The organism is Neisseria sp. P0014.S009, from assembly GCF_051958155.1.
Classification (GTDB): Bacteria; Pseudomonadota; Gammaproteobacteria; order Burkholderiales; family Neisseriaceae; genus Neisseria; species Neisseria flavescens_C.
Map to the genome: position 1 here is coordinate 230,687 of NZ_JBQCVS010000002.1, position 55,765 is coordinate 286,451.

General features: G+C 48.9%; 64 protein-coding genes and 1 other RNA gene (2 of these 65 cut by a window edge). 35 read left to right on the forward strand and 30 right to left on the reverse strand.

All coding sequences use genetic code 11. The features are described 5' to 3' along the window. From ACTHS4_RS02810 to ACTHS4_RS02850, 9 genes are all read right to left on the reverse strand, one after another. Positions 1–45: the 5' portion of a hypothetical protein gene (locus ACTHS4_RS02810; protein WP_440365478.1), read on the reverse strand. 165 nt of this gene lie to the left of the window's left edge; 45 of the gene's 210 nt are visible here — the first part of the coding sequence; it begins with the start codon at positions 43–45; its stop codon lies beyond the left edge, outside the window. 91 nt (positions 46–136) lie between these two features. Then, on the reverse strand, positions 137–1,372 hold the full coding sequence (locus tag ACTHS4_RS02815; protein ID WP_371508386.1) for a phage major capsid protein: 1,236 nt from the start codon (positions 1,370–1,372) through the stop codon (positions 137–139). Positions 1,373–1,374: 2 nt separating this feature from the next. After that, positions 1,375–2,220: a head maturation protease, ClpP-related gene (locus ACTHS4_RS02820; RefSeq protein WP_440365479.1), complete on the reverse strand. Its 846-nt coding sequence runs from the start codon at positions 2,218–2,220 to the stop codon at positions 1,375–1,377. After that, complete coding sequence (locus ACTHS4_RS02825) at positions 2,192–3,433, reverse strand: phage portal protein (RefSeq protein WP_371508384.1); 1,242 nt, start codon at positions 3,431–3,433, stop codon at positions 2,192–2,194. Before ACTHS4_RS02825 ends, ACTHS4_RS02820 begins: the two co-directional genes overlap by 29 nt. Before the next feature lie 8 nt (positions 3,434–3,441). Further along, the gene (locus tag ACTHS4_RS02830) at positions 3,442–5,025 is read right to left on the reverse strand and encodes a terminase large subunit (RefSeq protein WP_440365480.1); all 1,584 of its coding nucleotides are present in this window, start codon (positions 5,023–5,025) and stop codon (positions 3,442–3,444) included. Positions 5,026–5,123: 98 nt separating this feature from the next. Beyond that, a complete protein-coding gene (locus ACTHS4_RS02835) occupies positions 5,124–5,708 on the reverse strand; it encodes a terminase small subunit (protein WP_440365481.1) in 585 nt (194 codons plus the stop codon). Between the two features lie 188 nt (positions 5,709–5,896). Further along, positions 5,897–6,154 carry an HNH endonuclease gene (locus ACTHS4_RS02840; RefSeq protein WP_371508378.1) on the reverse strand — a complete coding sequence of 86 codons (258 nt, stop codon included), beginning with the start codon at positions 6,152–6,154 and terminating at the stop codon, positions 5,897–5,899. 205 nt (positions 6,155–6,359) lie between these two features. Then, the gene (locus ACTHS4_RS02845) at positions 6,360–6,740 is read right to left on the reverse strand and encodes a hypothetical protein (RefSeq protein WP_371508377.1); all 381 of its coding nucleotides are present in this window, start codon (positions 6,738–6,740) and stop codon (positions 6,360–6,362) included. Between the two features lie 114 nt (positions 6,741–6,854). After that, positions 6,855–7,001, reverse strand: coding sequence for a hypothetical protein (locus ACTHS4_RS02850; RefSeq protein ID WP_371508375.1), 147 nt, complete (start codon positions 6,999–7,001; stop codon positions 6,855–6,857). Between the two features lie 136 nt (positions 7,002–7,137). Between ACTHS4_RS02850 and ACTHS4_RS02855 the strand changes: the two genes are divergently transcribed. Further along, positions 7,138–7,284 (forward strand): hypothetical protein, encoded by a 147-nt coding sequence (locus ACTHS4_RS02855; RefSeq protein ID WP_371508373.1) that lies wholly within the window; start codon positions 7,138–7,140, stop codon positions 7,282–7,284. 29 nt (positions 7,285–7,313) lie between these two features. On the opposite strand, the gene ACTHS4_RS02860 is transcribed toward ACTHS4_RS02855, so the two are convergent. Both ACTHS4_RS02860 and ACTHS4_RS02865 read right to left on the reverse strand, forming a co-directional pair. Beyond that, the gene (locus ACTHS4_RS02860; protein ID WP_440365482.1) at positions 7,314–10,160 is read right to left on the reverse strand and encodes a DUF5906 domain-containing protein; all 2,847 of its coding nucleotides are present in this window, start codon (positions 10,158–10,160) and stop codon (positions 7,314–7,316) included. A 107-nt stretch (positions 10,161–10,267) separates the two neighbouring features. Continuing rightward, a complete protein-coding gene (locus tag ACTHS4_RS02865; RefSeq protein ID WP_371508370.1) occupies positions 10,268–10,492 on the reverse strand; it encodes a transcriptional regulator in 225 nt (74 codons plus the stop codon). 114 nt (positions 10,493–10,606) lie between these two features. Between ACTHS4_RS02865 and ACTHS4_RS02870 the strand changes: the two genes are divergently transcribed. Beyond that, complete coding sequence (locus ACTHS4_RS02870) at positions 10,607–11,308, forward strand: LexA family transcriptional regulator (protein ID WP_223168787.1); 702 nt, start codon at positions 10,607–10,609, stop codon at positions 11,306–11,308. Positions 11,309–11,500: 192 nt separating this feature from the next. Continuing rightward, positions 11,501–11,785: a hypothetical protein gene (locus ACTHS4_RS02875; protein ID WP_371508369.1), complete on the forward strand. Its 285-nt coding sequence runs from the start codon at positions 11,501–11,503 to the stop codon at positions 11,783–11,785. Between the two features lie 42 nt (positions 11,786–11,827). Here ACTHS4_RS02875 and ACTHS4_RS02880 read toward each other — a convergent pair whose 3' ends face one another. Both ACTHS4_RS02880 and ACTHS4_RS02885 read right to left on the reverse strand, forming a co-directional pair. After that, positions 11,828–12,301: a hypothetical protein gene (locus tag ACTHS4_RS02880; protein WP_049351527.1), complete on the reverse strand. Its 474-nt coding sequence runs from the start codon at positions 12,299–12,301 to the stop codon at positions 11,828–11,830. Between the two features lie 9 nt (positions 12,302–12,310). Further along, complete coding sequence (locus tag ACTHS4_RS02885) at positions 12,311–12,442, reverse strand: hypothetical protein (protein WP_273620645.1); 132 nt, start codon at positions 12,440–12,442, stop codon at positions 12,311–12,313. A 141-nt stretch (positions 12,443–12,583) separates the two neighbouring features. Between ACTHS4_RS02885 and ACTHS4_RS02890 the strand changes: the two genes are divergently transcribed. From ACTHS4_RS02890 to ACTHS4_RS02945, 12 genes are all read left to right on the forward strand, one after another. Further along, the gene (locus ACTHS4_RS02890; protein ID WP_049351526.1) at positions 12,584–12,781 is read left to right on the forward strand and encodes a hypothetical protein; all 198 of its coding nucleotides are present in this window, start codon (positions 12,584–12,586) and stop codon (positions 12,779–12,781) included. Positions 12,782–13,005: 224 nt separating this feature from the next. Continuing rightward, positions 13,006–13,365 (forward strand): hypothetical protein, encoded by a 360-nt coding sequence (locus ACTHS4_RS02895; RefSeq protein ID WP_371508366.1) that lies wholly within the window; start codon positions 13,006–13,008, stop codon positions 13,363–13,365. Positions 13,366–13,423: 58 nt separating this feature from the next. Further along, positions 13,424–14,281, forward strand: a complete 858-nt coding sequence (locus tag ACTHS4_RS02900) for a DUF2303 family protein (RefSeq protein ID WP_371508364.1) — start codon at positions 13,424–13,426, stop codon at positions 14,279–14,281. Positions 14,282–14,330: 49 nt separating this feature from the next. After that, complete coding sequence (locus tag ACTHS4_RS02905; protein WP_070649557.1) at positions 14,331–14,522, forward strand: hypothetical protein; 192 nt, start codon at positions 14,331–14,333, stop codon at positions 14,520–14,522. 111 nt (positions 14,523–14,633) lie between these two features. Then, positions 14,634–15,215 (forward strand): hypothetical protein, encoded by a 582-nt coding sequence (locus tag ACTHS4_RS02910; RefSeq protein ID WP_371508362.1) that lies wholly within the window; start codon positions 14,634–14,636, stop codon positions 15,213–15,215. 138 nt (positions 15,216–15,353) lie between these two features. Next, a complete protein-coding gene (locus ACTHS4_RS02915; protein ID WP_371508360.1) occupies positions 15,354–15,566 on the forward strand; it encodes a hypothetical protein in 213 nt (70 codons plus the stop codon). A gap of 2 nt (positions 15,567–15,568) precedes the next feature. Further along, a complete protein-coding gene (locus ACTHS4_RS02920; protein ID WP_371508358.1) occupies positions 15,569–15,742 on the forward strand; it encodes a hypothetical protein in 174 nt (57 codons plus the stop codon). Continuing rightward, complete coding sequence (locus tag ACTHS4_RS02925; RefSeq protein WP_371508356.1) at positions 15,739–16,071, forward strand: hypothetical protein; 333 nt, start codon at positions 15,739–15,741, stop codon at positions 16,069–16,071. The genes ACTHS4_RS02920 and ACTHS4_RS02925 overlap by 4 nt, the downstream gene beginning before the upstream one ends. Before the next feature lie 11 nt (positions 16,072–16,082). After that, entirely contained in the window at positions 16,083–16,787 is a 705-nt protein-coding gene (locus tag ACTHS4_RS02930; RefSeq protein ID WP_371508354.1) for a hypothetical protein, read from the forward strand. Beyond that, the gene (locus ACTHS4_RS02935) at positions 16,784–17,035 is read left to right on the forward strand and encodes a flagellar protein required for flagellar formation (RefSeq protein ID WP_371508352.1); all 252 of its coding nucleotides are present in this window, start codon (positions 16,784–16,786) and stop codon (positions 17,033–17,035) included. Before ACTHS4_RS02930 ends, ACTHS4_RS02935 begins: the two co-directional genes overlap by 4 nt. Before the next feature lie 14 nt (positions 17,036–17,049). Continuing rightward, the gene (locus ACTHS4_RS02940; protein ID WP_371508350.1) at positions 17,050–17,364 is read left to right on the forward strand and encodes a pyocin activator PrtN family protein; all 315 of its coding nucleotides are present in this window, start codon (positions 17,050–17,052) and stop codon (positions 17,362–17,364) included. A 40-nt stretch (positions 17,365–17,404) separates the two neighbouring features. Beyond that, on the forward strand, positions 17,405–17,719 hold the full coding sequence (locus ACTHS4_RS02945) for a hypothetical protein (protein ID WP_371508348.1): 315 nt from the start codon (positions 17,405–17,407) through the stop codon (positions 17,717–17,719). Positions 17,720–17,764: 45 nt separating this feature from the next. Here the strand turns inward: ACTHS4_RS02945 and ACTHS4_RS02950 are convergent, their stop codons facing one another. Continuing rightward, a complete protein-coding gene (locus tag ACTHS4_RS02950) occupies positions 17,765–18,952 on the reverse strand; it encodes a site-specific integrase (RefSeq protein ID WP_371508346.1) in 1,188 nt (395 codons plus the stop codon). Between the two features lie 135 nt (positions 18,953–19,087). Here ACTHS4_RS02950 and ACTHS4_RS02955 point away from each other — a divergent pair, with 135 nt between their 5' ends. Then, the gene (locus ACTHS4_RS02955; RefSeq protein ID WP_440365483.1) at positions 19,088–20,074 is read left to right on the forward strand and encodes a tRNA dihydrouridine synthase; all 987 of its coding nucleotides are present in this window, start codon (positions 19,088–19,090) and stop codon (positions 20,072–20,074) included. 41 nt (positions 20,075–20,115) lie between these two features. On the opposite strand, the gene ACTHS4_RS02960 is transcribed toward ACTHS4_RS02955, so the two are convergent. The 3 genes from ACTHS4_RS02960 to ACTHS4_RS02970 form a co-directional block, all read right to left on the reverse strand. Next, a complete protein-coding gene (locus ACTHS4_RS02960) occupies positions 20,116–20,841 on the reverse strand; it encodes a hypothetical protein (protein ID WP_070826159.1) in 726 nt (241 codons plus the stop codon). Between the two features lie 157 nt (positions 20,842–20,998). Further along, positions 20,999–21,472 (reverse strand): iron-sulfur cluster repair protein DnrN, encoded by a 474-nt coding sequence (gene dnrN, locus ACTHS4_RS02965; RefSeq protein ID WP_004519850.1) that lies wholly within the window; start codon positions 21,470–21,472, stop codon positions 20,999–21,001. 182 nt (positions 21,473–21,654) lie between these two features. Beyond that, positions 21,655–22,587: an AEC family transporter gene (locus tag ACTHS4_RS02970; protein WP_070826284.1), complete on the reverse strand. Its 933-nt coding sequence runs from the start codon at positions 22,585–22,587 to the stop codon at positions 21,655–21,657. Positions 22,588–22,763: 176 nt separating this feature from the next. On the opposite strand from ACTHS4_RS02970, the gene ACTHS4_RS02975 reads away from it, so the two are divergent. Together ACTHS4_RS02975 and ACTHS4_RS02980 are read left to right on the forward strand one after the other, a co-directional pair. Then, on the forward strand, positions 22,764–23,519 hold the full coding sequence (locus tag ACTHS4_RS02975; RefSeq protein WP_371460140.1) for a GNAT family N-acetyltransferase: 756 nt from the start codon (positions 22,764–22,766) through the stop codon (positions 23,517–23,519). A gap of 59 nt (positions 23,520–23,578) precedes the next feature. Beyond that, entirely contained in the window at positions 23,579–24,328 is a 750-nt protein-coding gene (locus ACTHS4_RS02980) for a lysophospholipid acyltransferase family protein (RefSeq protein WP_107857156.1), read from the forward strand. 53 nt (positions 24,329–24,381) lie between these two features. Here ACTHS4_RS02980 and gloA read toward each other — a convergent pair whose 3' ends face one another. Further along, positions 24,382–24,795 (reverse strand): lactoylglutathione lyase, encoded by a 414-nt coding sequence (gene gloA / locus ACTHS4_RS02985; protein ID WP_295848185.1) that lies wholly within the window; start codon positions 24,793–24,795, stop codon positions 24,382–24,384. Between the two features lie 204 nt (positions 24,796–24,999). Here gloA and ACTHS4_RS02990 point away from each other — a divergent pair, with 204 nt between their 5' ends. Both ACTHS4_RS02990 and ACTHS4_RS02995 read left to right on the forward strand, forming a co-directional pair. Further along, on the forward strand, positions 25,000–26,100 hold the full coding sequence (locus ACTHS4_RS02990; protein ID WP_003685151.1) for a hypothetical protein: 1,101 nt from the start codon (positions 25,000–25,002) through the stop codon (positions 26,098–26,100). Between the two features lie 86 nt (positions 26,101–26,186). Further along, on the forward strand, positions 26,187–26,651 hold the full coding sequence (locus tag ACTHS4_RS02995; protein ID WP_371460141.1) for a low molecular weight protein-tyrosine-phosphatase: 465 nt from the start codon (positions 26,187–26,189) through the stop codon (positions 26,649–26,651). Positions 26,652–26,746: 95 nt separating this feature from the next. Here the strand turns inward: ACTHS4_RS02995 and metW are convergent, their stop codons facing one another. Beyond that, positions 26,747–27,328: a methionine biosynthesis protein MetW gene (gene metW / locus ACTHS4_RS03000; protein WP_371460142.1), complete on the reverse strand. Its 582-nt coding sequence runs from the start codon at positions 27,326–27,328 to the stop codon at positions 26,747–26,749. Next, positions 27,325–28,464 carry a homoserine O-succinyltransferase MetX gene (metX, locus tag ACTHS4_RS03005; RefSeq protein ID WP_371460143.1) on the reverse strand — a complete coding sequence of 380 codons (1,140 nt, stop codon included), beginning with the start codon at positions 28,462–28,464 and terminating at the stop codon, positions 27,325–27,327. The genes metW and metX overlap by 4 nt, the downstream gene beginning before the upstream one ends. A 116-nt stretch (positions 28,465–28,580) precedes the next feature. Between metX and ACTHS4_RS03010 the strand changes: the two genes are divergently transcribed. Further along, entirely contained in the window at positions 28,581–28,781 is a 201-nt protein-coding gene (locus tag ACTHS4_RS03010; protein WP_003747144.1) for a protein MIGRI, read from the forward strand. Positions 28,782–28,849: 68 nt separating this feature from the next. Here the strand turns inward: ACTHS4_RS03010 and nadE are convergent, their stop codons facing one another. After that, on the reverse strand, positions 28,850–29,638 hold the full coding sequence (gene nadE / locus ACTHS4_RS03015; RefSeq protein ID WP_371460144.1) for an NAD(+) synthase: 789 nt from the start codon (positions 29,636–29,638) through the stop codon (positions 28,850–28,852). A gap of 102 nt (positions 29,639–29,740) precedes the next feature. Here nadE and ACTHS4_RS03020 point away from each other — a divergent pair, with 102 nt between their 5' ends. The 3 genes from ACTHS4_RS03020 to efp are packed head-to-tail and all read left to right on the forward strand — an operon-like array spanning position 29,741 to position 31,811. After that, entirely contained in the window at positions 29,741–30,019 is a 279-nt protein-coding gene (locus ACTHS4_RS03020) for a hypothetical protein (RefSeq protein ID WP_003682447.1), read from the forward strand. 31 nt (positions 30,020–30,050) lie between these two features. Beyond that, positions 30,051–31,208, forward strand: a complete 1,158-nt coding sequence (gene earP / locus ACTHS4_RS03025; RefSeq protein ID WP_371460145.1) for an elongation factor P maturation arginine rhamnosyltransferase EarP — start codon at positions 30,051–30,053, stop codon at positions 31,206–31,208. 42 nt (positions 31,209–31,250) lie between these two features. Continuing rightward, positions 31,251–31,811, forward strand: a complete 561-nt coding sequence (gene efp, locus ACTHS4_RS03030) for an elongation factor P (protein ID WP_070826151.1) — start codon at positions 31,251–31,253, stop codon at positions 31,809–31,811. A gap of 59 nt (positions 31,812–31,870) precedes the next feature. Here the strand turns inward: efp and ACTHS4_RS03035 are convergent, their stop codons facing one another. Next, a complete protein-coding gene (locus ACTHS4_RS03035; protein WP_070632918.1) occupies positions 31,871–32,470 on the reverse strand; it encodes an MlaC/ttg2D family ABC transporter substrate-binding protein in 600 nt (199 codons plus the stop codon). A 165-nt stretch (positions 32,471–32,635) separates the two neighbouring features. Here ACTHS4_RS03035 and ACTHS4_RS03040 point away from each other — a divergent pair, with 165 nt between their 5' ends. The 3 genes from ACTHS4_RS03040 to ssrA all read left to right on the forward strand — a co-directional run bounded on the left by ACTHS4_RS03040 (position 32,636) and on the right by ssrA (position 34,626). Further along, complete coding sequence (locus ACTHS4_RS03040; protein WP_070826150.1) at positions 32,636–32,851, forward strand: tautomerase family protein; 216 nt, start codon at positions 32,636–32,638, stop codon at positions 32,849–32,851. 84 nt (positions 32,852–32,935) lie between these two features. Further along, positions 32,936–34,150, forward strand: coding sequence for a pyridoxal phosphate-dependent aminotransferase (locus ACTHS4_RS03045; RefSeq protein WP_070826149.1), 1,215 nt, complete (start codon positions 32,936–32,938; stop codon positions 34,148–34,150). A 113-nt stretch (positions 34,151–34,263) separates the two neighbouring features. Beyond that, positions 34,264–34,626: a transfer-messenger RNA gene (ssrA, locus tag ACTHS4_RS03050) on the forward strand. A gap of 168 nt (positions 34,627–34,794) precedes the next feature. Here ssrA and ACTHS4_RS03055 read toward each other — a convergent pair. The 4 genes from ACTHS4_RS03055 to hda form a co-directional block, all read right to left on the reverse strand. Next, the gene (locus tag ACTHS4_RS03055) at positions 34,795–35,580 is read right to left on the reverse strand and encodes an endonuclease/exonuclease/phosphatase family protein (protein ID WP_070584190.1); all 786 of its coding nucleotides are present in this window, start codon (positions 35,578–35,580) and stop codon (positions 34,795–34,797) included. A gap of 157 nt (positions 35,581–35,737) precedes the next feature. Continuing rightward, positions 35,738–36,052, reverse strand: coding sequence for a TonB family protein (locus tag ACTHS4_RS03060; protein ID WP_070826139.1), 315 nt, complete (start codon positions 36,050–36,052; stop codon positions 35,738–35,740). Positions 36,053–36,111: 59 nt separating this feature from the next. Continuing rightward, complete coding sequence (locus ACTHS4_RS03065) at positions 36,112–36,780, reverse strand: HAD family hydrolase (protein WP_070826138.1); 669 nt, start codon at positions 36,778–36,780, stop codon at positions 36,112–36,114. Beyond that, positions 36,777–37,445, reverse strand: coding sequence for a DnaA regulatory inactivator Hda (gene hda / locus ACTHS4_RS03070; protein WP_070826137.1), 669 nt, complete (start codon positions 37,443–37,445; stop codon positions 36,777–36,779). The genes ACTHS4_RS03065 and hda overlap by 4 nt, the downstream gene beginning before the upstream one ends. Before the next feature lie 229 nt (positions 37,446–37,674). Between hda and ACTHS4_RS03075 the strand changes: the two genes are divergently transcribed. Genes ACTHS4_RS03075 through ACTHS4_RS03090 form a run of 4 tightly spaced genes read left to right on the forward strand, consistent with a single transcriptional unit; the run spans position 37,675 to position 41,944 of the window. Beyond that, a complete protein-coding gene (locus ACTHS4_RS03075; protein ID WP_070813899.1) occupies positions 37,675–38,313 on the forward strand; it encodes a DedA family protein in 639 nt (212 codons plus the stop codon). A 46-nt stretch (positions 38,314–38,359) separates the two neighbouring features. Further along, positions 38,360–39,796, forward strand: a complete 1,437-nt coding sequence (locus ACTHS4_RS03080; RefSeq protein ID WP_288971299.1) for an MBOAT family O-acyltransferase — start codon at positions 38,360–38,362, stop codon at positions 39,794–39,796. A gap of 10 nt (positions 39,797–39,806) precedes the next feature. Next, a complete protein-coding gene (patB, locus tag ACTHS4_RS03085; RefSeq protein ID WP_004519875.1) occupies positions 39,807–40,835 on the forward strand; it encodes a peptidoglycan O-acetyltransferase PatB in 1,029 nt (342 codons plus the stop codon). Beyond that, on the forward strand, positions 40,832–41,944 hold the full coding sequence (locus ACTHS4_RS03090; protein ID WP_004519876.1) for an SGNH/GDSL hydrolase family protein: 1,113 nt from the start codon (positions 40,832–40,834) through the stop codon (positions 41,942–41,944). The genes patB and ACTHS4_RS03090 overlap by 4 nt, the downstream gene beginning before the upstream one ends. A 108-nt stretch (positions 41,945–42,052) precedes the next feature. Here ACTHS4_RS03090 and ACTHS4_RS03095 read toward each other — a convergent pair whose 3' ends face one another. Next, positions 42,053–42,643 (reverse strand): LemA family protein, encoded by a 591-nt coding sequence (locus ACTHS4_RS03095; RefSeq protein ID WP_039862166.1) that lies wholly within the window; start codon positions 42,641–42,643, stop codon positions 42,053–42,055. Positions 42,644–42,785: 142 nt separating this feature from the next. Then, positions 42,786–43,874 carry a metallophosphoesterase gene (locus tag ACTHS4_RS03100; protein WP_070504789.1) on the reverse strand — a complete coding sequence of 363 codons (1,089 nt, stop codon included), beginning with the start codon at positions 43,872–43,874 and terminating at the stop codon, positions 42,786–42,788. A 105-nt stretch (positions 43,875–43,979) separates the two neighbouring features. Here ACTHS4_RS03100 and ACTHS4_RS03105 point away from each other — a divergent pair, with 105 nt between their 5' ends. The 4 genes from ACTHS4_RS03105 to recB all read left to right on the forward strand — a co-directional run bounded on the left by ACTHS4_RS03105 (position 43,980) and on the right by recB (position 54,581). Continuing rightward, positions 43,980–44,888 (forward strand): Dyp-type peroxidase, encoded by a 909-nt coding sequence (locus ACTHS4_RS03105; protein WP_049343964.1) that lies wholly within the window; start codon positions 43,980–43,982, stop codon positions 44,886–44,888. Positions 44,889–45,099: 211 nt separating this feature from the next. Further along, a complete protein-coding gene (locus ACTHS4_RS03110) occupies positions 45,100–46,767 on the forward strand; it encodes a ShlB/FhaC/HecB family hemolysin secretion/activation protein (RefSeq protein WP_070826130.1) in 1,668 nt (555 codons plus the stop codon). Between the two features lie 254 nt (positions 46,768–47,021). After that, positions 47,022–50,780 (forward strand): hemagglutinin repeat-containing protein, encoded by a 3,759-nt coding sequence (locus ACTHS4_RS03115; RefSeq protein WP_070826129.1) that lies wholly within the window; start codon positions 47,022–47,024, stop codon positions 50,778–50,780. Between the two features lie 144 nt (positions 50,781–50,924). Beyond that, positions 50,925–54,581, forward strand: a complete 3,657-nt coding sequence (gene recB, locus ACTHS4_RS03120) for an exodeoxyribonuclease V subunit beta (RefSeq protein WP_440365484.1) — start codon at positions 50,925–50,927, stop codon at positions 54,579–54,581. A 59-nt stretch (positions 54,582–54,640) separates the two neighbouring features. On the opposite strand, the gene ACTHS4_RS03125 is transcribed toward recB, so the two are convergent. Next, positions 54,641–55,372 (reverse strand): phosphoadenylyl-sulfate reductase, encoded by a 732-nt coding sequence (locus ACTHS4_RS03125; protein WP_070826127.1) that lies wholly within the window; start codon positions 55,370–55,372, stop codon positions 54,641–54,643. 115 nt (positions 55,373–55,487) lie between these two features. After that, positions 55,488–55,765 carry the end of a DNA polymerase IV gene (gene dinB, locus ACTHS4_RS03130; protein ID WP_070826126.1) on the reverse strand. 781 nt of this gene lie beyond the right edge of the window, so only the last 278 of its 1,059 coding nucleotides appear in the window; its start codon lies beyond the right edge, outside the window; its stop codon occupies positions 55,488–55,490.

The following is a 55,765-nucleotide window of genomic DNA, read 5'->3' on the forward strand; positions in this document are numbered from 1 at the left end:
CTCACCGTTCGGCACACCATAAAAAGATTTAATAAACTTTGCCATCACATTTCCTTTTCAAATAAAAACGCCGCCTGAAAACTAAAACGCCGCTACCCATACAGGCGGAAGCTCGCTTTCAGACGGCCTGTTCAAATTAAGCCGCTACTTTCAGCAACACGCAGGCTTCCGGATTATCTACACCGCCGCCAACGCGTTTAGTGGTATAGAACTGAACGAACGGCTTATTCGTATATGGGTCACGCAGAATGCTCACACCCTTGCGGTCAAGAATCATATACGCGCGTTTGAAATCGCCGAAAGCGATACACAGCGCATTAACGGCAACATCAGGCATATCGGCAACCTCATAAACCGGATAGCCGCACAAAGTGGACGGCTGGTCTTGCTGATAGCTAGGCTGCCAGAGGTAATTGTTCTGACCGTCTTTCAGTTTGCGGACGGCGGCAAGCGTGTTGCGGTTCATCATAAAGCCCGCGCCTTGCGAGTATTCGGCAGGCAGCGAATAAACCAAGTCAATGATGGAATCCGCAGAAAGCTCCGTCTCGAAGCCGGTCTTGACAACCTTGATCGCGCCCAATGGATGCTTGGTTGCATTGGTGCCGCCTTCGGCATAGGTCAACAAGCCGGTCGGCTTACCGTTCTGACCGTCACCGCTGATAAAGGCTTTGTTTTCGGAAACAGAAAATTCAGTTTTCACTTCGTCTGCAAGGAAGGTTTCCAAATTGATTTCGGCGTCGTCCAACATTTGCTGAGTAGCAGCCGGATTCGCATAAATCTCGCCTGTTTCAAAATCCAAAGATTTGAAAGTAGGCGTATTAGTTTTAGTGCGGGCATCTTCTTCACCCACCCAGCCACTACCAGCACCGTGCATATTGTACAGTTTGCTGAATTTCGGCTTCGATGTCGGCTGAACCTTAAACAGCTTACGCAGTGGCGATACGGCACGCAGCTTATCGGTAATGGTGCGATCCCATTCTTTCGGCACCAAATAGCCGCCGTTGGAATCATCAGATTTCTTCAAATCAGCGCGGACTTCACCGGACTTCATGAACGACACAGTCGCGTCAACCGCCGCCTGCGCTTCCTTATCCAACTTACCGGCACCGCCGTTCATTTGAGCGGCGGCCATCTGTACGGCAAGGTCGTCGATAGAAGCGCGCAAACCGGCCATCTCAGCATCGGCTTTGGCGGCGGCTGCTTTAGCTTCTTCACTGCCTTGCTGCAACGCAGCAATTTCTTTTTCTTTGCTGTCTTTAAATGCAGCAAAGGAATTGTTCAATTCTGCGAGCAACGCGCCAACATCGGGCGCAGTATTGCCGGCATCGGCAAAGGCGGCAACCAAGCCGCGGACAATCATTGATTTTTTCATACTTAACCTTTCATGGTCTGAATTAAATTTTGCAAGGCTTCCGCCGTTTTCATATCGCCGCCAGCGCACGGCTTGACAGCAGGTTCGGCAGCGCGTGGCGTGCCGTGAAATAAGTTATTGAACACATCGCGTCTTTGGGCGCGGCTATATCCCTGTTGAGCAAGGCTTGACTCAATCAAAGCCATCGCCTTCTTCTGCTCACTGTCGCCGGACTGTTCGATTTCCTTCACATCGATTTCACCGTCGGCAAAACCATCTTCAAGGGCTTTTGACTTCCCAATCCAACTTTCCCGATCCATCATGCCGACAATTTCCGCCTTCGACAGGCTCGAACGGGCGGCATACAAATCAGCCATCGCGTCATCAATCTGCGTCAGCGTGTCAATACTGCCCGCCAAATCGTGCCGGTTGCCAATCGCAAGGCTCCATGCGTTGTGTATCATCAGGAACGACCCTTCGCCCATCAGAATCTCGTCGCCCGCCATCGCAATCACGGAGGCGGCGGAAGCAGCAAGGCCGACAACCTGAACCGTTACCTTTGCCGGATGTTGCGCCAACAGGTTGTAGATGGCGATACCATCGAAGTAATCGCCACCTGGACTGTTGATATTGACGATGACCTCTTTATCGCCGATGGCGCGAAGTGCAGCAGCAACGCGCTTGGCCGTCACGCCCTCGCTCCAAAAGCTTTCGCCAATTTGGTCGTATATCGTGATGACATTGTCGGTTTCGGTTTTCGCCTTGACACCGCTGTCCCAACGGTTTGCCGCATCAGGGCGCATATCGAAAGACAGCGATTTCGGCATAGCAGATAACGCACTAATCTGCGGCAGTTTTTTCAGGCTCATAATTCTTTCCTTGTTGCGCCTGCCTCAAAGTATCGGCAGACTTATCTGTTGATTTTGGCAGGTCGGAAATTTCACGCACTTCATTTTGCGTCATCCATGCGCCGTGTCCGCCACTACCCAAAGCTTTGGCAAAAAATTCCGCCTGATTCTCCAAGCTGCCGCGCAACAGCGCACCGGCATTAAACTTGAATATCAAGCGGTCTTGCTCAGCAGGCGTAAGCAGAGATCGTGTTAATGCCTGCTCCCACATCGTGAACCAAGGCAGAAGTCCGTATTTCAGGAAAAACACCCCCAATTCACTGATACCACTACCCCACGACGTGTCATCCATCATCAGCAACGGGCGCGGAACACCAAACATCCGCGCAATTTCCTCGATTTGATGATTTCGGTTTTCAATATGCTGAGCATCAGAAGCAGTGTTTCCCCACTTCTCAGCCTTCAGTCCTTCCTCCAAAATCATAAAACGGCCGGCATTCTCCTTACCGCTATACCGATTCTGTAATGATTCCTGAAGCTGGTTGTACGCCTTATCGCTTAACGCCTTATCTGTTGCCAGATAACCGCCAGCCATTACACCTTCCGAGAAAATACGGCTTGCCGCGTCCTCAGCATCAAAAGCAATACCCAACGCCCGCTTCGCCAACTTCACACGGCTCATACCCTCCAAGCCGTCGTCGGTTAAATCTCGCAGGTGCAATATCTCTTCCGCTTCAAAATCCAGCAAACATCCGTCTTTTCGTGTAACCACATAATGCACGCTCCAATCATCACGCTGCTTCACCTGTACAGATTTCGGATGAATCGGCACAAGCTGGATGACCTGACCCCGTGAACGGATAATCAGCGCATAGGCATTGCCATATTGCAAAACATGGCTTTGCATCAAACTCTTGAACTCATAGGCCGTCTGAAACTTATTCGGCTGCCGTTTCAGCAGTTTCCAAACAGGATGCTCCGTAGCAGTCTCACGCCCGTCATCGTTATGCAGCACATTCAGCGGCAACATCCCGATACTTTGGCTGATTAACGTGACACACCGATACAGCGCGGCATTGCACAAAGCCTTTCGCCCATCAATACCCACACCGCCGCCGATTTGACCGCTACGGATAAATTCCAACAACGCAGGGTCATTCAACCCCTCAAAAACTAAGCCGCCCGAGTCAGCACGCGGGCGGCTTTTGTTTTTGGCTTTCTTTTCTTTCGCCATATCCTATCTCACAACATTCTGATTCCGCGTGTTTCATAAACCGATGCGCCTTTTGCAGTCGGATTTAGCGACAAAAGCGACACCGCATCAAACATTGCCATCAGCGGGTCGATTTTCGCCGAGCCGCTCGCCTGCTTGGTAATCAAAATACCATTGGCACGCGGCTCGACACGGGCATTCCCAACCACCCAATTCATCATCGCGCTGCCGCTATGGATAAAACAGCCCTCTGCCAGCTTGCGCTCCGCCGTCTTAATCGCTGCGCCCAGCTTCCAGCCCTGCGACACCCCGACCACAGCATCTTCCGGAACGCCATATTCCAACATCGCGTCTAAAATCGCACCGACCCCGTGCGGGTCAAGGCCGCATTTATCCAGCAAACCGCTCTGATAAACCCGAGCAACAAGCCCAGCCACCTCATCGCTGTCATCGCCGATACGGTTGACGATGGTCAAATCGCCATGCTTGACAAAATCCAACAACGCCGGCGCGATTTCCTTGCGCCGCTCCAACACCGACGGATGCGCCCAAGCATGAAACCACGCCGCCCACATCCGTGGATTGTCTTTCAGACGGCCAACGGCAGAAATACCCATTAAGTCATCCAATCCGCCGCCGTCAACGCCAATATCGATGACCTCGCAGTGTTGAAGCATCCAATCCAAGTCGATTTCGGGATTTTTCCCGCTATCCTCCCAAAACTCAGCACCGGGCCAATAATCAGCAGTTAGCGACAAGGCAATCTGCACATTCAAATGCTTTGCCATAAACCGACGAAGCGCGATTTCGCCATCTGCTTTAGCCGTTTCAAATTCACCCATAAGGTAAGCTTCTGAAACCGAAGCTCCAATATTAGGGTTCGTGACATAAAAGTTTTCAGGCAGACGGTACGTTCCGTTATCCAACATCTCCTGCGGGTACTCATACAAGACCGGCAACATACGGTTATCAACACGCTTACCGTCTCGGACTTCACGCGCTCGCTTGAGTAAGTCTGCGAATACGCCTGCCGGTGCCTCATCGGACATCGTCGAGAGGTAAATCACAAAGCCTTCCGGACGACTGGCCAAGCCACCTTTAGCCTCGGTAAACATATCAGCCGCTTTTGAGCGTTTTCCAAACAGCCAAACCTCCTCGATTAAAACGCCGGTGCCTTTGATACCGGCAACGGTATCGCTTTCAGCGGCAAGAATCTTCAGCGTTGCCCCAGTGGTTCGGTGCGTGATCGTCCGCGTATGGTCTTGCACCTGAAATAAGGCAGAAAGCTCTTCATCGGCCCGTATCATCGCTTTCGCAGGCTTAAAGCTATTGTTTGCGACCTCAACAGTAGGGGCGATAATGAAAAATTCAGCTTCACGCCGCCAATTCAGAATCAGCGCAGTCAACATTACCCCGGCCGCCAAGGTAGATTTCATGTTTTTCTTGCTAATCAACAAGAAAAACTCCTGAATCAACCGTACACCGGAATTAGGGTCGTATGCGCCAAAAATAGCCGAAACAAAGTCATATACCCATTCGCGCGTGACTTCGCCCATCATTGGCTCACCAGGCACATCCACCAAGCGCAACTGCTTGAAAATGCGCAACGCCATTTCGGCAGGCTCCTGATACAACGGAGGAAACGGAATCAGGCTTTTCCTGCCTATAATTCGTTCTTTCCAATCAGGGCAAGCGGTTGACCAAGCTTTTTTCAACATAATCTACCCTGCACCGGCTCAGGCGGCCTCATTGGGCTGAACTTACCGCCGGCAACATCATGGGCGCGTTCGCGTTCGACATCCTTTTTGCCCTGATCTGCAACCTTGCCGTGAAAATATCCCAACAACGCCTTGGCAGCATCAATCTGCTGCCGATTTAAAGAAATCACCCCCAAAGAACACAAAATCAACTGGTCCTTCGGGTCGGTTTGGTCATAGCAAACGCCATCCAATTCAATCGTAGTGCCACGAACGACAGCACGCTCACGCGCCGACAACGCAATCCTGTCCAAACTTTCCGATGCCTCCGTAGGCTTTTCCGAAACAGGCACAGCCTGAACCGGCTGCACATCCGAAACTCCCGCCGCCGGAGATGGTTCGATAACAGTAACCGGCTCAGGAGGCTGAAAGAGCTTCAGGCGTTCGATTTCCGCCAAAACATCAACATCTTTTGCCAAACGACTGCCGCTTGCGCTGGCCGTCTTTTCGCTATATCCCGCTGCAATCGCAGCCTCTCGGTTCGACAACCCTCGCAATTTCGCTTTGGCAAACAATTCCTTTTGTTCGTTCATTGCCATAGTGAAATTCCAATAAAAAAAGCCGCTTTTTAAAGGCGACTTTTGTAGCATAAAATGCTAAAAATTCAATGTTAAACAAGCTGTTAAAATGTAGCTTTAACAGTTTCACAGGGGAAAAAATTCTGCACATGGGAGGGCGGGGGGTTTCCGAGGGCAAGCCCTGTGAACTTTTGACACCCCCACCCTTATCAACCAAATCCGCGCCGACGATTTTCGCCGGCGGATTTTTCGGCATGACAGATTTTGCAAAGCGTTTGCAGATTTTCCATTTCATCTCTGCCACCATCCGCTAACGGAACGATGTGATCACACTCGGCATTCTTTGGAAGCACCACACAACCGCACTGCCTACACTGATACTGGTCACGAATCAACACAGATTCGCGCAGGCTCATCCAGCTACGACCGCGCATACGTTTTTCCGCCGTCTTTGGCGGTTGCTTCACGGCGATTCTGTTTTGCTCAACAGGTCGGAGCCGTGAAGCAACTTGTTTTAATCGACCCATAAAATTCTTTCCAAACGCAAAAGGCCGTCTGAAAAATCAGACGGCCTTGCCACGCTTTTTTTTGACTGAAAATAAAAAAGCCGCGTTTCCTGCTCACACAGTAAAACACAGCTTGACATAATTTAAACAGATTTCCCCCAAAGGGTCAATAGGCTTTTAACAACTTTTTAACAGATAAATCCGCCACCAAGTTAAGCCTAGCATTTGAAAGCCGCCGCTCATAAGCCTTTCGCGTAATTCCCAATGCCTTCGCTTTTGCTTCTTGAGTACCTATTCGCCGGTATTCAACCATAATTACTTGTCGGCGATTAGGATTAAGACGGCAGATTGCTTGGTCAACCAAACTCCCTATTCCATCTCCGTCAACGCCATAAGGCAACAATGCCCGGAAATCATCACGCGGCGGAAGCTCGCCCGACGCCATCAACCGATTGAACCGGCTACAACCGAAGCCCAAGCCGTTATCCTCTCGCTTGGCAGACCAATCAGCCCACCATTCCAACAATGTTTCAAGTTCAAATTTCATTTCCAGTCAGTCTTTGTTTCACGCTGACCATCCCTAGCCGCCGTCGGAATCCGCAGGGCTTTATTTTTGAAGGGATATTATATCAAAATTTGAATAGAAAAATTCAAAATGAAATTATTTTTTACGATGAAAACTTGCAAGCCAATAACAATATGGGCTTGTGCCATAAATTTTAAAAACCTGTGCCATTGTGCCATGCGCTGTGCCATATTTTAAATCGCTGAAAGCCTTATGGGGCATGGCTTTGTGCCATTGTTCCATAAATTTTTTATAAAATCTCGCATAAGAAAAAAAAATTATCCAGCCACAAAAAAATATGACACGGTATATATACACCGTGTCATATTTTGAAAACCTATAAATTTTTTCTCGCGTAAAGCAAAAATCGCTGAAATTTATGGAACAATGGCACAAAGCCATGCCCCATAAGGCTTTCAGCGATTTAAAATATGGCACAGCGCATGGCACAATGGCACAAATTTATGGCACAACCAAAAATCCAAACTACAAAACGCGCCCGACAACTCTGCCGCACGCGTTTTGAAAATATCATACATATGTCAGACTCAATCGTCAAACTTCTTCACCGCTGCGATACCTCCAACCAGCGCTGCGGAATCGTAAAACCTCATTGCCCAGGGCATCCATTTCCGGCAATCCGTCAGCCGCTTGCCAGCCAGCCGGCTTAAAAATCCAGTTTTGACACGATACGTCGCCATCTTTATTTTTCGTCCGCCACCAGCGCCGCGCCCGCGGCATCTTTTCAGCAATATGTTGCAGAAACTTGGTTTTGCCCATTTCTCGCTCGCCGTTTTGCCTGCACCACTCTTTGTAAACCAACCAAAGATCGTCAGTAATGCAACAACAAAATGGCAGGTCTTTGATACCACCGCCAGCCCACTCCGAATAAAACGTCTGCCAAGCATATCGGCCATAGGAAATGACGTTTTGTTTCGCCGCAGTCATCGGCGGCGGCGTGTTTGGATCGAATCTTACAGGCTCTTCCAGTTTGATTACTTTGTATCCTTTTTCGTTTTCTGCTTCCTGTTGCCCGTAAGTCAGATAAAAATTCCAACACAGCAGGAAACTGTAAAACAGGCGGACGCCATCATTTCCGATACAGTCTAAAACTTCATCGCGCAATTTTTTGTCCAACTTTTTCTCAGGCCATACAACGAAATAACGGCGGTCGTTTTCCTCAATTTTGAAAGGCTGAGATTCATTACTCAAAAACACACAATTCATATGGTTTGCTTCTTCATAGGCATCCTGAAATTTCCGCTCGACGCGCATCGTCTTGCCGGTAATCATGTGCTTTTGGCTGCCTGTTTTATTGTATTTTTGCTGATTCGTATAAACCTCTTCAAAAATACCAAACATTTTGCCTGAGCGGTTTGCCGTATAGTTACTTTCCAAGTCTTCTTGACCGTATGTTGCGCCGTATTCTCCGTACATTGGTTTGACGATTTCCTCGAAGAAAAACGATTTACCCGCGCCATGAATATGACCGTGCATGACAACAGCGGTCGTCATCTTTGCGCCCACGTTTTGCAACGGATACGCCAGCCAATTCAACAAATATTCGACCTGTTGGTAGTCTCCATTGCACAAATGGTTAATCAAATTCAGAATCGGCTTGATTTCAGGGAATAATCTATACAATTCGTAGTTTGTTTTGGGCATATCCTCTTTAGGAATCGGGAATTTCGGCTCAATCGGCATGCCTCGAAAGATATTAATATAGTCATCAGACAACACTCGACCAGGCTCAAAGACCAATCTATCAAACCGTTTTACAATGCGGCTCGGGCTGTTGACCCAAATTTTGAAACCATCAGGCGTCATCGATAGACGAGCCGCCTTTTCAGGGACAACGCGCCATAATTTGTTGTCCCAAATCGATGCCGAGCCATCAAGATAAATAAACCGCTCCATCATTCCCTGCGTATCATCATCCTTTACCGCCTGAATCAAAGCATAGTCTTTTTTCAGCCGATTAATTTCATACATGGTCAGCACCGGCGCACGACCCCACTCATACCAAGCATCGACAACATCTTTACCGAAATGAACAGTCATTGCCTTTCGGGTATATGTAACCCCTGTTTTTCTGTTCACGCCGTGGTCTTTACCTTCAACCAGCCCAAATTCTGATTTCAGTTTTTGCAATTTGGCCAAATATTCGTCATCCATATCCCCCGCACCCCCTTGATTGCCTGTTACTTCAGGAGATTCGGGCAACTGTTCGGACTCAGGCTCCGCTTCCTGAATGGGTGCGGGAAAGTTTTCAGACGGCCTTTCTGCTTCCGGCACATATTCAACCAACCAATCCGCCGCGCCCATTTTGCTCAAAACTTCGGACGGATTGACGATGCGACCGCCATCTGCAATGGCATCCGCAATATCGAAACCATGGGGCCATCTACCCGGAGCAGGAATATTGACCAGCCAAACGCGGCAATTCTGCCTTGTCAGCACCTCAGCAATACCCAACATCGCTTTCATTCCGCCTTGCTCATTGCGTGGCAGGAATGGTTTAGACTCAGGGTCAACACCTTCTTGCCGCTCTTTTTTTGTCAGCTTTTGGCGTAGCGAATCGCAATCCGGCCACAAGACGACATCACGATCAACGACCGCCGACCAATCCGACTTATCCCAATTATTACAACCGCCATGCCACGTCAGGACGGCATAGTTATAACCCTGAGCATCTGCCGCGTTTTTACATTTCTCGCCCTCAACAACCAAAACCGGTAATGATGGGTCAGCAGCCAAAGAATCAAGACCGTACAATGGGCGAGGATTATCCCAACAACGCCAACGCCACATCTTTTCGCCCGTTTTCTTATGCTCACAAAACGTATAGGGCAGATCGATTTTTCCGCCGTCTGATTTTTTAAATCGGGCAACGCCCCCCAAAACCGCGCCGGAGCTATCCCGGAAAACAGATTTAAAAATAAGGTCATCTGATTTTCTAAATCCATTTCTAAAGGTCATGGATTTCAACGCATATTCCGGCACAGGAACGATGGGCCTCCACAAATCGCGCTCTTCTTCTTTTACCGGAGCAGGAGGAGGCAACGGTTTCGGAGCCTTATCTACCAAATCCCCATGCGCCAAACCAAGCAAGGACGCAACCTTGTCCTTAGCCTCATTAAAACTGTATCCGCAAACATCCATCAGCAAATCAAACGGACTGCCGCCATCTGGCTTGCACTGGTTACAAATCCAAACACCGCTACCGCGACTTGAGCCGCTGCCATCGGTAAACCTGAATCGGTCAGTGCCGCCACATGACGGGCATGGATGATGATTTTTGTCCAAAATCTCAGAAGGAACCCCGCAAGCCTCTAAAACCTCACGCCACCGGCCATGAGCAGCGGCATTGATTTCAGCTTTTGTTGCATATTTTTTATTCATTTTCAGTCATCCTTTACGTTTTTTAGGCGTAAAAAAGGCCTGCCCCCCCCCTTGAGAGGGCAGGCTAAATTACCAATCGCGTGTTAATCGGTAACGGGAGTAACAGGTTAAACAGACAATTCAGGCCAAATCTCTTGCCAGTCATCCGGGCGGAGGTCTTTGCGGGTAACCTCTCCATCGGTGGCGGCCTCAATCGCAGCACAACGGACTGGCGGAACGGGGCGGCGGCCTGAAGCCCAACTACTCACATCTGGCGCATGAGCATCGATTTTTTCGGCCAGCGCTACCAGCGAACCACGCCCGCCGCGCTTTAGGTATTCATTTAAATTCATTTTTATCTCCAACGTTTTTTATAGTTTAGCGAAACGCTAAATAAAAAGCAAGCGTTTCGCGTATAGTATAAATTTAGCAAATTGCTAAAATACAACATCAGAAAGGGAAAATTTATGAAAACTATCGAAGAAACCTACCGCCAACGCCTGCAAATGCTAATTGACGAATACGGCGGACAAGGCAAATTGAGCGAAGCCATCAACAAATCAGCCTCTCAAATTAGCCAATGGCTGAATGCCTCCCCTGATTCTCGAACCGGCAAGCCGCGCTCGCTCAAGTCTGAAACAGCGCGCGAGATAGAAATTGCCACCGGCAAACCGCGCGCATGGTTTGATCAGCCGTTGGATAGCGTAATGATGTTAGGTGATGGCTATATTGTGCCGGAAGGATATATTAAATTCAGTGTGTTAAATGTTAAGGCCACAATGGGTGTAGGAACATTAGACGATACACCGGTTGAGATTGTCGATTTTGTGGCCGTAGCTGAATCATGGGCAAAAACACATTTTGGCGGCGCAATATCACGCATCCACATCATTACTGGCACAGGCGATTCGATGAGTGGCACAATAGAGTCCGATGAAATCCTATTTGTAGATACCGGGATTGATTATTTTGATGGAGATGGGCTTTATGTTATCCATACTCCAGCGGGCAGAAGAGCCAAACGCCTGCAAATGACCTCAACCGGGGTTTTGCTGATAATAAGCGATAACCCCAAATACCGCGATGAAGAAGTTCGCCCGGAAGATGCGGATAATATTCATATTATTGGGAAAATAAAGGGGAGCTGGGGTTTTAAACAATTTCGATAACGCCATTTCTCTCAATAAAGGCTACCTGAAATTTCAGGTAGCCTCTTTTTTATACTTTTTTTTTGCAAAACGCTAAAAAATATTATCTTGTAAATCAAAACGCTATAAAATAATACGCGTTACGCTATTGCTTATATGTTAGCGTTACGCTAATATTGATTCCATCAAAACGAAACACCAAGGAATCAAAAAATGAAAACGAAAAGCACCCTGCAAATACTGAATGCCGAATTAAACACCTGCAAAGCAAACGCCCCGCGCGAAAAAGTAATGGTGGCCGGCGGCTGGTTTATCAAAGAAACAGCCGAACAGACCAGAAAAGACCTGAAAGAGTTTAAGGCGTTTGTGAAAGAAAAATTTAGGCAGCAGGCTTCCGACTTGGTCGTCTATTTCGGCCACTCAAGACAAAAGGCAGAAGCCGCCGCATTGGAAACGGCAAGAAGCCGCATCAAATGCTGGAAAGAAGCACAGGCATAAGACACCCCGCCCCCGAAAGGGGCGGCAGCCGGAACGAAACGGCTACCCGCAAAAACAGGCGGCCAGTTTTTCGACGCGCGTCAGCTTCGGCAAATCCGCCGAATCGACATTTAGTTTGATATAGGCCGCCAGTTGTGCGGGATTGTGCAGACAGGCAGGCGGATGGGAATCGGCAGGGCTCAGGCGAGCAGCCGCCGCCTCCAGTTCCTCATCGGTCAGGGTGGAAAAATTATTCAGCAGGTTGCCGTATTCGGTCATCGAAACCTTGGCGGCGGCGGCCTTTTCGCCGGGCGTATAAACCAACTGCCAAGCCGTAAGAAACGATACCGAAAAGCCCAGCAGCAGGGGCGGAAGCAGCGAAGACACCACCGCCATTGCCGACAGCAGCAGCAGAAACGCGATCAGCTTGTCAATCCGCGAATACCAACGGTAGGCGAGGCGGTGCAAGAAAAAGGAATAAGCCACGATATCGGCCAATTCCTGCCGGCGGGTTACTACGGTATCAAATTCAGACATTGGAAATCCTTATTTTCCCTTCCCTCCGCCGGGCGGCTGAACGCTTACCGGGGTAGGCCTGGACGGCACGCTGGCACGGCTGGAATCGGCAGGCTGGTTGTGAGTAGTGCCGCTTGGCGGACGGGATGATTGGTTAGACATATTTCACCTCTTTGTGGTGGGGTTGATTGGTACTCGTATCTTACCACGACGCAAGCGTGCGTTAAACGCCAAGCCGTTGCAAGGACGGCAAAAATTTGAAACCCCTGCCATGCGGCAGGCCGACAGTAAAGGAAAACACCCATGAAAACCTACCCGGTCATGCTGCCGTGCCACGGAGGCGAAGACGTCGAAATCGCCTCCATCGCCGAAACAGAAGATGGACGGTGCACCATTCTCCGAAACCACATTCAAACCGACAACAAGGCGGACGCGCTGGAAATCATCCGCCAAAGCTGGCCGCAAGCCTATATCGGCGAATCGGTACGCGCACTCGACTAAAGGGGCGGGGAAATGGCAAAGATTTTTAACTAGCTCCTGTTTTCAACATCCCTACTCATCATTGCCGCATACGGCGGATGCGAGGCACAACCCGCGAACACCGCGCCGCAGGCATGGAATGCCGAACAAACACAACAGGAAGTGGAAGATCGCATCGCATGCCCGAAATTTTGAAACCCGCCTACTGGCGGAAATATCCCTAAGTAACCAAAAGGAAACCTGAAATGGAAACCAAAGAAAAGAAATTCGTTGCCGCATCTAAACAAATCCCAACCGTAAACGGCGGATGGTTAGACCGAGAACTCGGCGAGGCAATGTCCGAAGCCGTCCGCGCCTGCCTTGCTCACGGCAAGCAAGCCGAAGTGACGGTGAAACTGAAAATCACGCCGCAGAACATCAGCCACGGCACAGTAAAAATTGCTCACGACGTGACAACCAAACTGCCAAAAGAAAAACGCGAAGGCGGCATCGTATTCGCGACACCTGACGGCAACATTCAAGCCGACGATCCGGCGCAAGGCACCCTGAAACTGAAATCCGTCGAAGATCCAGCTTCATCGCTGAAAATGGTCAAAACCTCTTAACAATCAGCAAATCTAGAACCCGCGGAATAACCCGCATCAACATTAAAGGAATCCAAAAATGGAAACTCAAGAAAACATGATTCAAACCGCAATGAAAGCCGCTCAGAAGCCTTTTATTATCACCGCTCCAAATGGCATGCCTATCATCGCCAATCCTTGCGGTAATGATACTGATTGGGCCTATGCAAAAGACGAAACCCTGCTTGATAAGCCCTTACATAAAACAGGCAACCCAGAATTTCACGACGCAAAAAGCCTCATCAAGTTTGTCACAAAACACAAACAGGAAGGTACACAGATTTTTATCGATGCCGACTACAAAGCAGGAAAAATCAACATCATCGCAATCATTAACGGTCACACAGCTACGCAAGCAGACTGGAGCGATTTTGTTGCATTTTTCCGTCCGGTTCAGACGACATCGGCAGAAAACTGGCTCAAAAACAATGTCCATAAAATGAATCAAGCGGAATTTGCCCATTTCCTGACCAACAATGCCCGCAACATCGTTTCTAAAAATCCGGCCAAACCGGAGGCAGTGTATCCAACAGCCGCCGAAGTTTTAGATTTCGCGCTGAATCTTGAATACACCGAAACGACAACATTCAAACAAGGCTACCGCGAACAAGATGGCCGTATCAATTTTACTTTCACAAGCAAAGATGATGCTGCCACTGAGAAAAATCTCAAGATGTTCGAGCGTTTTGGCATCAGCTTCACACCATACCAAGGCGGCGAGCCATATTTTGTCGAAGCATTATTGAAATTCCGCATCGAAAAGAATACCGGCGCATTGTGTTTATGGTACGAACTGCAACAAATTGACGTAGTCATCGAACAGGCGGCAAAAGACATTGCCGAAGAAATTCAAAAATCCCTCGCCGATGTAGATATCTACTTCGGACGACCCGACTAAACAAACAAAAGGCCGTCTGAATTTCAGACGGCCACATAAAGGGTAAAAAATGAAAATCCGCTACATCTTAATTGCCATATTAATAGCAACAGCAGGCTACATGACCGGCAAAGCGACAGCCAAAGAAACAATTACCGTCAACATCGAATGCCCACAGGAAGGCTGCGGTTTTATCGATTTTGATAAGAATCCCGAACTAATCGGAGGCGGTCTCGTTCTCGAACCAACAGACCCGAAATAACCATGCCGGCAATATTAGTCTTAGTCCTAATCATCGTACAAATAGCCGTCGAACGCATCACCGGAATCCGATTCCGCAAATGGATAGACGGCACACCACGGAAATAAAACCATGGCAACCAACAAACGACCACGGAAAAAATATTGCAAAAAACGTCTGTACTTAATTGATACCGCCCGGCAATCAAGTGTAAACCCGATACAACTTGTAGCACACGCAACAAGCAACAGGCCACTATCGGAAGAAACAATCAATGCCGTATTAACCGGATACACAAATTTTCTTGATCTAGTCAAATCCGGGAAAGCAACAGGTCAAAATTTCTTCCAAATGTGCGAATGCCATTACTTGTATGTTGCCCTACTGGAAGTGATGAAACGCGCCAAAGTCAATTTCGATAATTCTGACGACCATATGCAATTTAAACTTCGCCTGTCTATCCTACTCGACATCGCGATCGACAGCACAACAGACGTTTTAGAGGGGATCGCAACGCGCGAAAAGAAAACCAACAAATTTATTTTGACTGGAGATGAGATCAAACACATTGAGCAGTCAATATCAGATTTCAAATGGCTCCTCAAAATTGCAAGCTGGCAGCATTACATTGCCGCACTGAAAGAATCAGAGCCAATTCTAAACCAAGAAGCACACCGTCAACGCAAAAGGAAAAGACTGGAGGCCACACAATGAAATATTTCGCACTTTTGTTAATTTGTTTTTCAGCAGGATTAATCGCCTGCTCAATCATCTACTACATAAAAATGCAAACAACCAAAAACAATGACGACTGGCACGGCGGACACTGGCCGCACTAACAAGGAGAAAGACATGAGCCGCCAACATCCAAATATCGCCGTAAAACGAAGCCCAAAAAACACATGGCTGGTCATCGAATACACAGGGACGTCTTATGACCATAAGCGTTGGTCAAATGGCTCACACTTTAAGCGTAAATCAAAAAAAATTGCTGAATACAAGACTTTCGAGGAAGCGGCAAATAATGCCGAATTACTAAGGACAAACAAAAACAAAGGAAATTAAAAATGGCAAATATAGACTTATCCCAATGGACTGAGAGTGTACCAGTGCAAATCGCAGTAAACCAAGAACAAGGATTCGTGGATATTATTATCGGGCAAGATGATATTTTTATGAGCATCGACCACGCTAATGATTTGTACAAAAAATTAAAAGAATACTTTGGAGAAACAAAATGATTGAAATCAGAGACAAGAACATCATTGCATACAACGCAAGCGAAAGTCTGCTGGAAAGCATAATAAAAGATGTTTCAACAGGATTAGTGATTGGGTTCTGCTTATATATTAGCCATTGGGCAGATTCGATATTTTGGACTTTTATCACTGGTTTGATTTTTTTATTTTATCTCTTGAGCAAACTCAACAGACTAATAAAAGGCCGTGTGACAAAGTTTAAAACATGGTCAGAGTTGAAAAAATGGGTAGATGAGCAGGCCGAACTTGAAACCCATTCATCCGATATGCCTAAAACGTCCGAGCCGTTGAGAGGACGGCATCAACATTAAAGGAAACCAAAATGATCAGCAACTTCGGCGCAACCGACGCGCAAGTTACAACCTTTTTGGCGGCATACGAACAAGCCAACATCCGCGCCGCCGCCCACGCCGCAGGAATAGACATTATCCAAGCGACGATGATTGCCCGGCACAGCGGCGTGTTACGCATCACGGAAGCGGCCATCGTCAACAGCAAGGCTGGGGAGACCGGCCGTGTAGGCGAAGAAATCTTCCAAGACATATTCCCCGATGCCGTCAACGCCAACCTAGCCATACGTAAAAATATGCCGCGCTACGACTTCCTGCTTAACGGCGCGAAAATCGACATCAAAACCACCGCCTTGAGCGAAAGCGGGCGCGGCCAGCAGCGGAAAATCAGGTTGCGTTGCGACAACAAATTGGAAACCGACATCTTCGTCATCTTTGCAAAAGCCGACCAAACCGCAGATATTAAAGATAAAAACGCGTACCGACATGTATTCATCATCCCCAGCCTCGCCCTCATCAACCACAGGAAGATCGAGATTTTAGAAGACGTGCTGCACGGCAGCGGCAAAGCATGGAGCGAATACCTCTACCCGATAGAAAAACTCAAAGAAAAAATCGAGATGCTGACCGCCTATCCCGAGCTTCTCTCCATACCCGACGAGCTGAAAGAAACCGTCAAAGCCAACGACAAACTCAAAAGCACCATTTGCAAAAACAGAAGCCGGAGGAACAAATGACCTGCAAAAGCGTAACCGAACAATTAAGGGAAAGCCTCTTCGACACCCTCGAAAAACTCAAAGACGGAAAAATCGACGCAAATACCGCCCAAGCCGTCAGCAAAATCAGCAGCAACATCCTCAACACCGTAGCACTGGAGATGCGGGCGGCGGAAAGCTTCGGCACTGACAGCGTGTACAGCATCAACGGCCACACGGCAGAACAGCGGCGCGAACTGGAAGGCGGCGTCCGTCACCGCCTCAAATAAGCAAAGGAACCAAAATGCAAACAGTAGCAACAAGGCCGACGGCAAAACAAATAAGGACCGAGAAAATGTCAAAAATGCCAACAGAAACTAGATTAATGCTGATACACGGCAACACTCATATTCCACTGGAAACCGTAGCAAAAGAATATTTGAACCTCAGCCCTGAAGTAGCACGCCGGAAAGCAAATGCGCAAAGCTTGCCATGGCCGGTAATTTCAGCAGATGGCAACAAGAAAAGCCCCAAGTTTGTAAGTGTGTCAGCCCTTGCTGAATGGCTAGACCAAATCGAAAGCAAGGCAAAAGACGAATGGGCAAGAGTACGAAATTAAAATGCCAATCAATTCACCAACCAATTTAAAGGATTAAAAAATGAAGATTGCAAAACCAGAAGAGAAAGACTTACAGGCCGTATGGAATTTAATAAATATATTAAATACGGTAAGCTACGAACTCAACCCATTAAAGCCAATTAATGATGACGGAGACTTTGAGTTTTTGGAAGATGACGATAAAGCCAAGGTACTAGATAAAATTGTCGAATTACATGAAAGCTGCGACATACAATGGCTAATGACTGTACTCGAAACCCTACTTTCCCCAGATAATAAGATTATTGACCAAGAAGCAGACACATTAGAATTTCATCCGGAATTTAAAGCAGCAGTATTAAACCAAAACAAGTAATATATACCTAATAAAGGCCGTCTGAATTTCAGACGGCCTTTCCTTTCAGGCGAAAAAAGAGCGATCAGGCTGCTCAGCCCTAATAATCCCATCAGCCTCTTGCAGAGCATCCATCATCTCTAGCACCGGAGGCCTTGCCCGAAGATTAGTATATCGCCTCATACTCTCCCAATCTCCATGGAGCGTGAACTGCTGCATCACCGGAATCGACAAACCCTTCTCAGCCAATCTTGTTGCCCCCTCATGACGCAAATCATGAAACCGCAGATCATCAATCTTCAGCTCACGACACGCACGCTGCCACAAAGAGCCGACACTCCTGCCCTTATAACCACCAAGCAACAAATCGCCATTCTGCACATTCATTTGCCGCGCAATCTCAGGAGAGCGCATCAAATTAATCACAGCCATTGCCTCATCCGATACCATAAAAGCCTTATCGTTACCCTTGCTCCCTCTTGGATTTTTCAAATCTCGCACAAGCCAAAGACGGTTTGTCTCATCAAAATCAGACCAGCGCAATCGGGCAATCTCATCAAGACGGCGGCAGGAATAAATCGCAAACCACATAATCAAGTGCATCGGCAGACGTTTCGGATTTACAACCACGCGCCGCCACGCCCTCAAGAAATACACCGTTAATTTCAAAAGCTCATCGTTATCAGGCAAACGATCACGCCGGCGTGCCTTACCAATGACACGCGCCCTGCGCAAACCCTCCATCGCAACATCAAGCTCAGCCCATGATACATCAAGCCCCCAAACGAAATGCGCGTGCTTAATGATCGAGCGCATATACTGCAAATCGCCGTTGATCGTAGAGGCAACCACCGGCTTGATACCAAGCTCAGGGCAACCCTTCTGCCGGGCAAAGGCAAAAGCAGAGTAATCAGCACGCGTTAACCTATCCAGCCGCTTATTGGCTATATCAAAATTTAAAATAAAATTGATAACCCCAAGCTTCGTCTCACTGTAATTCGTCCGAACTTCATCAACATACCTCTTTGCAGCCTCCCTGAGCGTAGGGCATAATTCACGCTTGCCATCGTTAAAAAGTAGGTCCGGATTTGTCTCAATCTCAAATTCACGACGCTTTGCCCACTCAGTCGCAAGAGATTTTTTGGAAAAAGTCCGGCTTTCGGAATACGGAGGATAGCCCTCCCTTTTCACACGCACCTGCGCCCTGTAAACAACAGCCCCCGACGGATTGGTTCTTTTGGTTATAGTAGCCATTTTTGCACCATGCGGAATAAATATTTAATGGTGCAACTATGGTACAACAAAAGAACAGATAAAGCACAAAATAAGCGGATAAAAACAGATAAAATACAAAAGAGAATTTTATAAAAATTATTACAAAACAGATAAATGACTAATTTAAAAGAAAATACTAGATTAATACTAGCCCCCATGCAGGGGCTGGTGGACGATGTGATGCGCGACCTGTTGACGCGCATCGGCGGATTTGACGGGTGTGTCAGCGAATTTGTCCGCATTACGCACACGGTCCACTCACGCGCCACTTGGCTTAAATATATTCCCGAAATCGCCCATGCCAACCGCACGCCGGCCGGTACGCCCTGTACTGTCCAGCTTTTGGGCAGCGATGCGGAAAACATGGCCGTCAATGCTTTGGAAGCCGTGCGTTTCGGTGCGGACAAAATCGACCTCAACTTCGGCTGCCCCGCGCCGACGGTCAATAAACACAAAGGCGGTGCGGTCTTGCTCAAAGAGCCCGATTTGATTTACCACATCGTTCACACCCTGCGCCAGCGCCTGCCGCAACACATTCCGTTGACTGCCAAGATGCGGCTCGGTTATGAAGACAAAAGTCTGGCATTGGAATGCGCCTCCGCGATTGAAAACGGCGGCGCATGCGCGTTAACCGTCCATGCGCGCACCAAAGTCGAAGGCTACGAACCGCCGGCACATTGGGAATGGGTGCGCAAAATCCGCGATGCGGTCAACATTCCTGTTACCGCCAACGGCGATGTATTCAGCCTTCAAGACTATCTCGATATTAAAACCGTCAGCGGCTGCGACAGCGTGATGCTCGGGCGCGGCGCGGTTATCCGTCCCGACTTGGCGCGGCAAATCAAGCAATATGAAAACGGCGAAACAGTGAAAGACACCGACTTTGCCGAAGTCTCCTCATGGATAGTCCAATTCTTCAACTTATGCCTTGATAAAGAAGCCAACAACAAATATCCGGTTGCCCGTTTGAAACAGTGGCTGGGCATGATGAAAAAAGAGTTTGAACAGGCGCAGGTATTGTTCGACCACATCCGCGCCGTCAAAGAAGCGGATGAAGTGAAACAGATTCTGCTGTCGTTTGAACAAGAGATGCATTTATGATTCAAAAAGGCCGTCTGAATTTCAGACGGCCTTTGATTTCATCACCTACATACATAATCAGCCAACAGTCTACCTTTTTCCGCACTGGCTGCATTAGCCATATTTACCTGTCTGGTCTCAGGGCCATTCTTGGATTTCAGGGCTTCGCCATATTTTCTGGCAAACTCTTTATTGGCACTGGTCACTCTTGACTCAGTGGAATCCAATATAAACCCGTCTTGCTCATATTTACCTTGCGCAGTAATAATCAAGATATTTTCAGGTGAAGGATAATCCGGAAAATTAACATAGTTGGTAACCAGCTTGTAGGAAACGCCTTTGCCGTGTTTCATATCCTGACAGATGCCGTTAGGCGCGGTAAAGACTGCATGGCCGATACGGCCGTGGCCGAAATCGTAAAAATCGATTCTCTTCGCAGAAGCCAACAGTTTTCTATCGTTGCCGTCATTGATATTTAATGACTTGCCGTTTACCAAAAACAGGGTTGGCAACAAGGGGTTGCCATGAGAGGCTTCCAAATTATATGCTTCGCCCAACAGCTTGCCTTGGCGATACACCGTCAAGACAGGCTTTTTCAGACCATTTTCCGGATTGCCGGTTTTCTTAAAAGAAATCTTCTGAACCACATTGCCAAATTCATAATAAGGCCGCGACTGCACGCCTGTTTTCGTATCCTGCAGGGCGCTCCAGCTGCCGTCCGTCGTTTGGGCGCACGCAGTCACAGCAACAAACAGAATACCCGATAGTAAAACTTTAGAATGTTTCATTCATAAACTCCTTCTCAAGTAAACAAAAAAACGGATGTGTGCCTTTACTGCCTAATTTTGTTTCTTTATTAAAATTTTAGAACTATTGCACTAACTTAGCAAGGGATTAAAGAACAGGCCGTCTGAACATTCAGATAGCCTTGATTAAGCTCAAATTTTAAGAAGCCAAAACGCGGTGGAACAAAATCTCATTTTCCAAATGGATATGGTCTTTCAAATCATCCACCATCTCTTTGGCCAAAGTGTACAAACGGGTCCAGCTGCCGCAAGCGCCTTCGGGAAGCTCAAAATTGTTAGTCAATTCTTCCAGACGCGCGATGGCCTGATCGTGTTCTTCATGCTCGTGCATCATCACGCTGATAGGCATTGCCGCGCCGCGACCCACGCCCTGATTAATCATTGGGAACAACATGCGCTCCTCTTTCATCATGTGCATCAACAGCTCGTTTTGCATATAGGCCAACAAATCAGGAACTTCGGCAGGGAAAGTATCGGCATGAACCTGCGCCACTTTTTGCGCCAGCGGAACCAACTCTTCAAACTGGGCGCGGTGGACATTGTGGTAACGCTGCAAAATATGGTCAATGGTGGAATTGAAAGGTGCGGTTTCCCAAACGGTAAAGTCGGTCATGGCTGTGTTCCTTTAAAGATTGATATTGGATGAATGTTAGGCATAAGGATACACGCTGCTTGCGGCTTTGTATAGTTTTTTAATTGCTTAATTAATTGATAATAAAAGTTATTTTCAAAATTAAAATACCAAACAGGCCGTCTGAAACATAAAGTCAAAGTTTCAGACGGCCTGCCCTTTTCTTAAATAATCCAACGATATAAGGCAATCATTACCGGCATGGTCACCACACAAAGCAAGGTCGTCAGCCCATAAATCGCGCTGGCTTTTTGGGCATTTTTGCCGTAAACAACCGTCATTTGGGTAACTGTCGCGGCGGCAGGCGAAGTCGTTGCCAAAAAGCTGATCAAAACAACCGTATCCGCATGCGCATCATGATGGGCAAAACCGCAGACTTTGACGGCAAAAAGCAATAATACCGGAATCAAAATCAACCTTAAAAAAGCAACGAGATAAAGCCTCGGCGTCCACATAATCGAGCGCAGCGGCAAAGAAGCCAAAAGCATGCCTGCCACCAACATGGCAACCGGGCCAATCATACCGCCCACCGTCGCCAAAGTATTATCGACAATGTGCGGCAGCTTGATTTGAAAGGCAAACATCATCAGCCCAACCAACATGGATAAAATGTTGATATTGGTAAAAATGGTTTTCCAAGCCACATTGCCTCGGCCGCAAATCAACAGACGCAGATGCGTCCAAAATAAAAACGTCTGCACCATGATAAAACCGCTGGTGTAAATCACCCATTCCGCCCCAAATACCGACATCACCAAAGGGATAATCAGGTTGCCCGAATTGCTGTACACCGTCGCCGCGTGTTCGAGTGCATCGAGTTTGAACAAGTGTTTAAACAACCTGCCCAAAACAATCAACACCACATGGAAAAACACCGCCAGCATGACGGAAAGCTTCAGCCCTTCGATAATCTGCGGCGTATTGTCCATCTGAAAGGCATGAATCATGACGGACGGGCTGATCAGGTAAAGAGCGATGACGGAGAGCGTGTAGCTGTTTTCCGATTTCAACAGCCCGGTCTTCACCAAGGCCACGCCCATCAAAACAATCAGCGTCAGCTCGGTAATTTTTCCGGCAAGCAGGAAAGAGGTTTCCATAATAAAAAACGGCAAAAACGTTGATTCTACGCTTGTACCGCTCGGCATGCCAAATTCAGACGGCCTGAAGCCTTTTTCCAACAACCCGACATAATTTGCCCTACCGCAAAGCAAATCAATATAAATCTGTCCGTATATCCGCTATAATCAGCCATTTTCTTCAAACAGGAAACATCATGTCCCCCAGCCGTTTCAATCAAACGGGCCCCAAAATCGGCCTGAGCGTACGCCTTGCAGAAACCCAAGCTGAAATCGAAGCCGCCCAAAGATTGCGCTATCAGGTTTTTGCCCAAGAATTGGGTGCGGAAATCGAAAGCGATGACGGCCGCGATGTCGATCCTTATGATGAACATTGCCACCACCTGCTCGCCTTCGACGATGCAACCGGCGAGGTAATCGGCTGCTACCGCCTGATTACCGAAGAAACCGCAAAAAAAGTCGGTGGCTGGTACAGCGAGCATGAATTTAACCTTGAGCCTTTGAAAGACATCCTGCCGCAAACCGTCGAACTCGGTCGCGCCTGTACCCACCCGGACTACCGCAACGGCGGCTTGGTCATGCTGTTGTGGACCGGTTTGGTCAAATTCATGAAAGACGAAAACCTGCGCTTTATGATTGGTTGCGGCAGTATCGAAATGCGTGACGGCGGCAACGATGCGGCGGGCCTGTATCATGCTTTGAAAGACAAATACCTCGCTCCGGCACAATGGTGTGTCAAACCGCTCAACCCACTTAAATGGGACAGCATCACGCCGTCTGAAAATCCGCCTGTACCTGCACTGATCAAAGGCTATCTCAAAGCAGGCGCGTGGTTCTGTGGCGAGCCTTGCGTCGATGAAGCATTCAACTGCGCAGATGTGCTGATCATGATGGACATCAGCCACCTTTCCGACCGCTACTTGCAGCGTTTTGCCCCTAAAACCGATTCATAATAAAAGGCCGTCTGAAACTTCAGACGGCCTGCCTAATCTTTATAAAAAAAACACACACAATGACTGCCAAAATCCGTTTTATCTTCCGTCTCCTCTGCATTGCCGGCTGCCTTTTGTACGGCATGGCCGAAATGTTTTTTCTGTTTCCCTTTTACAGCAGCAAACGCAAACTGCGCGCGATCCAATTATGGTCGCTGCGCGTGCTCGCTTCCTGCGGTATGAAACTGCAAACTTTCGGCACGCCGCCGCAAGAAGGCCGCGGCCAGATGCTTATCAGCAACCATATTTCATGGTTGGACATTATGGCGGTCAACGGCGCTTTCCCCGGCCGTTTTGTGGCTAAAGACGATGTAGCCAAATGGCCGGTGGTCGGTTATCTCGCTACACAGGCACAAACGGTTTACGTTTCGCGCAACCGCGGCATCAAAGGCAATTCTGCCAAAATCGCCGGCGTAACCGAAGCGCTGAAAAACGGCGATACCGTCACCATTTTTCCCGAAGGTACCAGTACCGAAGGCCGTGAAATCCTGCCGTTCAAACCCAGCTTTTTTCAGACGGCCTATGATGCAGGCGTACCGATTATTCCGGTGCTCTGCCGCTATCCGAATCCGGACGGCAGCAGCCCCAATCCGCACACTGCCTACTACGGCGACATCAGCCTCTGGCAATCTATCTGCATGGTCATCAGCCAGCCTTCCAGTACGGTTGAGCTGCATTTCCTCGATCCGATTGAAGCAGGAGAAGACCGCTACGCTACTGCGCTTCAAGTACACGCCCTGTTAAGCGAAAAGCAAAAACAGTTGGGCTGATCAAACAAAAGGCCGTCTGAATGTTCAGACGGCCTTTTCCATTATCTTATGTCTTAAGATGAATATTGTACCGAATCGCTACCACTTTTCTTTTGAATAAATTCAATTTTGTAGCCGTCCGGATCTTCGACAAACGCAATCACAGTCGTGCCGTGTTTCATCGGACCGGCTTCGCGTACCACTTTACCGCCCATCTCTTTGACACGTTCGCACGCCGCATAAGCATCATCGACTTCAATCGCGATATGGCCGTAAGCATTGCCCAAGTCATAAGACTCGGTATCCCAGTTGTGGGTCAGTTCCAAAACAGTATGGTCCGCCTCATCACCATAACCAACAAAAGCCAAAGTAAAACGGCCTTCAGGATAATCGCGGCGGCGCAGCAGTTGCATATTCAATACGTTTTGATAGAAATCCAAAGAGCGTTCGAGATTGCCGACACGCAGCATAGTATGAAGCAAGCGCATGATTTTGTTCCTTTCTGAATTATGTTTGGTCATGGATTATAACACATCGGGCACCATCCTCTTCAGCCTCAAAATACCGACACTGAAACTGCATAAAAATGAAGCACACACCCTGCTGTCATTTGAATTTCATGTATTAACAAGCACACCGACTGACTAAATTGCTATAATCGCCACACTTACAACACAACACTTCAAACCGTCATGAAAACCTTTGTTCTTCCAGATACCCGCCCTTATCCGCAGAGCCCTATCAAAAACTACCTTCTGCTCAATGCCTATCAGCTGGCGCACAACTCCTCCTCCGCATCGCGCAAGCTTTCAGCCGGCCAACTGCAAACCGAAATCCGCACCATGCTCAGCCAAAACCATTACATCAACCTTTCATTGGCAATGACCATGGCGCCCGATGTCGGCACTTACACCAGCCTGATTCAAAGCGTGGGCGAAGTTCTGAAGGCAGAAAACGATAACGAAGCCCAATGGTTTGCCCTGCCTGTCGTTTTGGTTGCCGGTTGCAAAAAAGAACAAACCCTGCCACTTACGCTGCCTACCGAAGCCCTCTTCGCCTGCCTGCAAAACTACCCCAACCTGCGCACCCTCACGCAAAACACGCAATGGCTGCCCTACCTCGTCCAATCGACCGACTTGAGCAGCGTTACCCCGGGCGAGTGGTTCCAAGCCAAACAAAACGATGAAGCGGCAGGCGCATTCCTGCAAAAATTCGAATACAAACCATTGACGCTGCCCGAAGGTCAATCCGTCCATGTTGTTTACGCGCTGGGCTACGGCAATAAAGACATTCAGACGGCCTTGGGCCTCAACCTGCAACAGGCAGGCCTGCCATTGATGCAGGTTTGGCAAGAGCATCTTGCGCTTGACGGCGTTACCCTCTTTACCAACCCGCTCTCGCCCAATACGCCGCTTGACGCGCTGACCGACGGCAGCCACACCCGCCAACGCATGGCCATGGACGTTTTTGCCACCAACGCCATCCGCGCCATCCGTATGCAAAGCCCGCGCGTCGGCGTTGTTGCCGCAGCCAAGGCGGACGGCAAGCTTCAGTTCAGCTTCAACGCGACAGACAGCGCGTTTGAAATTGTTCCACAGACCTTCACTTGGGAGCTGGCTTCAACCGACAATATCGCCATCGTTCAGCAAAACTTCCTCGACCTGATGGCCGAATGCCGAATCGAGCACCTCTACCTGTTGCACAACCCATTGGGCGAAAACGAGAACATCCCTACTTATGCCCAAGCGTTGAAACTGGAAGGTCATAATCCTTTCTTCAGCAATGTAAACTAAATTGAAAATGCAACACGCCAAGGCCGTCTGAAAAAGGTTTAGCGTGTTGCATTGATTTTCAAACCTTACCGCTCATTTTCACGCATATGAAAACCCACAAAATCCTTTTCGTCTGCCTCGGCAACATCTGCCGCTCCCCCATGGCCGAATACGTCCTGCGCCACCGCGCCCGCGAAGCTGGCATGGGCAATGCCGTCATTACTGCCAGCGCAGGCACGTCAGGTTGGCATGACGGAGAAGACATGCACGAAGGCACGCGCCGTGTGCTCAAACAACACGGCATCGACCCGTCAGGCTTTACCAGCAGCAAAATCAAACCCAGCGATGCCGAACATTTCGACTACATCATCGTGATGGACGACAACAACCTCAGAGAAACCGAAAAACAGCTCGGCTTCCACCCCGGCAAAATCTTCAAACTGACCGACCTTATCCCCGATTCAGGTTACAACCACGTTCCCGATCCTTGGTACACGGGCGACTTTGACGAAACCTACCGTCTGGTCGATGCCGGCAGTTTGGCCTTGTTGGAAAAATTGAAACAGGTTTAAACTGGCTTGAACAATAAAAGGCCGTCTGAACAGGTATCCGCAAAAGCCATGCTTTCGTGATTACCTGTTCAGACGGCCTTTATTGATCACCGCAATCAACCTACGCGATAAAACGCCAGGCTGCCCAATAAATTCGGCAGATGTTTGACCTGTCGGTTGCCCGTCATGACCGCACGCTCAAGCACGCGAATTTTGTTTTTGGCACACAGCAAATCAAAGTCTTTGAGGGTACACCAATGGATATTGGGCGTATCGTACCAATGATACGGCATCCGCTCGGAAACCGGCATATGGCCGCCAATAGCGATTTGAAAGCGGTTGCACCAGTAGCCGAAATTAGGGAAGCTGACGATGGCCTGTTTGGCCACGCGCATCAGGCAGCGCAGGATTTTTTCCGTGTTCTGCATCGCCTGAATGGTTTGGCTCAAGACAATCACATCAAAGCTTTGATCGCCAAACGCTACCAAGCCTTCTTCCAAATCGGCCTGAATGACGTTCACACCGCGGGATATGGCGGCAATCACGCTGTCGGTATCGATTTCAACACCGTAGCCGGTGCAATTTTTATGTTCCACCAACGCGGCCAACAGCTCGCCGTCACCGCAGCCTAAATCGAGTACGCGGCTGCCTTCGGGTATCCAATCGTAAATGAGTTGCAAATCGTCGCGCAGATTCATTTTTGGCAGTCCTTGTAAACGTTGTTCATGTAAGCAGCAACCGCACGGATATAGGCTTCGTCTTCCATCAAGAAGGCATCGTGGCCGTGATTGGATTTGACTTCAATGTATTGCACGGATTTTTGCGCGGCGATTAATGCCTTGACCAATTCATGCGAACGTTGCGGCGAGAAGCGCCAGTCAGTACTGAAGCTGGCAACAAAAAACTTGGCCTGCACATTCTCCACCGCGCGCGTGAGGTTGTGGCCGTAATCGGCTGCCGGGTCGAAGTAGTCGAGTGCCTTGGTCATCAGCAGATAAGTGTTGGCATCAAAGCGGCCGACAAACTTGTCGCCTTGATAGCGAAGATAAGATTCCACTTCAAATTCAACGCCGTAACCATACTGATAGCCGTCTGATTTTAAATCGCGGCCGAATTTTTGACCCAAGCCGTCTTCGGCAAGATAGGTGATGTGCCCCATCATGCGCGCAATACGCAAACCGCGTGAAGGAACGGTATGATGGCTGCGGTAATTGCCTTGATGGAAATCGGGATCGGTCAAAATGGCTTGACGGGCAACATCGTTAAACGCGATGTTTTGAGTGGAAAGTTTAGGCGCAGAAGCAATGACGAGCGCGTGGGCAACGCGTTCAGGCAAAGAAATCGTCCATTGCAATGCCTGCATACCGCCCAAACTACCGCCGACAATGGCAGCCCATTTTTGAATGCCGAGGTAATCGGCAAGCATGGATTGGGACTTCACCCAGTCTTTGACGGTTACGACAGGGAAATCCGCGCCATATTCGCGGCCGGTTTCAGGATTCTCGGACAAAGGGCCGGTGCTGCCGTCGCAACCGCCCAAGTTGTTCAAACCGACAACGAAAAAGCGTTCGGTATCGATGGGTTTGCCGGGGCCGACCATATTGTCCCACCAGCCGGCATATTTATCCTCCGCACTGTGCTTGCCGGCAACGTGATGATTGCCTGACAGGGCGTGGCAGATAAGGACAGCATTGCTTTTGTCAGCATTGAGCGTGCCGTAGGTTTCAATCATCAGGTCGAAACGGGGTAAGGTTTTGCCGTTTTCCAGAGCAAGCGGTGTGTCAAACGGGATTTTCTGGGGCGTTACAATGCCCACTGAGGCATTTGTTGTCATTTGTAATTTCCAAGTGAAGCGGCAAAAGGGGTATTATAACGTTTCGTTTTTGTTTTGTGCATGAGGCTTCAGACGGCCTGCCCTGATTAAAGGCAATATTTTTGGGAGAATGTGGAATGATTGGCAGGCTTTTGCGATTTTTTTTCTTTTGCGCCATAGCGGCATTGATTGTGAACCGTTTGTTCAGCCGCCAACAAAAGCGCACCATTCGGGAAATCGCCAAAATCAGCGCGTGGGTATTGCTGGGCGCGGCGGCGGCTACGCTGTTTTGGTATTTGATGATGCTGTTTTTCAAGCATATTCCCAATTCTTATTGAAATAAAATATAAAAGGCCGTCTGAAAACCTTAATCCAGCGTTTTCAGACGGCCTTTTGATGTTCAACCTTAAAACAACTCTTCCGGAATCTTGCAAACCGGAATCGGATTGACTTTGTGCTGCATGGCTTTGTGCAATCGGGTATAGATTGCCAAAACTTCGCGCTGTCTCCCTTCAAAATCTTCAGGCTTGTGACTATTGTACACGCTCATCGCCCATTCGAGTTCGGGATAAGATGCACCCATTTGTTCTTCATCGGTACGCTCGGTATCCCAAAGGCCGTCTGTCGGTACAGCTTTTTGAATGTCTTCCGAGACGTCCAGCTCGGCAGCCAACGCGTACACTTGAGTTTTGGTCAAATCGGCAATCGGGCTGATGTCCACGCCGCCGTCGCCGTATTTGGTGAAGAAACCGACGCCGAAATCTTCAATTTTGTTGCCCGTCCCCGCCACCAACAAACCATGCAACTGGCCGTAATAATACAGCGTCGTCATGCGCAGGCGGCTACGTGCATTGGCAAGTGCCAGCTGTTTGTTGGGAAATTCGGTTTCGCTGACATCGACGGTATCGGCAAAAATATCGAACGTTTGGGTCAAATCGACGCTTTGCGCTTTTACATTCGGATAACGCTGTTTCAGACGACTCATGTGTTCTTGCGCTCGGTTGACTTGGTCTGATTTCTGACGAATCGGCATTTCCAACAATAAAACCGACAAACCGGTTTGCGCGGCAAGGGTGGAAACCACGGCAGAATCGATGCCGCCAGATACGCCGACGACAAAACCTTTGGCACGCGCCTGCTCGGCGTAATCTTTGAGCCATTGAACGATATGGCGGATGATGGCTTGGGTTTGCATAGAGATAAATGTTCGCTTCAAATAAAACGAATGATAGCCTGATTTGCACTTGTCTGAAAGACGACAGGGTATAATGTTCCTTTTATTTCTTGCACACACACCATGTCCAAACCCATCCTTCTGCGCTGGCTCGTTGTCTGCCTGATTCCGCTCGCCACCCTTTTGTGGTTTGCCCTCAACCCGCCCGAAGACAAAACGCAACATCTCATCAACGGCATCATCCTTGCCTGCGAAGCCACGTTCCTATTTAAATTCGTCCTCTTTGACGTCATCAAACACCACCTCAAACAAGAGCCTGAATTGAAACGGCAAAGCATTTGGATGTTTATCCCGATTGTTTTGCTGATTGTTTATTTATTCCACTATTTCGGCGCATTCTGATGTTTTCAGACGGCCTTGGGCATATTTTTCCATGAACACCACCCCACCTTATACCTGCTGGATTTTCTGCAACGTCATCGATAACTTCGGCGACATCGGCGTTTCATGGCGGCTGGCGCGTATTTTGCAACGCGAACTCGACTGGCAAGTGCATTTATGGACAGACGATTTCCCATCCCTTCAGGCACTCTGCCCTGATTTAGCCTCGATTCCCAATATCCATCAAGGCATCGGCATTCACGCTTGGAAAGTCGACTACGCCGAAGATACCGATACAGCCCCTACCCCCGACATCGTCATCGAAACCTTCGCCTGCGAACTGCCCGACAACGTTCAAACCATCATCCGCCAACACCAACCGCTTTGGCTCAACTGGGAATACCTCAGCGCGGAAGACAGCAACGAAAGGCTGCACTTAATGCCCTCACCCCAGGCCGGCGGCATACAAAAATACTTTTGGTTTATGGGTTTCAGCGAAAAAAGCGGCAGCCTGCTGCGTGAACGCGATTACGCCGAATCTGCTGGCTTTGATACGGAAGCCTTACGCCGACAACTCAAACTTCCCGCAAAAAACGCGCCTGAATGGCTGCTTTTCGGCTATCAAAGCGATATTTGGGCAAAATGGCTGACCATGTGGCAACAAGCCGGCCAACCTATTACCCTGTTGCTTGCGGGTACGCAAATCATCGCCAGCCTGAAAAACAGCAGCCTAGTGCCGCAAAATACCCTGCTTGAAGAAGGCGATATGTATCAGAGCGAACACATTACCTTGATCAAAATCCCTTTTGTCCCCCAACAGGATTTCGATAAACTGCTCAATCTTGCCGACGGCGCCGTCATACGCGGCGAAGACAGCTTTGTTCGCGCCCAGCTCGCCGGAAAACCTTTCTTTTGGCACATCTACCCGCAAGAAGAAAATATCCATCTCGACAAGCTGCACGCGTTTTGGGACAAAGCGCATCAGGTTTATCCGGATGTTGTCGCCACGGCACACCACCTCCTTTCCGACGAACTCAACAACGGCGAAGCACTCAGCGACAGCCAGCGCCTGCAAGCATGGCAAACCCTGACGGCACACCAAAACGAATGGCGGCAAAGCGTGGCAAAATGGCGGGACGGACTTTTTGCTCAAAAAAGTGCCGTTGAAAAACTTGCCGCCTTTATTTCAAAGCACAAAAAAATACGCTAAAATAGCGCGTTTTATTACAACCGATTTGATTGGAAAACCACAATGAAAACAGCACAAGAACTGCGCGCCGGCAACGTATTCATGGTCGGCAACGATCCTATGGTCGTTCAAAAAACCGAATACATCAAAGGCGGCCGCTCTTCCGCCAAAGTCAGCATGAAACTTAAAAACCTGCTGACCGGTGCCGCTTCTGAAAGCATTTACAAAGCCGACGACAAATTCGACGTCGTAATCTTGGCCCGCAAAAACTGTACTTACAGCTACTTTGCCGACCCAATGTACGTCTTTATGGACGAAGAATTCAACCAATACGAAATCGAAGCCGACAACATCGGCGACGCGTTGAAATTCATCGTTGACGGCATGGAAGACCAATGCGAAGTTACTTTCTACGAAGGTAACCCAATCTCCGTAGAATTGCCTACCATCATCGTTCGCGAAGTTGAATACACCGAGCCTGCCGTTAAAGGCGATACTTCCGGCAAAGTGATGAAAACCGCACGTCTGGTCGGCGGCACTGAAATCCAAGTGATGTCTTACATCGAAAACGGCGACAAAATCGAAATCGATACCCGTACCGGCGAATTCCGCAAACGTGCTTAATCAGCCCGTAACACAAAAAGGCCGTCTGAACATTCAGACGGCCTTTTTATCAATCTGCCTTATTGTTTCTTCAAGCCCTTGGCTTCGACAGTCGCAATTGTACCGTCAATGCCTTTGCTCTTAATCAGCTCGCCAAATTGGTTGCGGTATACCGTTACCAAGCTGGTACCGTCCACGCGGATGTTGTAAATCTTATACGCACCGCCGCTTTGGTAAAGCTGGTAGGCCACTTCATACTTAGTGCCTTTTTTGGTTTGAATTTCCGAGAAAACGTCAAACTTATTACCGTTTGCCGTCATCTTCGGCAACAGGCGTACATTCGCATCCGCCGCACCAATCAGTGCAGAATGCGAGTACATCGCAATCACCATATCTTTGAATGCACGGATAAAATCGGTTTTCTGTTTGGCAGAAAATTCACGCCATGGCGCACCGACAGCCAAAGCTGAAATACGCTCATAATCCAGATAACGGTTGGCATACTGCTCAACCTGTTTCACACGTTGCGCTTCTGTCAAAGACGTGTTGCGTGCAATTTTCAACACGGTATCAATGTTCTGCTGCATCTGCTTTTGTGCCGGATGCGTTTCCGCCGCCACATAAGGCGCGGCAATTACCATCGGTGCGGCCACAATCAAAGTCTGAAGAAAACGGTTCATGACGATATCCATCCAAAATAAAACCGCATTGTAAAAACAATCTATTCCAAAAAACTTAATTCTTTGTAAAAGCAGTCATGAGCAATGAAAAATCCTGCAATCAAATTTCAGACGGCCTGATAAAAATAAGATAACATGTGAACGCTATTTTAAAAGGAAAAAGCTATGCCTTACGTTAACATCAAAGTAACCGGCGGCAACGAAGCCCCGAGTGCGGAGCAAAAAGCCGAATTGATCCGCGGCGTCACCGAATTACTCTCACGCGTTCTCAACAAAAACCCTGAGACGACCGTCGTTGTCATCGACGAAATCGATATGGACAACTGGGGCATAGGCGGCAAAAGCGTGACGGTTCTCCGTTCCGAAGCGCGCAATAAGTAAGCTTTGGCCGTCTGAAGCCCTTTTAATTTACCCGCAAAAAGAGTACATTTATCCCATTGTTAACAATTTTACGGAACACACATCATGGAGAAATTCCCCAAATCATCCAAACTGGATCACGTTTGCTACGACATCCGCGGCCCGGTTCACAAAAAAGCCCTGCAACTGGAAGAAGAAGGCAACAAAATCCTCAAGCTCAATATCGGCAATCCGGCTCCGTTCGGCTTTGAAGCACCCGACGAAATCTTGGTTGACGTTATCCGCAACCTGCCGACTTCACAAGGCTATTGCGACTCCAAAGGCCTTTACTCCGCACGCAAAGCCATCGTCCACTACTACCAAACCAAAGGTCTGCTCGACGTTACCGTCAACGACGTTTACATCGGCAACGGCGTCTCCGAATTGATTACCATGTCCATGCAAGCATTGCTCAACGACGGCGATGAAATCCTGATTCCTGCGCCTGACTATCCACTGTGGACCGCCGCCGCAACACTGGCCGGCGGCAATGTGCGTCATTATTTGTGCGACGAAGAAAACGACTGGTTCCCGAATCTGGCCGATATAGAAGCCAAAATTACGCCGAAAACCAAAGCCATCGTCGTCATCAACCCCAACAACCCTACCGGCGCAGTGTACAGCAAAGAAATCCTGCTGGAAATCGCCGAACTGGCGCGTAAACACGGCCTGATTATTTTTGCCGACGAAATTTACGACAAAATTCTTTACGATGGTGCCGTACACCATCACATTGCCGCCCTCGCCCCCGACTTGCTGACCATTACCTTTAACGGCCTTTCCAAAGCCTACCGCGTGGCCGGTTTCCGCCAAGGCTGGATGGTGCTCAACGGCCCGAAACATCATGCCAAGGGCTATATCGAAGGCCTCGATATGCTCTCCTCCATGCGTCTGTGTGCCAATACGCCGATGCAACACGCCATTCAGACGGCCTTGGGCGGCTATCAAAGCATCAACGAGTTTATCCTGCCCGGCGGCCGCCTGTTGGAACAACGCAATAAGGCATGGGAGCTGATCAACCAAATCCCCGGTGTTTCCTGCGTCAAACCGATGGGCGCGATGTATATGTTCCCAAAAATCGATACCGAAATGTACGGCATTCATGACGACATGAAATTCGTCTACGATTTGCTCGTGCGTGAAAAAGTCTTGTTCGTCCAAGGCACAGGTTTCAACTGGATACGCCCAGACCACTTCCGTATCGTTACCCTGCCGCCCGTTCATCAAATCGAAGAAGCCATGGACAAACTCAAACGCTTCTTACAAAACTACCATCAATAAACCTAAGCCAAACAGGCCGTCTGAAAAAGCAAACTGCTGTTCAGACGGCCTTTTCAATCAATCGGCAGCTTGGCAAAGCACGCTGACATGCGTATAATCGACTTCTCCTATCTGGGGGCGATCTTGGTTTCGACGGGGGTTGCAAAGCAGATGCGGGCATACCGGGGTCTCAGATTCCCCGTTAAACACTGAATTTAAATAGTCGCAAACGACGAAACTTACGCACTGGCCGCTTAAGGCCTGCCGTTGCAGCAGTTGGTCAATGGGCTGTGTAGCGTAAGCTACCGCAACGTCATTCTACATTGACTGGTTTTCTGTCGGGTTACTTGGCAAGAAACGAGATTTAAGGTAACTGGTTCCCTGAAGGCCTGTTGGTCGGCATGATGGGAACGAGATTCTAAATAGACACAACTAAGTATGTAGAACGCTCTGTAGAGGACTTTCGGACGGGGGTTCGATTCCCCCCGCCTCCACCAGATTTGAAGCGCAAACTTTTGATATAAAAAGGTTTGCGCTTTTTTATAAACTTAAACAGGCCGTCTGAAACTTTTCAGACGGCCTGTTTTTATATCAAATATCTGAATAAAAAACTTTTTCTTTCGATACATTGCCAATAGTGCTTTGCTTTAAAAAAGATTTCAGCCTTACATTTTTCTATCGGATTTCATATTCATTTTACGATGCGGCCTAACCGTTACACTCAATGGCAGATGATCTGACAAATGTTGCCAGTCTTTACTGTTGTGAATTTCAGAATCGATGACATCAAGATTGCGCGTATAAATGCGGTCGAGGCTGAGGATGGGCAGGCGCGAAGGGAAGGTTTTGGGGCGTTTGCCTGTATTATCGACAAATACTTCGTTCAAATCTAATGCCCTGCCCAGCTCACGCGCTGATTTCTGCCGCCAGTCATTGAAATCGCCGGCGATAATCAACGGGCTTTCTGGACGAATATATCGGCCAACGTAGTCGCTAATGGCTCGGTATTGTTTGAGGCGGTCCGGCTCGCGCAGATTGAGGTGGACACACAAACACACCAACGGATCTTCCCAACCTTCGGGCACGACTTCGCAATGCAACAGACCGCGTTGTTCAAGTTTGTTAACACTGATGTTGAGGTTGTTTTCCGTTTTCAGCGGCAGGCGGCTGAGAATGGCGTTGCCGTGGTGTCGTTTGGGATAGACAGCATTTTTGCCGTAGCTGCGATGATAATCGAGGCTGTCGCCGATGATGTCGTAATGCGGCGCATCGGGGAAGTCGGTACGGCGGCTTCTATTGAGATGTTGTCCTTGGACTTCTTGTAAAAACAAAACATCCGAACCCAATGCACCCAGCGCGTCAGCCATGCGGTTGACCTGCACTTTGCGGTTGAGCGCAGACATGCCTTTGTGCATATTGTAGGAAGTAATGGTAACTGGACGGGGAGACATGATGTGTGATGAAGCGGTTTATTTGTTTCAGTATAACACCGGAGCGTGTGGTTTTACGGCAATTTTGGTTATACTTGTTTAAAGAATAAAACGGCGTTTTGACAGGGAATTTCCCAATCAAAACGCCTTTTGTTTTTCAGACGGCCTTGCGTCCGAATCAGTTGTTAATTACTTCAACATTGGTCTCAAAAGTAACGGTATGTTGGTATTTAGATGCGGTTTTGCGTTTCGGATAAGGATATTTGGAAACGCTTTTCACTGCGCGTTCGTCCATTTCAGGATTGCCGCTGGATTGAATGATATTCACGCGGTCGACATTACCGGCAGGAGTTGTGAAAACATCCATCAAAACGGTTTTAACGCTGCCGTTTTGCGCTTTCATGGCTTCCAGAGTTTCGGTATCGGCTACTTGTGCAGTACCGAATACAGCGGCAAACAACAGGGCTGAGGCGAGGAGTTTAGTCGTTTTCATGTTTTAGTCCTTATTAGGGTTGTGGTTAGGTTAAATATTTCAGACGGCCTAATTCGTCGTTATTTGAAATTCAAAATCGGCCAACCTTTTGCTTTGGCTTCTTTTTCCAGCTCGGCATCCGGATTGACGGCGACAGGTTCGTTCACGATACGCAGCAACGGCAAATCGTTTTTGGAGTCGCTGTAAAAATAAACCTTACCGTAGCTTTCAAAGGTCTCGCCGCGCTCGGCAAGCCATTGGTTCAATCGGGTAATTTTGCCTTCTTTCAGGCTCGGCGTACCGACATAGTTGCCGGTATATCGGCCGTCTTCACCGGTTTCAAGCTGTGTGCCGATAACGTTGTGAATACCGAAAAGATGACAGATAGGGGTAATGATGAATTCGTTGGTCGAAGAAATAACCAACATTTCGTCGCCCGCCATTTGATGGCTTTGCACCAGCATACGCTGCATCGGAGAAATATGCGGAACAATATATTCGGCCATAAACTCGCGATGAAACTCAGCCAATTCTTCCTTGCTGAAACGGGCTAAAGGCGCGAGATGGAATTTGAGGAAGGCATCGATATCAAGACAACCGTTTTGATAGTCTTGGTAGAACTTTTCATTTTGCGCCTCGGTTTCAGCCGCATCGACTATGCCTTTTTTAATTAGGTATTGCGGCCAGGAGTGATCCGAATCGGTATTGATCAAGGTATTGTCGAGGTCGAAAATGGCAAGGTTTTTCATTGGGTTTCCTGTTGTTTTAAAAGCTGGCGCAAAAGCGGCAAAGTAATGCGCTTGCCCATCATAACGGCGTAGTTGTCGAGGGTATCGAGCATTTGCATCAAACTGTCCATATCGCGCCGCCAATGGTTCAGCAGGTATTCGAAGATTTCCGGATCGATGGTTACCTGACGGGCAGCGGCCATGCTGACGAGCGCATTGATTTTTTCCCGGTCGGTCAGCGGTTTGACTTCGTAAACCAAGCAATACGCCATGCGTGTGCGCAGGTCTTCGCGGATAACGAGTTGTTGTGGCGTATATTCAGAACTCAAAAGCAAAAAGCCTTTGCCGCTGTTGCGGAAGCGGTTGAAGATGGCAAATAGTAAAGCCTGTTCTTCATTATTAAGCTTTTCGATTTGGTCAATGGCAAGATATTCCGCATCCAATGCGGCTTCTGTCAGCGGCGTGGCGGCGGCATCAATATAGAGGGCATTTCGTCCGGCATCGAGCGCCTGTGCGACCCATGCCTGTAAGAGATGGCTTTTGCCTGCGCCCTCTTCGCCCCAAACATAGATAAATTGCCCATGCTTATGCTGCAACACATACACCAGCTCGGCATTTTCTGTTCCCAGAAATTTGTCGAAGCCTGGATAATCATGGCTGGCAAAATCGAAGATGAGCTGGTTCACAAAGGCGCACCGGTTAGGTTGAAATCGGCTTCATTTTACGTTGTTTTGCCGTCCATCATCAAGGATGAAGGCCGTCTGAAGCCTATACCTGCAACATATCTGCACTTCTAAACATATCTTGACACGCTCACGGCATTGGTTTTATTCCGCTTTGGTTTTACAATGTCGAACTTCTCGCCGAAACATTTGTCTGTTCTTTTTCAGACGGCCTTTTTATTTGGGAACCCTAGTGATTTCTACCATTATCGATTTCATCCTCCATATCGACCAACACCTTGTCCACCTTTCCGCCCAATACGGCCCGTGGATTTACGCGATTTTGTTTGTTGTGATTTTCTGCGAAACCGGTTTGGTCGTAACGCCATTTTTGCCCGGCGACTCGCTGCTGTTTGCTGCCGGCGGTATTGCGGCCATCGGCGGCATGAACATCCACGTCATGGTATTGCTGCTCTTAGCGGCCGCCATTCTAGGCGATGCGGCCAACTTTATGATTGGCAAATATTTTGGACAAAAACTGTTTGCCAATCCTGATTCCAAAATTTTCCGCCGTTCGTATTTGGAAAAAACCCATGCGTTCTATGAAAAACACGGCGGCAAAACCATCATCATTGCCCGCTTTGTGCCAATTGTGCGGACGTTTGCGCCATTTGTCGCCGGTATGGGCGATATGCACTACGCGACGTTTATCCGTTACAACATTATCGGCGCGGTGTTGTGGGTATTGTCGTTTTCCTATGCAGGCTACTTCTTCGCCAATATCCCCGTCGTCAAAAACAATCTGGGCTTAGTCATGGCGGCAATCATCGTGATTTCGATTTTACCTGCGGTAGTCGAAGTCATCCGTGCCAAACTTAACGCCAAAAAATAACAATCAATCGAAAAGTTTGAAAGTTTAAACACATCAAGGAATTGTCATGCCGTTGCTGTCTATTGAGTTTGCGGTATTCTTTATCGTATTTTTGCCCTTGTACTGGGCATTTGCGCGTTTGCCGCAAGTTCAAAACGTTTTACTTTTGGTTGCCGGGCTAGGCTGGCTTTACCGTATCGACCCTATTTTTGCCGCGCTGATTTTGGTTTACTCGTCTGTGGTTTACCTGGTCAGCGTACTGATGTTTTCTGAAAACGAGAATATCCGCAAATTTTGGCTGGGTTGCGGTATTTCGGCGGCATTGACTGTTTTGTGTTTCTTCAAATATTTCGACTTTTTCCGCCCGATTATTCAGCAATATACGGGGCAAAGCGCCGTCATCGATATCCTTTTGCCCTTGGGCTTGTCTTATTACACTTTCCAATCGCTGGCTTACTTAGTGTATTGCTACCGCAAGCCTAAAGGAGACCGTTTTGAATGGCACGAGCTCCTACTGCATCTGAGCTTCTTCCCCACCATCACATCCGGCCCGATTATCCGTGCGGCCGCTTTTAAAAGCATAGACGGCGAACAAGCGGGCGCATTGGCGCAAATCCGCACCAAACAAGCACGCCAGCTGATTTATCCGGCTTTGGCGGTCGGCCTGATTGTATTGGGCATTGCCAAAAAGTGGTGGCTTGCCGGCGTATTGGCAGAAGGCTGGGTATCGCCTGTTTTTGAAAATCCGGCCCAGTTCGACGGCTGGGGCGTGTTGTCTGCGATTTATGGCTACACCTTCCAACTCTTTTTCGACTTTTCCGGCTACTCGGATTTAGTCATCGGCTTGGCCATGCTGCTCGGCTTCCAGCTGCCGAAAAACTTTGCCGCGCCGCTTCGCGCCATCAACATCCGCGACTTCTGGGACAGATGGCACATCAGCCTGTCCACTTGGATTCGCGACTATATCTATATCCCTTTGGGCGGCAGCAAAAAAGGCTTCGGACGCACCCAGCTCAATCTGATGATTGCCATGTTGCTTTCCGGCATTTGGCATGGCTACGGCTGGAGCTTTTTGATTTGGGGCGCGCTGCACGGTGCGGCCTTGGTATTGCTTAACTGCGGCGATAAAATCGTCGGCCGCAATGCCTTAGGCCGTCTGAAAATCGGCAAACCGCTCGCCTGGCTGTTTACCTTCCATTTCGTTTGTTTCGCGTTTGTCGTGTTCAACAGCGCAACGCTTGCCGATACGGAAATGCTGTTCAGCGCCTTATTTGCCAATGACAAAGGCTGGAACGCGCCTCTGCCGACCGACCTCATGTTGCTGGGTGCATTTGCGATGATGCTTTTGCTGTACCCGTATTTGCTTCGCTTATTTGAAGCATCGGTAAAAGGCTTGGATAAACTGCCTGCATGGCTGTGGTTTATCCCCATCACACTTATCCTCGCCCTGATTATCGTCTTCGCCCCGTCCGGCATTCCCGGCTTTATTTACGCTAACTTCTAAGGAGCAGAACATGAAACGCTTTATCTCCCTGTTTGTTTCTATTCTGCTCAGTGCGGTTGCGCTGACGTGGTTTGCCCAAAACTCCATCAATGCCTATTGGCAGCAGACCTATCATGAGAACAGTCCGCTTGAGCCTTTATCCGAATACGCTTGGTGGCGTATCGGTGCGGATTGGCAACAAAAAGCCTACGAATTTTCAGACGGCCTGAAAGCTTCACTGGAAACGGAAGACGCTTTGGCTTCGGAAGACTCTGGCATTGAAGCAACAAGGCCGTCTGAAAATACGGAAAACATTGAAGTATCCGACAATCAAAAAGACTCTGCTGCTTCCGATGCGACTAACAATACAGATACCACAGCCAGCGAGCCAAGCAATCAGGCTGATCAGTCGGCAACGCAGGTTGTATTGAAAAAAGGCAACAAAGTTTTCTTTGCCGGCGACTCGCTGATGCAGGGCGTTGCACCTTTCGTACAAAAACACCTCAAGCAAGAATATGGCGTACAATCGGTCAACCTCAGTAAACAAAGTACCGGTTTGTCCTACCCCAATTTCTTCGACTGGCCGAAAACCATCGAACAAACTTTGCAAAAAGAACCCGATATCCGCGTTTTGGTTGTATTCTTAGGCCCAAACGACCCTTGGGATTTCCCGATGGGTAAAAAATACCTGAAATTCGCCTCCCCCGAATGGGAGGCAGAATACCTCAACCGCGTCCGCCGTATTCTTGATGCAGCCTCCGCACATGATGTCCAAGTCATTTGGCTGGGCATTCCTTACATGAAAAAAGCCAAGCTCAATGAACAGATGCGCTACCTCGACAAAATCCTGTCGGGTACGGTGTCGCCTCAAGCCATTTGGTTGCCTACCGACAAACTGTTGAGCAATGGCGCAGAAGAATATGCCGACTCTGTCAAAGTAGATGGAAAAATCATCCGTTACCGCAGCAAGGACGGCATTCACTTTTCCGCAGAAGGCCAAAAACTATTGGCCGGAAAAATTATGGAAAAAATTAATTTTACACACGATACACAACCATGAAATTTAATAAAACCTTACTCCTCACGCTTCTCGCACTCCCTATTACCGCCTGCGCAACCAATGACGGCCTGTTAAGCAACTACGGCTCCAACCACCCTGCCTGGCTGAACAAACTGCAACAGCTCAACCATACTTCAGACGGCAAATTCCGCATTATCCAAGTCGGCGACTCCCACACCGCCGGCGACTATTTCACCGACCGCCTGCGCCGCCGTTTACAACAACAATGGGGCAACGGCGGCATCGGTTGGGTTTATCCCAACACCGTCAAAGGCCAGCGCATGGCAACCGTCCGTTACAACGGCAGCGGTTGGAACACCATCAGCAGCCGCAAATCATACAGCGATTTTTCTTTCGGCGGTATTGAAGCACGCGCCGATGGCGGCAGCGTTACCTTAAGCGCAGCCGACGGCAGCATGGATATGCAACAAATCTCCATTTTCGGCAAACCGGTTTGGTCAGAGCAAACCCTGACCGTCAACGGCCGCGAAATCCCTGCCACACAAAACGGCTGGCAACTGTTGCATACCAACGCTTCCCTGCCGATGACCCTCAGCAGCAGCATGCCTTGGCAAATCGGTTTCATTAATATCGAACGCCCCGGACGCGGCGTAACCGTTTCCGCCATGGGCATCAACGGCGCGCAGTTATCCCAATGGTCAAAATGGCGGCCGGGTATGTGGGAAGATTTGGCACAAACCAAAGCCGATTTAATCATCCTTGCCTACGGTACCAATGAAGCCTTTTCCGGCAATCTCGATATTTCCTCTACCGAACGGACATGGCGCAATTACATCCGTCAAATCAAAAACACCCTGCCCAACGCAGGTATCCTGATCCTCGGCGCTCCGGAATCTTTGAAAACCGCCTACGGCAGCTGCGGCAACCGTCCGGTCTTGCTCAGCGAAGTACAACAAATGCAGCAACGCGTTGCCCGTGACGAAAAAATCATGTTCTGGTCTTGGCAAGATGCAATGGGGGGCGCATGCAGCATGAAAAGCTGGATGGCTCAAGGCTTGGCAGCCAAAGACGGCGTTCACTTCTCTGCACAAGGTTACGAAACTGCAGCCGATAAGCTTGCCGACAGCCTGATCCGCTTTGCCCAATAAATTGGCCAAAGCCTAAGTATTTTTCATTAACAGTAAACAAAAGGCCGTCTGAAATTAATATTTCAGACGGCCTTTTGTGTATCACTTATTCAGCAAACTGCTTAATTTTTAAGCTAACATATTGCTGCTCATGCGTTGCGTTTGATTTTCCGTGAAACGAACCAATCCTGCCTGCTTGTCAAAGCCTAATGGCTTGGCGACAAGGCGGTTGGGCAGCTTGTTTAAATGATGGTTGTAACTTCCGGCTCTGCGGTTGTAAGTACGGCGTGCTGATGCAACTTCCGCTTCTGCTGCATCCAGCATTTCCATCAAACCCGCCAATTGCTCATCAGGATACTGTTTCAAAAGACCGTTGACGGCAGTTTGCAATTTTTTCAACGCATGATTCAATGCTGTTTCGGCTTCACACAGATGTTTGATTTTGGACTCGGAAAATGTTTTGGCAGTTTGCGCCAATGCAGTTTCGACTTCGGCACACATCTGCTGAACGTTTCGATCCGATGCAATGCCCTGCTCTTGCAGATGTTTGCTGTATGCATCCAATACATGACGGACGGCCTGATGTCGGCAGTCGAGCGCAATGCGCAAAGAGACAAAGGATTCGCGACAGTCTTTTTTGCGGTCTTTCAACTGTTGTTTGAAATACAATAAGACGGCGGCGATTGATACGAAGATAAGTGCAAGACTAATAATGCCCATAGTGAGTTCCCTAGTTATGATGCCACTCATATCGGTGGCTGATTTTATTAACATCGATTATAATCCAATTTCAATATTTTTTCCCAATTTTCATAAAAAAGGCCGTCTGAAATTCAGACGGCCTGAAGTTTATATTTCTATTTCAATGCTTTGACTTGATGTCAATAACCCACACTTCTGATTGCGAACCCAAACGCAAGGGAATGCCCCAGAAGCCGTAGCCCGAAGTGGTGAAGAAATGGCCGTTGCCGATCGCCTCATAACCGTAAGCAAGACGATAAAGCGTACGGACGATAAGGTTGGCAGGTGCAACTTGGCCGTTGTGGACATGGCCGGAGACCTGCACATCAATCGGCAGCCGGGCATGGGTTTCGATTGAAGTAGGACGGTGGTCCATCAATAAAACCGGTAATCGGGTATTTTGACCTTCTAAAAGCTGCTCCGCACTAGGACGCTTGCGATCCAAATCATCGCTCCGCCCTACCAGCAACACACCATTCACTTCCAAAACCTGATTGGCCAAAACCGTCAAGCCTGCAGCTTCCAATTCATGTTTGATACGCTTCTGATCGCGGAACCAGTCATGATTGCCCAAAGTGGCATAAACGCCCATCGGCGCAGTCAGCTTCTGCAAATGTGGTTTCATGTTTTCTTTAAGGTAGGCATCGACGGTATCGTCCATCAAATCGCCCGGCAGCAACACTATGTCGACTTTTTCCCGCTTCATGATGTCCGTCAACTTGTCCAATTGACGCGCGCCAAACAAAATCCCCAAGTGCAAATCGCTGGCCACGCCGATACGCAGCGGCTTATCCATTTTCTTATTGATGAATACAGTCTGATGGCGGACCACGGGCGTATAGGCGTTATACATCCCCAAACCGAGCAAACCGGCCACAAACAAAGGCGCAAACAGCCGCAGGCTTCGAGAAAGCGGTTGGCGTGCCACAAAACGGCGCAGCAAAAGATACAGGATAAATGTCACCAACGCGGCATACATCACAAACAGCAAGATTACCATCCAAAACGCCACCACGCGGAACATCATATGCCCCAACTCCAGCAGCAAGCCGATCAACAAGCCGTTTGTAATGAAATAGGAAATACCCATTAGCCAACGTCTGCCAACTTTGCCAATCCAAGGCGCAAACAGCCATTGCAGTGAACGCCCAAGCCCGAATGTAAACACTTGCAACAGAATGACGCTCACAAAAAACATCTTACCAAACATGACTTTCCGGCCCTAAAAAAATCAAAAGGCAGATTTTAGGCCGTCTGAAACTTTCAGTGTATAATCTCCCGCGTAAAAACCCATAATATTTTGAAAGGAATCATCATGAGCCACCCTCAATCAGCTATTATTCCTGATCACGCACAAGCCGGTATTTTTATCGAAGCAGACATTTCAGACGGCCGCAACGAAGACATCAAATCTGCCTGCCGCCTTTCTTTGGAATCCTTGGCCAAACTGAAAACCCGTTTTCCAAATGATATTTTGGGTTTGACCATTGCCTTTGGCAGCCGCGCATGGCAATCGTTCGGCCATACTGACGAAGGCAGCGAAATCAAACCTTTCCCTGAATTGGGCAACGGCCTCGCCCCCTCCACCCAACACGATCTCTATATCCACATTCAAGCCACCGAGCAAAAAGCCGCCTATGCCTTAGCTCAATCTGTTTTAGGCGCATTCGGCGACAGCATCCGCGTATCCACTGAAGAACACGGCCTGCGCCTGTATGAAGACCGCGGCTTGGACGGTTTTGTCGATGGTACGGAAAATCCGCAGGGCGATGACAATGTGCGCAATGTCGCCATTATTCCCGAAGGCAAGCCCGATACCGGCGGCAGCTATGTTTTGCTGCAAAAATACCTGCACGATTTAAAAAAATGGGATGCCGTCCCTACTGCCGAACAAGAAGCCAGCGTAGGCCGCAGCAAAGAAACCAATGATGAATTCAACGAAGACGTGCGCCTGCCCGACTCCCATCTCGGCCGCGTCAATGTCAAAGAAAACGGCGTTGACTTGAAAATTGTCCGCCGCAGCCTGCCCTTCGGCAAAATCAGCGGCGAACATGGTTTGATGTTCACTTCCTATTGCAACACGCTGCACAATATTGAAGTTCAGCTGCTCAATATGTTCGGCGATGCAGACGGCAAAACCGACTTACTGCTGAAATATTTGTCTAAAGCCGTATCAGGTGCTTACTACTACGCGCCTTCTGTCGAGCGTTTGCAAAATCTTTAACGGCTCACAGGCCGTCTGAAAAAACCTGCCTTTTCAAAGGCAGGTTTTTGTTATTTAAATTCCCTTAATAATTTTATGGTATTATCATAGAAATTTGTTTCATAGCAGTTTAGCAGACCCTAATTACAGACAACGATAAAAACTGATGCGCCCCAAGCAGCTATTTTCGATAAAATAAACCCAATTATTATCCCTATAAAATTACGACACCATGTATAAATCCCGCCTTCTGCCCCTGCCCGTATTGATTCTCTCCGCGCTAAACGCCTATGCGGCCAATACGCCGAATCCGCTTGATCAAATCGATAAAAACGTACCCAACCAATTCGACAAAGACTTCCGCGACAATCTCGACCAGATTCATTCGGTCGAAATCCAAAAACGCGAGCAGTCGGCATGGGATTTACAAAAAAAACAAGATAACGATGCGGTTGCACAAGAGGTGCCGTCTGAAAACAATACCGAATGCTTGGATTACACCGGTATCGAACTTTCCGGTATTACCCTCATCGATTCCCAAAAGATTGAAGCCAAGTTACCCAAATGCATCAATCAAAACAGCATCAACCAACTGAACCGGGATATCGTTGCCGAATATATCGCTCAAGGCTATCCGCATACGCAAATCAAATTTGAAACCACGCCTGAACGCGTCCTGAAATTGGCAGTCATCGAAGGCAAAATCCGTGAGATTACCGGCAGCTCCCATACAGTCAACGTTGATACCCTCTTCCCCAATCATCAAGGCAAACCGCTGAACATCCAATACCTCGACCAAGGTATCGAACAGGCAAACCATGTTGTCGGCAACAACGTCAGCATCGATGTTTATCCGCATGATGACGGCACCGCCTCCATCCAACTCAACAACGATGCACAAAAACATTGGGGCGGCAGCGTTACCATCGACAATAAAGGCAGCAAACCCAATACCACGACACTGCGCGGCAGCCTGAGTGTCGGCAGCCCGTTGGGATTGAGCGACTCCCTTTATTTAAACGGCTATACCAATCTAAACAACCACGACAGCCATTACAGTCGCGGCGGCAGTATGTTCTACCAAGTACCTTATGGCGCATGGACATTCAGCACTTACGCCGCCGCGTCGCAATCGCAAAGCATCTTAACGCCCAGCGTAACGCGCTATGCCTACCGCTCCAAATCCAAAGCGGCAGGAATCAAAGCGGACCGCGTATTTTCACGCAGTCAAAAACACATTACCTCCGCCTATGCCGGCATCGATTATGTGAAACAGACTGCAAAATTTGCTGACAGCAAACTGGAACTGCAAAGCCCGGAAATCTATTCGGCACAAGTCGGCCTGTCGCATACAGCCATCCTGCCAAACGGCATTTGGCTCAACAATATCGGCGTAGAACAAGGGTTTGCGAAAAATACCGAACATACGCCGTTCGACAAGCGCTATACCTCTGTATCCTTGCAAAGCAATTTGATTCAAAACCGTCCATTGGGTAAATGGATCGTGCGCAACCATCACCAAATCGATGCCCAATATAGCCCGCATGATTTGTTTGCCACCAAAGAAATGGACATCGTCGGCTATCAAAATGTACGCGGTTTCCGTTCGACTTCTTTGAGCGCAAACAGCGCAGTCCTGTTAAGCAATACCGTTTATTTCCGCCGCAATACGCCTCACGGCATCTATATCGAGCCTTATCTGAGCGCGGACATCGGCGTTGCCAAAAACAATAACGAAGGTTCGCAACGTGCCATGGGTGTGGTTGCAGGTTTGAATTTAGGCAAGGCGGACAAATGGCAGCTTTCTGCCGACTATGGCAAAGGTTTTGCGCGCATGCCCAACCAATCAAACAGCGAAATACAGGATCATGTGACCGTTTCTTTGCGCATTCCATTTTAAAGTTATGTAAATATATATCCTTTTATCCAATATATAAACCGCCCATCTTAACGTTATTAATTTTTCATTAATATCAATAAGATGGGCGGTTTATATTTGCATTTGAAATAGTGCACACAAGGCCGTACTGGTGGTATGATTGTAAAAAATTTTATAACAATGTTAATACATTCAAAATTTCCTCAACAGAAATCTCATACCCGATATGGGATTTCTGATTCAATCTCCATCACGATAAATAAGGATTAAAATCCATGAAAATCGACACTTTATATCAGCCTAAGCTCTCAGCTTCCGGCAAAGTAACTGTCGCCGTGTGCTTTGCATTCCTGGGAAATGCAGCGGTAGCGGCCAATATCGAAGCCATCGGCCAAACTTCGGTACAGCAGCAATACAATGTTGACATCGTCAACATTGCCGCACCGACGGCCCAAGGTCTTTCTCACAACCAATATAACAAGTACAACGTTTCCCAACACGGCGCCGTTTTGAATAACGCCCTGTCTGCCGGTAAATCCCAACTGGCCGGAAACCTGTCTGCCAACAAAAACTTCCAAGGTCAGGCCGCATCTGTGATCTTGAATGAAGTGGTCAGCAAAAACCCTTCCCTGATCTTGGGTCAGCAAGAGATCTTCGGTATTGCCGCAGACTATGTTTTGGCAAACCCTAACGGCATTACCCACAACGGTGGCAGCATCCTGAATGCCAACCGCGCATCCTTAGTTGTCGGTTCGCCAACCGTTTCAGACGGCGCGTTGAAATCTTTCCATATCAGCGACAATGGCAAACAACTGCAAGTAAACGGCAATTTGAGCGGCAACCGCGTAGTTGACCTGCTCGCGCCGCAAGTTGTAGTCGGCAAATCAGCCAACGTTAATGCCGCCGATGCCATCAATGTTTCTTCAGGCAAAAGCAACTTCGACTACAAAACCGCACAAATCGAAGCATTGGACGCTGCTTCAAATGCACCGGTGCTTGACGGCCATATCTTCGGCAGTATGCGCGCCGGTACCATCCGTATCCACGCGACTGACAAACGCGCCAAACAAAACATTCAAAATGCCGCCATTACCGGCACCCGCTACCTGAATATCGACAGCAAAGGCAACCTGAGCATCCAGTCAGCCAATCTGACCGGCACACAAATGGAATTGTTTGCCCGTGATACCGACATCAAAGGCACGGTTACCAGCCATTCCGCCAATAAATCTTCCAGCGGCAAAGAGGCGAAAAATGTTCAGCACTTCCGTTCGGACCGCAACAAAACAGAAACCTTTACCGCCAGCAATATCAATGCATCCGAGTCATTGACTTTGAACAACAGCGGCAGCCTCAACCTGAGCGCGGCCAACATCAATGCCGGTGCGCTGACTGCCTCTGCCACGGGCAACATCAATTCTAACGCGGTAAAAACAACCAACCGTACAGAATCCGACCACACTCAAAGCAAAGGCCTTTGGTACAACAACAACCTGAGCTCTTCTGCTGACGAAAGCCTGCATCAAACCAAAATCAATGCCGGTTCTGTCAATATTGCCACCACAGGCAAAGTTCAATTGGATGCGACCGAACTAAACTCGGCTGCTGATGCTCGCATTGCCGCCCAACAAGGAATCGTATTGAGCAGCAACAGCGAAACTGACAGCAGCTCGACTTATGTCAGCTTCAAAAATGAAACTGCTGCCCTGAAAACCGGCATCGCTACAAAATCTTCAAAAAACTCTACCGCCCATCAAACTAAAATCTCCGCAGCCGGTGATATCGGTTTGATTTCCGAAGGCGATTTGAGCACTTACGGCGCAAGCATCGCGGCAAACGGCAATGTCGTTACCGATGTCAACAAGATCAACTTGGGTACTCAAACCACCATCAACACCAACAGCCTCGACGACCAGAAAAAATACTGGGGCGGCCTGTTCGGCGGTGAAAGCCAAGTTCAAAACAACCGTACAGAAAACCTGCACGGCAGCAGCATTACTGCCAACTCAAACGTAGTCTTAGGTACAAAAAACGGCGTCAACGTTTACGGCAGTACCGTTGAAGGCCAAGCCGGTACATTCGTCAGCTCCAAAGCAGGCAATGTTGATATTAAAAACGCCACCAGCACCGATACTTCCTCACAAAGCGCGCGTAAAGGTACGATTTTCAATATCACTACCTCTAAAACCAGCAGCAACAGCAGCATTGAAAAAGTAACCGGTTCTACCTTGGTTTCCAATGCCGACCTGACCGTTGTTTCCAACAAAGACATCAATGTGATCGGTTCTGCATTGTTTGCGGCACAAAAACTGCAACTGGCTTCCGCAGGCGATTTGACCATTGATGCTGCCAAAGCGGTAGAAAACAAACAGGTCAACGAGTATTCCATCAAAGGCTACTCTGGTATCGAAACCAATAAAGAAAACGGCAGCGTGACTGCCAAAGCCGGTATCAAATTCACCGATACCCACACCGACACCCATTCTGTCGGCCTGAACGGCAGCATTTTGACCGGTAAAAACACCCAGTTGTCTTCCAACTCAAACGTTACCGTCAGCGGCAGCCAAATCAACGGCGAAGAATCCGTCAATATTTCCGCAGCCAATGACGTCAATATTGTTGCATCCAAAGGCAGCAACACTGTAACCGAATCCGGCCGCGTAACCGATTTGGGCGTATCTGCTACTGCATACGAAAAAAATAACGTTGCAGGCGTCGGCGTATCTGTCGGCATTACCAGCACCAAAACAGATGCAACTACCGTAACGAATACATCTCATGTATCCAACATCAACACCGGCGGCAACTCCACCATCACTGCTAACGGCAATATTAATCAAGAAGGTACAGTGATTAATGCGACCGGCAATGTGGTTGAATCTGCCAAAAACGTTACCCATGCAGCGGCACACAGCGGCGCGAAATCCGATGTGAAACAAAACGGCGGCGGTTTGGTCGTTTCTGCCGGCATCAGCACCAACAAAGGCATCGGCGGTGAAATCACTGCACAAGGTCAAGGCAATTCTTCGACCCACAATGAATCCACTGCAACCGTAACCACCATCAACGCAGGCAATGCCATCGTTTTGGCAAATGACAAAGTGTCTGATGAAGGTACAAAATACGATGTTACCGGTGCGATCAACATTGATGCAGGTTCATACCACAACACTGCCGCCCACAACACCAGCAACAGCAGCAGCAAACAAGGCGGCGCTTCTTTGACTATCGGCGCATACACCAAAGACGGTTCAAACGTTGATGTGAATGCCAACCTGAACGTCAACTACGCTGATGAAAACAAAAAAGAATCTACCGCCGTCAAAGGCGATATGAATGCTACCAATGTTGTCATCAACGCCAAAGACTCTGCTGAAATCGCATCCAACATTACCGCCAACAACAACGTCAACATTACCGCAGGCAACGGCGTAACCTTCACCGAGTCAGCCAATACTGCCTCCAACCAAGGTACAGCCGTCAATGTCGGTATCGGCGCTGGCGCGACAATCAATGTTGAAACCGGTGTTGCCGTTCCTCACGTCAATGGCTCTGTCGGCGTCAACAAAACCGATAACGCTTCTTCTACCGCCGCAGGCGCAAATGTAGCGGCCGGCAACGATATTAAAATCAATGCCAACAACGGCGACGTCAACCTGCACGGTACCAACTTGGTATCCAACAACTCCGTTGAAGTAGAAGGCAACAAAGTCAATACTTCCGGCGCGATCAGCAGCGTTAACGAAAAAAATCTGACCGTCAATGTCAACGGCAGCTACGCTTCAGGCAAACCAAACGGCGGCATCAACGCCAAAGGTAAAAACGAAGCCAACGTAACCAATACGGCAAACACCATCCAAAGCGACAATGTTGTTATTACTACCGGCTCTCCAACCGGTTTGAGCGTCAACAATACGACCATCAACGGTAATAATGTTGCGTACTACTATGACGACAGTAAAGCTCCTGCGGCGAACCGTTATACCTACCGTCCTCGCCAACCAAGCTACGCCAGACGCCGTTTGCGCTACTAGGATGCGCTATTGAAGTCATTTAATAGCCATTAAGACATGCCGTCTGAAAACAGAAAGTTTTCAGACGGCATTTTTATCATCAATGCAAAACAACACACTATCTCTGTTATGATAATGCCTCGCTAATATTATTCCGTTCCAACCATGTCTTCCGCCCTTCCTTTTGACGCGCTCACACTTTCCATCGACGGCACCAACCTTATCGAAGCTTCTGCCGGTACGGGTAAAACCTACGGCATTGCCGCGCTCTTTACCCGACTGATTGTTTTAGAAAAAAAAGACATCGAGAAAATTCTGGTCGTTACCTTTACCAAAGCGGCGACGGCAGAACTGAAAACCCGTTTACGCGCGCGTTTGGACGAAGTGTTGCAGGTTTTGAACGAAATCCAAACCTTGGGCGGCAAGCTGGAACATATTTCAGACGGCCTGAACAAATATTACGAAAAAGAAAAAAAATCTCCCGATGACTTTCTCAATCGCTTGATTCCTTTGGCTTTAGGCGAGCAAGACGGACAGGAAAGCTGCCATCGCCTGATTCTCCGCCTCAAAGCCGCGCTGAGCCAGTTTGACAACGCATCGATTTACACCATCCACGGCTTCTGTCAGCGCGTCTTGCGCGATTACGCATTTTTATGCGGTGCACCTTTGGATGTCGAGCTGTCGGACGACTCGCGCGAGAGGCTACTGATTCCTGCGCAAGACTTTTGGCGGCAGAGAGTGGCAACCGATGCCACATTGGCACAATTGGTTTTTGACCGGAAATGCACGCCCGAAGAAATGCTTGCCGAAATCAAAAGCTATACCGGCCGTCCCTATCTGAAATTCAGACGGCCTGAAGGCGATTTGAAAGAAGCTCAAGCCAACCTTCAAGAAACATGGCAAAAAGTTTGCGGCCAGTTGGAAGACTTGGAAAAAGCGTTTTGGGTAATCTTTCCCAAACTTAACGGCCAGACCTACAGAAGAAATACCTTTGAAAATGTTTTTACTGATTTAAAAACAAACGCCGAATCCAACCGTCTGCCCCGCCTGAGCAAACAAACGCTAGAAAAATTAAGCCTCTTCAGTATCGACACACTCAACAGCAAACTGAAAAAAGAATATAAAGCCGATGCCGATGCACCGGAAATTATTCAGCTGCAAGCCTTAGCCAATCTCGGTCGTGATTTACAGGCAATGGAAAGCGCGGAAGAAGCAGTCTTCATCTGCCTGCAACTCGACCTCCTTTCCCACATCAATCAGTCCATTGCTGAACAAAAAAAATCACGCCGCGAGCGCGTGTTTGACGATTTGCTGCTGGATGTCCATCAGGCATTGACCACCAATGAACACGGCAATACGTTGGCAAAAGCGGCGGCGGCAAACTGGGAAATCGCACTGATTGACGAATTCCAAGATACCGACCCGCTGCAATACGAAATTTTCCGCCAAATTTTTATCGAACAAGGCTGCCCGCTGTTTCTCGTTGGCGACCCCAAACAGGCGATTTACAGCTTTCGCGGTGCGGACATTTACGCCTATCTGCAAGCCGCGCAAGATGCGGACAGGCATTACACCCTCGCTGTCAACTACCGCAGCCATGCCAAGCTGATTAACGGCATCAGCGCCTTGTTCAAACAAAAAAAACACCCCTTCGTGTTGGAAAACATCGATTACAGCGATGTCTCCGCCAGCCGCGCCAAAAGCCGGCTGTCGCCACACCGCCCCGCCATCCAAGTGCGCTGGCTCAATACGGATGACCAAACCGGCAAAGAGATTTTGCGCAGCCGAGCCGCCGAATATTGCGCCGATGAAATTGCCTTTGCGCTCAATGAAGCGGCCGAAGGCCGTCTGAATTTCAAAGGTCGCGCGTTGGAGTCCGGCGACATTGCAGTCTTGGTCCGCACCAACAACGAAGCGGCGATGATTGCCGGAAAACTGAAACAGCGCCGTATCCAAAGCGTGTTGCTGTCGCGCCAGTCCGTTTTCGATTCCGCCGAGGCCGACTCGCTGTCCGCGTTGATCGGCTTTTGGCTCAACCCAAGGCAAACCGACTGGCTGCGCTTTGTCTTGACCGGCGTTTTGTTCGGCTATACCGCCAAAGAGATTTACGAACTCAACCACAACGAACACCAGCTGCTCAAATGGCTGGAGTCGTCTGCCGAAGCCATGGAAAAATGGCGGAAAGGCGGCATTTTTGCCGCCGTGCAGCAGTTTGCCGCCCTACATAATATCGAAACACGCCTGCTCAAAGGCGGCAACGAACGCAGCCTGACCAACTACTACCAAATTTTGGAGCTTTTGGCCGAAGAAGACAGCCAAAGCCGCAACCCTGCCGCCCTGCATAAATGGTTAAACGAACAAATCAGCCGTGCACGCAGCGGCCATTTCCCGTCAGATGCGCAAACCATCCGTCTTGAAAGCGACGAAAAATTGGTCAAAATCGTTACCATGCACGCGTCGAAAGGTTTGCAATATCCTTTGGTTTACTGCCCCTTTGCATGGGATACCAAAGACAATTCCAAAGAAAACTGGAAAATCCTGCATACCGAAAACCACGAAACCGAGCTGCTGGACAAATCGCAAACCTCGGAAGCAGAACTAAGCCATCTTGCCAACGAAAAGACGGCTGAAGATTTGCGTCTGCTCTATGTCGCCCTTACCCGCGCCGAAGAACAGCTCAACATCTACGCCGCTGCCAACAAAAACTGTACGCCAAACAATCCTTTTGCCTATCTGCTCGAAGGTTTGCCGGATGCCGGCCGCGAAAGCGTCAGCCAAAGCTATCAAAGCGCGACAAACGTTGTGGAAATGCTCAAAACCAACTGGCAACGCTTTATCAAAAACGCGCCTGAAAATACGGAGTTTGCCTTCACGGAAGAAGCCCCGCCGGAAACCGTCTACCAATACAGCCGCCAGCAAGACCAAGCTTTTAGCGCACATAGCATCAAACGCCGCGATTTTGACTTTATCCGCCACACTAGCTTTACCGGTTTGAGTAGGCATACCAAGTCAACCGACGAGCAACACGAGCCTTTGCAACCTGCCATCGACCCGGCAGAAAGCGCAGACCGTTCCATGCCGTCTGAAAACCTGCCTTCCCCGCTTTCAGACGGCCTCGATATCCACCATTTCCCCCGCGGCACCAATGCCGGCGTATGTTTGCATGAAATGTTGGAAAAATTCGACTTCGCCGCCTCTGCCGAGAGCCAATCCGAAATGATTACCGAAGTTTTGCAACGCCACAGCTTTGAAGACAAATGGCTACCGACGGTGAGCGCCATGCTCGATACCTGCCGCCTGACGCCTTTAATCGGAGAGAGCCTGTCGCAGATTCCGCCGACCCGACGCCTGCCCGAAATGGGGTTTACCCTATACATGGACGATTTCAAACTGGACGACTTGCGTCGTTGGTTTGCCTCAAGCGAAGCAAACCTGCCGCCCGAATGCGTCCAAGCCGCGCAACTGCTTGATTTCCATGATTTGCAAGGCTATTTAAACGGCTTTATCGATATGGTTTGCCAAGATTCAGACGGCAATGTCGTTTTAATCGACTACAAATCCAACCATTTGGGCAACGATGCAAGCGCATACACGCAACAGGCGATGAACGAAGCCGTGGCGCATCATCACTACTACCTGCAAGCCCTGATCTACGCCGTTGCCATTGCGCGCTACTATGCCCTGCGCGGCAAGCCGTTGCCCAAAATCGCCATCCGCTACCTCTTCCTGCGCGGCATGGACGGCTCGGATCAAGGCATTTGGAAATGGGACATCGATACCGCCCTGCTTTCCACTTTCGTTGAACGAAACACAAATTCTTGATAAATCATTTTGTTAAACCGTCAAAAAGGCCGTCTGAAACGTTTTCAGACGGCCTTTGATTATTTGTGCAAACCGCATTCCTTACTGTCTTTACTCTCCCACCACCATCGTCCGGCGCGGATATTTTCGCCCAGCTTGACCGGACGCGTGCAGGGTTCGCACCCAATGCTGGGATAGCCTTGATGATAAAGCGCATTGAGCGGAACTTGGTGCTCGTCAGCATATGCCCAAACGTCCTGCTCTTCCCAATCGAAAATAGGATTGAATTTGGCAATGTTGCGGCCCGTATCCAGCTCTTCAAAATTCAATTCGCTGCGCGTTTCCGACTGGCTGCGGCGTTGTCCGGTCAGCCATGCCGGCGCATTATACAAAGCGCGGTTGAGCGGTTCGATTTTGCGGATATGGCAGCAACGGCGGCGCAACTCGACGCTGTCGTACATGGCGGTTGTGCCGAATTCCGCTTCAAATTCATCGGCGGTTTGCTGGTTGGGATAAAACACTTCCAATTCGGTTTGATAGCGCGCATTGGTTTCGGCAATCAGCGCGGCGGTTTCGGGATTGAGTTTGCCCGTATTGAGCGTGATGATACGGATGGGCAGTTTCAGACGGCACACGGCATCGGTAATGACCATATCTTCAACCGCAAGGCTGGATGCGAACACGGCTTGCGGATAGCGAGCGGCAATGTCTTGCAAACGGTGCTCCAAAGCAGCCGCCAACTCAGGCAGGCGGCGGCGTTCGTCATCGCTGATTTCGGGGATTTTCCAGAGTTGTGGACGGAATAAAGACATGGCTGGTTGTTCCTAATAATTTTCAGACGGCCTGTTGAAACGGCTGTCGATATGGTTATGGAACGATATTGTCCTGCGCCCTATCTTCAAACGGAAAGAATGCTTTTCTATTTCTTTATAACCAAAGCGTCTGCTGCTGGTTTTTCGGCAGCAAATGGCTCACGCCGATACCGATCAGGCGGAAGGCGTCTTCGCGTTGCGACGGTATGCGTTGCAGCAAAGTATGCGCCGCCTGAAGCAGCGAGGCGCTGTCGGGAAGGACGGAAGAATACGTCAGCGAACGCGTAATAATGCGGAAATCGTGAGTTTTGAGTTTGAGGGTAACGCCTTTGGCTTCGACGTTTTTGCGTTCGATTTGCCGCCAGAGGTCTTCGGCAAGGTGCGGCAAATGGC

Bases quoted from the DNA above. Each gene is read 5' to 3' on its own strand.
- ACTHS4_RS02870 (WP_223168787.1), top strand. From the start codon at position 10,607: ATGAAAACTATCGAAGAAACCTACCGCCAACGCCTGCAAATGCTAATT.
- metX (WP_371460143.1), bottom strand. From the start codon at position 28,464: ATGACAACAAATGCCTCAGTGGGCATTGTAACGCCCCAGAAAATCCCG.
- ACTHS4_RS02920 (WP_371508358.1), top strand. From the start codon at position 15,569: ATGGCAAATATAGACTTATCCCAATGGACTGAGAGTGTACCAGTGCAA.
- ACTHS4_RS02955 (WP_440365483.1), top strand. From the start codon at position 19,088: ATGACTAATTTAAAAGAAAATACTAGATTAATACTAGCCCCCATGCAG.
- ACTHS4_RS03040 (WP_070826150.1), top strand. From the start codon at position 32,636: ATGCCTTACGTTAACATCAAAGTAACCGGCGGCAACGAAGCCCCGAGT.
- ACTHS4_RS02835 (WP_440365481.1), bottom strand. From the start codon at position 5,708: ATGGCAATGAACGAACAAAAGGAATTGTTTGCCAAAGCGAAATTGCGA.
- ACTHS4_RS02890 (WP_049351526.1), top strand. From the start codon at position 12,584: ATGAAAACCTACCCGGTCATGCTGCCGTGCCACGGAGGCGAAGACGTC.
- ACTHS4_RS03080 (WP_288971299.1), top strand. From the start codon at position 38,360: ATGCCGTTGCTGTCTATTGAGTTTGCGGTATTCTTTATCGTATTTTTG.
- ACTHS4_RS02935 (WP_371508352.1), top strand. From the start codon at position 16,784: ATGACCTGCAAAAGCGTAACCGAACAATTAAGGGAAAGCCTCTTCGAC.
- ACTHS4_RS03115 (WP_070826129.1), top strand. From the start codon at position 47,022: ATGAAAATCGACACTTTATATCAGCCTAAGCTCTCAGCTTCCGGCAAA.
- gloA (WP_295848185.1), bottom strand. From the start codon at position 24,795: ATGCGCTTGCTTCATACTATGCTGCGTGTCGGCAATCTCGAACGCTCT.
- ACTHS4_RS02830 (WP_440365480.1), bottom strand. From the start codon at position 5,025: ATGGCGTTGCGCATTTTCAAGCAGTTGCGCTTGGTGGATGTGCCTGGT.
- ACTHS4_RS02895 (WP_371508366.1), top strand. From the start codon at position 13,006: ATGGAAACCAAAGAAAAGAAATTCGTTGCCGCATCTAAACAAATCCCA.
- ACTHS4_RS03045 (WP_070826149.1), top strand. From the start codon at position 32,936: ATGGAGAAATTCCCCAAATCATCCAAACTGGATCACGTTTGCTACGAC.
- ACTHS4_RS02885 (WP_273620645.1), bottom strand. From the start codon at position 12,442: ATGTCTAACCAATCATCCCGTCCGCCAAGCGGCACTACTCACAACCAG.
- ACTHS4_RS02880 (WP_049351527.1), bottom strand. From the start codon at position 12,301: ATGTCTGAATTTGATACCGTAGTAACCCGCCGGCAGGAATTGGCCGAT.
- ACTHS4_RS03110 (WP_070826130.1), top strand. From the start codon at position 45,100: ATGTATAAATCCCGCCTTCTGCCCCTGCCCGTATTGATTCTCTCCGCG.
- earP (WP_371460145.1), top strand. From the start codon at position 30,051: ATGAACACCACCCCACCTTATACCTGCTGGATTTTCTGCAACGTCATC.
- dnrN (WP_004519850.1), bottom strand. From the start codon at position 21,472: ATGACCGACTTTACCGTTTGGGAAACCGCACCTTTCAATTCCACCATT.
- ACTHS4_RS02850 (WP_371508375.1), bottom strand. From the start codon at position 7,001: ATGGAACAATGGCACAAAGCCATGCCCCATAAGGCTTTCAGCGATTTA.
- ACTHS4_RS03090 (WP_004519876.1), top strand. From the start codon at position 40,832: ATGAAATTTAATAAAACCTTACTCCTCACGCTTCTCGCACTCCCTATT.
- ACTHS4_RS02950 (WP_371508346.1), bottom strand. From the start codon at position 18,952: ATGGCTACTATAACCAAAAGAACCAATCCGTCGGGGGCTGTTGTTTAC.
- ACTHS4_RS02900 (WP_371508364.1), top strand. From the start codon at position 13,424: ATGGAAACTCAAGAAAACATGATTCAAACCGCAATGAAAGCCGCTCAG.
- ACTHS4_RS02995 (WP_371460141.1), top strand. From the start codon at position 26,187: ATGAAAACCCACAAAATCCTTTTCGTCTGCCTCGGCAACATCTGCCGC.
- ACTHS4_RS02820 (WP_440365479.1), bottom strand. From the start codon at position 2,220: ATGAGCCTGAAAAAACTGCCGCAGATTAGTGCGTTATCTGCTATGCCG.
- ACTHS4_RS03060 (WP_070826139.1), bottom strand. From the start codon at position 36,052: ATGAAAACGACTAAACTCCTCGCCTCAGCCCTGTTGTTTGCCGCTGTA.
- ACTHS4_RS03020 (WP_003682447.1), top strand. From the start codon at position 29,741: ATGTCCAAACCCATCCTTCTGCGCTGGCTCGTTGTCTGCCTGATTCCG.
- ACTHS4_RS03065 (WP_070826138.1), bottom strand. From the start codon at position 36,780: ATGAAAAACCTTGCCATTTTCGACCTCGACAATACCTTGATCAATACC.
- ACTHS4_RS02990 (WP_003685151.1), top strand. From the start codon at position 25,000: ATGAAAACCTTTGTTCTTCCAGATACCCGCCCTTATCCGCAGAGCCCT.
- ACTHS4_RS02930 (WP_371508354.1), top strand. From the start codon at position 16,083: ATGATCAGCAACTTCGGCGCAACCGACGCGCAAGTTACAACCTTTTTG.
- recB (WP_440365484.1), top strand. From the start codon at position 50,925: ATGTCTTCCGCCCTTCCTTTTGACGCGCTCACACTTTCCATCGACGGC.
- ACTHS4_RS03125 (WP_070826127.1), bottom strand. From the start codon at position 55,372: ATGTCTTTATTCCGTCCACAACTCTGGAAAATCCCCGAAATCAGCGAT.
- ACTHS4_RS03055 (WP_070584190.1), bottom strand. From the start codon at position 35,580: ATGTCTCCCCGTCCAGTTACCATTACTTCCTACAATATGCACAAAGGC.
- efp (WP_070826151.1), top strand. From the start codon at position 31,251: ATGAAAACAGCACAAGAACTGCGCGCCGGCAACGTATTCATGGTCGGC.
- ACTHS4_RS02970 (WP_070826284.1), bottom strand. From the start codon at position 22,587: ATGGAAACCTCTTTCCTGCTTGCCGGAAAAATTACCGAGCTGACGCTG.
- ACTHS4_RS02875 (WP_371508369.1), top strand. From the start codon at position 11,501: ATGAAAACGAAAAGCACCCTGCAAATACTGAATGCCGAATTAAACACC.
- ACTHS4_RS02845 (WP_371508377.1), bottom strand. From the start codon at position 6,740: ATGAAATTTGAACTTGAAACATTGTTGGAATGGTGGGCTGATTGGTCT.
- ACTHS4_RS02860 (WP_440365482.1), bottom strand. From the start codon at position 10,160: ATGAATAAAAAATATGCAACAAAAGCTGAAATCAATGCCGCTGCTCAT.
- patB (WP_004519875.1), top strand. From the start codon at position 39,807: ATGAAACGCTTTATCTCCCTGTTTGTTTCTATTCTGCTCAGTGCGGTT.
- ACTHS4_RS02915 (WP_371508360.1), top strand. From the start codon at position 15,354: ATGAGCCGCCAACATCCAAATATCGCCGTAAAACGAAGCCCAAAAAAC.
- ACTHS4_RS02815 (WP_371508386.1), bottom strand. From the start codon at position 1,372: ATGAAAAAATCAATGATTGTCCGCGGCTTGGTTGCCGCCTTTGCCGAT.
- ACTHS4_RS02855 (WP_371508373.1), top strand. From the start codon at position 7,138: ATGGAACAATGGCACAAAGCCATGCCCCATAAGGCTTTCAGCGATTTA.
- ACTHS4_RS02980 (WP_107857156.1), top strand. From the start codon at position 23,579: ATGACTGCCAAAATCCGTTTTATCTTCCGTCTCCTCTGCATTGCCGGC.
- ACTHS4_RS02865 (WP_371508370.1), bottom strand. From the start codon at position 10,492: ATGAATTTAAATGAATACCTAAAGCGCGGCGGGCGTGGTTCGCTGGTA.
- ACTHS4_RS03105 (WP_049343964.1), top strand. From the start codon at position 43,980: ATGAGCCACCCTCAATCAGCTATTATTCCTGATCACGCACAAGCCGGT.
- ACTHS4_RS03100 (WP_070504789.1), bottom strand. From the start codon at position 43,874: ATGTTTGGTAAGATGTTTTTTGTGAGCGTCATTCTGTTGCAAGTGTTT.
- metW (WP_371460142.1), bottom strand. From the start codon at position 27,328: ATGAATCTGCGCGACGATTTGCAACTCATTTACGATTGGATACCCGAA.
- ACTHS4_RS02945 (WP_371508348.1), top strand. From the start codon at position 17,405: ATGAAGATTGCAAAACCAGAAGAGAAAGACTTACAGGCCGTATGGAAT.
- ACTHS4_RS02825 (WP_371508384.1), bottom strand. From the start codon at position 3,433: ATGGCGAAAGAAAAGAAAGCCAAAAACAAAAGCCGCCCGCGTGCTGAC.
- ACTHS4_RS02975 (WP_371460140.1), top strand. From the start codon at position 22,764: ATGTCCCCCAGCCGTTTCAATCAAACGGGCCCCAAAATCGGCCTGAGC.
- ACTHS4_RS02940 (WP_371508350.1), top strand. From the start codon at position 17,050: ATGCAAACAGTAGCAACAAGGCCGACGGCAAAACAAATAAGGACCGAG.
- ACTHS4_RS02925 (WP_371508356.1), top strand. From the start codon at position 15,739: ATGATTGAAATCAGAGACAAGAACATCATTGCATACAACGCAAGCGAA.
- ACTHS4_RS02905 (WP_070649557.1), top strand. From the start codon at position 14,331: ATGAAAATCCGCTACATCTTAATTGCCATATTAATAGCAACAGCAGGC.
- ACTHS4_RS03010 (WP_003747144.1), top strand. From the start codon at position 28,581: ATGATTGGCAGGCTTTTGCGATTTTTTTTCTTTTGCGCCATAGCGGCA.
- ACTHS4_RS03095 (WP_039862166.1), bottom strand. From the start codon at position 42,643: ATGGGCATTATTAGTCTTGCACTTATCTTCGTATCAATCGCCGCCGTC.
- ACTHS4_RS02910 (WP_371508362.1), top strand. From the start codon at position 14,634: ATGGCAACCAACAAACGACCACGGAAAAAATATTGCAAAAAACGTCTG.
- ACTHS4_RS02960 (WP_070826159.1), bottom strand. From the start codon at position 20,841: ATGAAACATTCTAAAGTTTTACTATCGGGTATTCTGTTTGTTGCTGTG.
- ACTHS4_RS03035 (WP_070632918.1), bottom strand. From the start codon at position 32,470: ATGAACCGTTTTCTTCAGACTTTGATTGTGGCCGCACCGATGGTAATT.
- nadE (WP_371460144.1), bottom strand. From the start codon at position 29,638: ATGCAAACCCAAGCCATCATCCGCCATATCGTTCAATGGCTCAAAGAT.